The sequence below is a fragment of the Paenibacillus sp. LjRoot153 genome (assembly GCF_964253085.1).
GTDB lineage: Bacteria > Bacillota > Bacilli > Paenibacillales > NBRC-103111 > Paenibacillus_E.
This window is the reverse complement of record NZ_CAXUQH020000001.1, coordinates 6,913,601-6,971,271: the sequence shown is the minus strand read 5'-3', so window position 1 is coordinate 6,971,271 and position 57,671 is coordinate 6,913,601. Positions and strand designations below refer to the sequence as shown.

The 57,671-nt window shown below is 43.0% G+C and carries 60 protein-coding genes and 1 pseudogene (2 of these 61 running past the window's edge); 40 read left to right on the top strand and 21 right to left on the bottom strand.

What is annotated here, in order from left to right:
- The 6 genes and pseudogenes from ACSQ8P_RS30145 to arfA form a co-directional block, all read left to right on the top strand.
- Positions 1-1,379, top strand: the 3' portion of a protein-coding gene (locus ACSQ8P_RS30145; protein ID WP_436238560.1) for an ABC transporter substrate-binding protein. Its footprint begins 34 nt before the window's first position; the window shows 1,379 of its 1,413 coding nt (coding positions 35-1,413); its start codon lies beyond the left edge, outside the window; the stop codon is at positions 1,377-1,379.
- Positions 1,380-1,451: 72 nt separating this feature from the next.
- Positions 1,452-2,375 (top strand): carbohydrate ABC transporter permease, encoded by a 924-nt coding sequence (locus tag ACSQ8P_RS30140; protein WP_436238559.1) that lies wholly within the window; start codon positions 1,452-1,454, stop codon positions 2,373-2,375.
- The gene (locus ACSQ8P_RS30135; protein WP_436238558.1) at positions 2,372-3,241 is read left to right on the top strand and encodes a carbohydrate ABC transporter permease; all 870 of its coding nucleotides are present in this window, start codon (positions 2,372-2,374) and stop codon (positions 3,239-3,241) included. Before ACSQ8P_RS30140 ends, ACSQ8P_RS30135 begins: the two co-directional genes overlap by 4 nt.
- Before the next feature lie 322 nt (positions 3,242-3,563).
- Positions 3,564-6,234, top strand: a pseudogene (locus ACSQ8P_RS30130) (DUF5695 domain-containing protein); the annotation flags it as partial.
- Entirely contained in the window at positions 6,228-6,692 is a 465-nt protein-coding gene (locus ACSQ8P_RS30125) for a galactose-binding domain-containing protein (protein ID WP_436239641.1), read from the top strand. The pseudogene ACSQ8P_RS30130 and the gene ACSQ8P_RS30125, both read left to right, overlap by 7 nt.
- Positions 6,693-6,881: 189 nt before the next feature.
- Positions 6,882-8,393, top strand: a complete 1,512-nt coding sequence (gene arfA, locus ACSQ8P_RS30120; RefSeq protein WP_436238557.1) for an arabinosylfuranosidase ArfA — start codon at positions 6,882-6,884, stop codon at positions 8,391-8,393.
- A gap of 499 nt (positions 8,394-8,892) precedes the next feature.
- On the opposite strand, the gene ACSQ8P_RS30115 is transcribed toward arfA, so the two are convergent.
- Positions 8,893-9,783 (bottom strand): AraC family transcriptional regulator, encoded by an 891-nt coding sequence (locus tag ACSQ8P_RS30115; RefSeq protein ID WP_436238556.1) that lies wholly within the window; start codon positions 9,781-9,783, stop codon positions 8,893-8,895.
- 235 nt (positions 9,784-10,018) lie between these two features.
- On the opposite strand from ACSQ8P_RS30115, the gene ACSQ8P_RS30110 reads away from it, so the two are divergent.
- From ACSQ8P_RS30110 to ACSQ8P_RS30085, 6 genes are all read left to right on the top strand, one after another.
- On the top strand, positions 10,019-10,789 hold the full coding sequence (locus ACSQ8P_RS30110; RefSeq protein ID WP_436238555.1) for an NUDIX domain-containing protein: 771 nt from the start codon (positions 10,019-10,021) through the stop codon (positions 10,787-10,789).
- Between the two features lie 78 nt (positions 10,790-10,867).
- A complete protein-coding gene (gene pnuC, locus ACSQ8P_RS30105; RefSeq protein WP_436238554.1) occupies positions 10,868-11,533 on the top strand; it encodes a nicotinamide riboside transporter PnuC in 666 nt (221 codons plus the stop codon).
- Positions 11,509-12,552, top strand: a complete 1,044-nt coding sequence (locus ACSQ8P_RS30100; protein ID WP_436238553.1) for an AAA family ATPase — start codon at positions 11,509-11,511, stop codon at positions 12,550-12,552. The genes pnuC and ACSQ8P_RS30100 overlap by 25 nt, the downstream gene beginning before the upstream one ends.
- 5 nt (positions 12,553-12,557) lie before the next feature.
- Entirely contained in the window at positions 12,558-13,469 is a 912-nt protein-coding gene (locus ACSQ8P_RS30095) for an ADP-ribosylglycohydrolase family protein (RefSeq protein ID WP_436238552.1), read from the top strand.
- Positions 13,470-13,537: 68 nt separating this feature from the next.
- On the top strand, positions 13,538-14,488 hold the full coding sequence (locus ACSQ8P_RS30090) for an LLM class flavin-dependent oxidoreductase (RefSeq protein WP_436238551.1): 951 nt from the start codon (positions 13,538-13,540) through the stop codon (positions 14,486-14,488).
- Positions 14,489-14,676: 188 nt separating this feature from the next.
- Complete coding sequence (locus ACSQ8P_RS30085) at positions 14,677-16,188, top strand: AbfB domain-containing protein (protein ID WP_436238550.1); 1,512 nt, start codon at positions 14,677-14,679, stop codon at positions 16,186-16,188.
- A 77-nt stretch (positions 16,189-16,265) separates the two neighbouring features.
- Here ACSQ8P_RS30085 and ACSQ8P_RS30080 read toward each other — a convergent pair whose 3' ends face one another.
- Positions 16,266-17,312, bottom strand: a complete 1,047-nt coding sequence (locus tag ACSQ8P_RS30080) for a GntR family transcriptional regulator (RefSeq protein ID WP_436238549.1) — start codon at positions 17,310-17,312, stop codon at positions 16,266-16,268.
- Positions 17,313-17,590: 278 nt separating this feature from the next.
- On the opposite strand from ACSQ8P_RS30080, the gene ACSQ8P_RS30075 reads away from it, so the two are divergent.
- The 5 genes from ACSQ8P_RS30075 (at position 17,591) to ACSQ8P_RS30055 (ending at position 22,839) form a co-directional block, all read left to right on the top strand.
- Complete coding sequence (locus ACSQ8P_RS30075; RefSeq protein WP_436238548.1) at positions 17,591-18,940, top strand: ABC transporter substrate-binding protein; 1,350 nt, start codon at positions 17,591-17,593, stop codon at positions 18,938-18,940.
- A 78-nt stretch (positions 18,941-19,018) separates the two neighbouring features.
- Positions 19,019-19,876, top strand: coding sequence for a carbohydrate ABC transporter permease (locus ACSQ8P_RS30070; protein WP_436238547.1), 858 nt, complete (start codon positions 19,019-19,021; stop codon positions 19,874-19,876).
- Positions 19,873-20,715: a carbohydrate ABC transporter permease gene (locus ACSQ8P_RS30065; RefSeq protein ID WP_436238546.1), complete on the top strand. Its 843-nt coding sequence runs from the start codon at positions 19,873-19,875 to the stop codon at positions 20,713-20,715. Before ACSQ8P_RS30070 ends, ACSQ8P_RS30065 begins: the two co-directional genes overlap by 4 nt.
- A 52-nt stretch (positions 20,716-20,767) precedes the next feature.
- A complete protein-coding gene (locus tag ACSQ8P_RS30060; RefSeq protein ID WP_436238545.1) occupies positions 20,768-21,769 on the top strand; it encodes a glycoside hydrolase family 43 protein in 1,002 nt (333 codons plus the stop codon).
- Positions 21,770-22,050: 281 nt separating this feature from the next.
- Positions 22,051-22,839, top strand: a complete 789-nt coding sequence (locus tag ACSQ8P_RS30055) for a class I SAM-dependent methyltransferase (RefSeq protein WP_436238544.1) — start codon at positions 22,051-22,053, stop codon at positions 22,837-22,839.
- A gap of 69 nt (positions 22,840-22,908) precedes the next feature.
- Here the strand turns inward: ACSQ8P_RS30055 and ACSQ8P_RS30050 are convergent, their stop codons facing one another.
- The 6 genes from ACSQ8P_RS30050 to ACSQ8P_RS30025 all read right to left on the bottom strand — a co-directional run bounded on the left by ACSQ8P_RS30050 (position 22,909) and on the right by ACSQ8P_RS30025 (position 26,263).
- On the bottom strand, positions 22,909-23,292 hold the full coding sequence (locus ACSQ8P_RS30050; RefSeq protein WP_436238543.1) for a carboxymuconolactone decarboxylase family protein: 384 nt from the start codon (positions 23,290-23,292) through the stop codon (positions 22,909-22,911).
- Between the two features lie 74 nt (positions 23,293-23,366).
- Complete coding sequence (locus tag ACSQ8P_RS30045) at positions 23,367-24,044, bottom strand: Crp/Fnr family transcriptional regulator (protein ID WP_436238542.1); 678 nt, start codon at positions 24,042-24,044, stop codon at positions 23,367-23,369.
- A gap of 53 nt (positions 24,045-24,097) precedes the next feature.
- Positions 24,098-24,526 (bottom strand): DUF1801 domain-containing protein, encoded by a 429-nt coding sequence (locus tag ACSQ8P_RS30040; protein ID WP_436238541.1) that lies wholly within the window; start codon positions 24,524-24,526, stop codon positions 24,098-24,100.
- A gap of 138 nt (positions 24,527-24,664) precedes the next feature.
- Positions 24,665-25,246 (bottom strand): GyrI-like domain-containing protein, encoded by a 582-nt coding sequence (locus ACSQ8P_RS30035; protein ID WP_436238540.1) that lies wholly within the window; start codon positions 25,244-25,246, stop codon positions 24,665-24,667.
- Positions 25,247-25,310: 64 nt separating this feature from the next.
- A complete protein-coding gene (locus tag ACSQ8P_RS30030) occupies positions 25,311-25,751 on the bottom strand; it encodes a helix-turn-helix transcriptional regulator (RefSeq protein WP_436238539.1) in 441 nt (146 codons plus the stop codon).
- Positions 25,752-25,759: 8 nt separating this feature from the next.
- Positions 25,760-26,263, bottom strand: coding sequence for a helix-turn-helix transcriptional regulator (locus tag ACSQ8P_RS30025; RefSeq protein WP_436238538.1), 504 nt, complete (start codon positions 26,261-26,263; stop codon positions 25,760-25,762).
- A gap of 542 nt (positions 26,264-26,805) precedes the next feature.
- On the opposite strand from ACSQ8P_RS30025, the gene ACSQ8P_RS30020 reads away from it, so the two are divergent.
- A complete protein-coding gene (locus ACSQ8P_RS30020; protein WP_436238537.1) occupies positions 26,806-27,711 on the top strand; it encodes a hypothetical protein in 906 nt (301 codons plus the stop codon).
- Positions 27,712-27,721: 10 nt separating this feature from the next.
- Here the strand turns inward: ACSQ8P_RS30020 and ACSQ8P_RS30015 are convergent, their stop codons facing one another.
- Positions 27,722-27,967: a hypothetical protein gene (locus ACSQ8P_RS30015; protein WP_436238536.1), complete on the bottom strand. Its 246-nt coding sequence runs from the start codon at positions 27,965-27,967 to the stop codon at positions 27,722-27,724.
- A gap of 267 nt (positions 27,968-28,234) precedes the next feature.
- On the opposite strand from ACSQ8P_RS30015, the gene ACSQ8P_RS30010 reads away from it, so the two are divergent.
- From ACSQ8P_RS30010 to ACSQ8P_RS29990, 5 genes are all read left to right on the top strand, one after another.
- Positions 28,235-28,507, top strand: coding sequence for a hypothetical protein (locus tag ACSQ8P_RS30010; protein WP_436238535.1), 273 nt, complete (start codon positions 28,235-28,237; stop codon positions 28,505-28,507).
- 518 nt (positions 28,508-29,025) lie between these two features.
- Entirely contained in the window at positions 29,026-29,367 is a 342-nt protein-coding gene (locus tag ACSQ8P_RS30005) for a DUF2809 domain-containing protein (RefSeq protein WP_436238534.1), read from the top strand.
- Positions 29,368-29,441: 74 nt separating this feature from the next.
- Positions 29,442-29,927: a DinB family protein gene (locus tag ACSQ8P_RS30000; RefSeq protein WP_436238533.1), complete on the top strand. Its 486-nt coding sequence runs from the start codon at positions 29,442-29,444 to the stop codon at positions 29,925-29,927.
- A 233-nt stretch (positions 29,928-30,160) separates the two neighbouring features.
- Complete coding sequence (locus tag ACSQ8P_RS29995; RefSeq protein ID WP_436238532.1) at positions 30,161-30,613, top strand: VOC family protein; 453 nt, start codon at positions 30,161-30,163, stop codon at positions 30,611-30,613.
- Positions 30,614-30,733: 120 nt separating this feature from the next.
- Positions 30,734-30,955, top strand: coding sequence for a hypothetical protein (locus ACSQ8P_RS29990; protein WP_436238531.1), 222 nt, complete (start codon positions 30,734-30,736; stop codon positions 30,953-30,955).
- A 452-nt stretch (positions 30,956-31,407) separates the two neighbouring features.
- On the opposite strand, the gene ACSQ8P_RS29985 is transcribed toward ACSQ8P_RS29990, so the two are convergent.
- The 6 genes from ACSQ8P_RS29985 to ACSQ8P_RS29960 all read right to left on the bottom strand — a co-directional run bounded on the left by ACSQ8P_RS29985 (position 31,408) and on the right by ACSQ8P_RS29960 (position 35,734).
- Positions 31,408-31,713 carry an excalibur calcium-binding domain-containing protein gene (locus ACSQ8P_RS29985; RefSeq protein ID WP_436238530.1) on the bottom strand — a complete coding sequence of 102 codons (306 nt, stop codon included), beginning with the start codon at positions 31,711-31,713 and terminating at the stop codon, positions 31,408-31,410.
- Positions 31,714-31,922: 209 nt separating this feature from the next.
- On the bottom strand, positions 31,923-32,741 hold the full coding sequence (locus ACSQ8P_RS29980; protein WP_436238529.1) for a hypothetical protein: 819 nt from the start codon (positions 32,739-32,741) through the stop codon (positions 31,923-31,925).
- Positions 32,742-33,153: 412 nt separating this feature from the next.
- A complete protein-coding gene (locus ACSQ8P_RS29975; protein WP_436238528.1) occupies positions 33,154-33,489 on the bottom strand; it encodes a hypothetical protein in 336 nt (111 codons plus the stop codon).
- A gap of 261 nt (positions 33,490-33,750) precedes the next feature.
- The gene (locus ACSQ8P_RS29970; RefSeq protein WP_436238527.1) at positions 33,751-34,689 is read right to left on the bottom strand and encodes a 2-hydroxyacid dehydrogenase; all 939 of its coding nucleotides are present in this window, start codon (positions 34,687-34,689) and stop codon (positions 33,751-33,753) included.
- The gene (locus ACSQ8P_RS29965) at positions 34,686-35,630 is read right to left on the bottom strand and encodes an aminotransferase class I/II-fold pyridoxal phosphate-dependent enzyme (protein WP_436239640.1); all 945 of its coding nucleotides are present in this window, start codon (positions 35,628-35,630) and stop codon (positions 34,686-34,688) included. Before ACSQ8P_RS29965 ends, ACSQ8P_RS29970 begins: the two co-directional genes overlap by 4 nt.
- Positions 35,555-35,734: a hypothetical protein gene (locus tag ACSQ8P_RS29960; RefSeq protein ID WP_436239680.1), complete on the bottom strand. Its 180-nt coding sequence runs from the start codon at positions 35,732-35,734 to the stop codon at positions 35,555-35,557. Before ACSQ8P_RS29960 ends, ACSQ8P_RS29965 begins: the two co-directional genes overlap by 76 nt.
- A gap of 50 nt (positions 35,735-35,784) precedes the next feature.
- Here ACSQ8P_RS29960 and ACSQ8P_RS29955 point away from each other — a divergent pair, with 50 nt between their 5' ends.
- The 4 genes from ACSQ8P_RS29955 to ACSQ8P_RS29940 all read left to right on the top strand — a co-directional run bounded on the left by ACSQ8P_RS29955 (position 35,785) and on the right by ACSQ8P_RS29940 (position 38,957).
- On the top strand, positions 35,785-37,110 hold the full coding sequence (locus ACSQ8P_RS29955) for a UDP-N-acetylmuramoyl-tripeptide--D-alanyl-D-alanine ligase (protein ID WP_436238526.1): 1,326 nt from the start codon (positions 35,785-35,787) through the stop codon (positions 37,108-37,110).
- Positions 37,111-37,231: 121 nt separating this feature from the next.
- Positions 37,232-37,771, top strand: a complete 540-nt coding sequence (locus tag ACSQ8P_RS29950; protein ID WP_436238525.1) for a YncE family protein — start codon at positions 37,232-37,234, stop codon at positions 37,769-37,771.
- Positions 37,772-37,797: 26 nt separating this feature from the next.
- Entirely contained in the window at positions 37,798-38,211 is a 414-nt protein-coding gene (locus tag ACSQ8P_RS29945; RefSeq protein ID WP_436238524.1) for a YncE family protein, read from the top strand.
- Between the two features lie 230 nt (positions 38,212-38,441).
- A complete protein-coding gene (locus ACSQ8P_RS29940; protein ID WP_436238523.1) occupies positions 38,442-38,957 on the top strand; it encodes a GyrI-like domain-containing protein in 516 nt (171 codons plus the stop codon).
- Between the two features lie 293 nt (positions 38,958-39,250).
- Here the strand turns inward: ACSQ8P_RS29940 and ACSQ8P_RS29935 are convergent, their stop codons facing one another.
- From ACSQ8P_RS29935 to ACSQ8P_RS29925, 3 genes are read right to left on the bottom strand one after another with little or no spacing between them, the layout of a single operon-like run.
- The gene (locus tag ACSQ8P_RS29935) at positions 39,251-40,315 is read right to left on the bottom strand and encodes a Ger(x)C family spore germination protein (protein ID WP_436239639.1); all 1,065 of its coding nucleotides are present in this window, start codon (positions 40,313-40,315) and stop codon (positions 39,251-39,253) included.
- A gap of 23 nt (positions 40,316-40,338) precedes the next feature.
- Positions 40,339-41,448, bottom strand: a complete 1,110-nt coding sequence (locus tag ACSQ8P_RS29930) for a GerAB/ArcD/ProY family transporter (protein ID WP_436238522.1) — start codon at positions 41,446-41,448, stop codon at positions 40,339-40,341.
- Position 41,449: 1 nt separating this feature from the next.
- Positions 41,450-42,928: a spore germination protein gene (locus ACSQ8P_RS29925; protein ID WP_436238521.1), complete on the bottom strand. Its 1,479-nt coding sequence runs from the start codon at positions 42,926-42,928 to the stop codon at positions 41,450-41,452.
- A 759-nt stretch (positions 42,929-43,687) separates the two neighbouring features.
- Between ACSQ8P_RS29925 and ACSQ8P_RS29920 the strand changes: the two genes are divergently transcribed.
- The 4 genes from ACSQ8P_RS29920 (at position 43,688) to ACSQ8P_RS29905 (ending at position 45,773) form a co-directional block, all read left to right on the top strand.
- On the top strand, positions 43,688-44,245 hold the full coding sequence (locus ACSQ8P_RS29920; protein ID WP_436238520.1) for a class I SAM-dependent methyltransferase: 558 nt from the start codon (positions 43,688-43,690) through the stop codon (positions 44,243-44,245).
- An 18-nt stretch (positions 44,246-44,263) separates the two neighbouring features.
- Complete coding sequence (locus ACSQ8P_RS29915) at positions 44,264-44,623, top strand: hypothetical protein (RefSeq protein WP_436238519.1); 360 nt, start codon at positions 44,264-44,266, stop codon at positions 44,621-44,623.
- Positions 44,624-44,724: 101 nt separating this feature from the next.
- Positions 44,725-45,075: a hypothetical protein gene (locus ACSQ8P_RS29910; protein WP_436238518.1), complete on the top strand. Its 351-nt coding sequence runs from the start codon at positions 44,725-44,727 to the stop codon at positions 45,073-45,075.
- 182 nt (positions 45,076-45,257) lie between these two features.
- A complete protein-coding gene (locus tag ACSQ8P_RS29905; protein WP_436238517.1) occupies positions 45,258-45,773 on the top strand; it encodes an AAA family ATPase in 516 nt (171 codons plus the stop codon).
- A 71-nt stretch (positions 45,774-45,844) separates the two neighbouring features.
- On the opposite strand, the gene ACSQ8P_RS29900 is transcribed toward ACSQ8P_RS29905, so the two are convergent.
- Both ACSQ8P_RS29900 and ACSQ8P_RS29895 read right to left on the bottom strand, forming a co-directional pair.
- Positions 45,845-45,979 carry a hypothetical protein gene (locus ACSQ8P_RS29900; RefSeq protein ID WP_436238516.1) on the bottom strand — a complete coding sequence of 45 codons (135 nt, stop codon included), beginning with the start codon at positions 45,977-45,979 and terminating at the stop codon, positions 45,845-45,847.
- A complete protein-coding gene (locus tag ACSQ8P_RS29895) occupies positions 45,957-46,316 on the bottom strand; it encodes a winged helix-turn-helix transcriptional regulator (RefSeq protein ID WP_056626055.1) in 360 nt (119 codons plus the stop codon). Before ACSQ8P_RS29895 ends, ACSQ8P_RS29900 begins: the two co-directional genes overlap by 23 nt.
- A 129-nt stretch (positions 46,317-46,445) precedes the next feature.
- On the opposite strand from ACSQ8P_RS29895, the gene ACSQ8P_RS29890 reads away from it, so the two are divergent.
- The gene (locus tag ACSQ8P_RS29890) at positions 46,446-47,084 is read left to right on the top strand and encodes an FMN-dependent NADH-azoreductase (protein ID WP_436238515.1); all 639 of its coding nucleotides are present in this window, start codon (positions 46,446-46,448) and stop codon (positions 47,082-47,084) included.
- Between the two features lie 309 nt (positions 47,085-47,393).
- Here ACSQ8P_RS29890 and ACSQ8P_RS29885 read toward each other — a convergent pair whose 3' ends face one another.
- Positions 47,394-48,371, bottom strand: a complete 978-nt coding sequence (locus ACSQ8P_RS29885) for an aldo/keto reductase (RefSeq protein WP_436238514.1) — start codon at positions 48,369-48,371, stop codon at positions 47,394-47,396.
- Between the two features lie 337 nt (positions 48,372-48,708).
- Between ACSQ8P_RS29885 and ACSQ8P_RS29880 the strand changes: the two genes are divergently transcribed.
- The 8 genes from ACSQ8P_RS29880 to ACSQ8P_RS29845 form a co-directional block, all read left to right on the top strand.
- The gene (locus ACSQ8P_RS29880; protein ID WP_436238513.1) at positions 48,709-48,954 is read left to right on the top strand and encodes a hypothetical protein; all 246 of its coding nucleotides are present in this window, start codon (positions 48,709-48,711) and stop codon (positions 48,952-48,954) included.
- An 878-nt stretch (positions 48,955-49,832) separates the two neighbouring features.
- Entirely contained in the window at positions 49,833-50,768 is a 936-nt protein-coding gene (locus tag ACSQ8P_RS29875) for an ABC transporter permease (RefSeq protein ID WP_436239638.1), read from the top strand.
- Positions 50,769-50,784: 16 nt separating this feature from the next.
- On the top strand, positions 50,785-51,666 hold the full coding sequence (locus ACSQ8P_RS29870; protein WP_436238512.1) for a carbohydrate ABC transporter permease: 882 nt from the start codon (positions 50,785-50,787) through the stop codon (positions 51,664-51,666).
- 59 nt (positions 51,667-51,725) lie between these two features.
- Complete coding sequence (locus tag ACSQ8P_RS29865; protein WP_436238511.1) at positions 51,726-53,243, top strand: extracellular solute-binding protein; 1,518 nt, start codon at positions 51,726-51,728, stop codon at positions 53,241-53,243.
- A 41-nt stretch (positions 53,244-53,284) separates the two neighbouring features.
- A complete protein-coding gene (locus ACSQ8P_RS29860; RefSeq protein ID WP_436238510.1) occupies positions 53,285-54,751 on the top strand; it encodes an aldehyde dehydrogenase family protein in 1,467 nt (488 codons plus the stop codon).
- Between the two features lie 32 nt (positions 54,752-54,783).
- Complete coding sequence (locus ACSQ8P_RS29855) at positions 54,784-55,695, top strand: dihydrodipicolinate synthase family protein (protein ID WP_436238509.1); 912 nt, start codon at positions 54,784-54,786, stop codon at positions 55,693-55,695.
- Complete coding sequence (locus ACSQ8P_RS29850; RefSeq protein WP_436238508.1) at positions 55,692-56,861, top strand: mandelate racemase/muconate lactonizing enzyme family protein; 1,170 nt, start codon at positions 55,692-55,694, stop codon at positions 56,859-56,861. Before ACSQ8P_RS29855 ends, ACSQ8P_RS29850 begins: the two co-directional genes overlap by 4 nt.
- Before the next feature lie 115 nt (positions 56,862-56,976).
- Positions 56,977-57,671: the start of a helix-turn-helix domain-containing protein gene (locus ACSQ8P_RS29845; RefSeq protein WP_436238507.1), read on the top strand. It continues 1,498 nt past the right edge of the window; the window shows 695 of its 2,193 coding nt (coding positions 1-695); the start codon lies at positions 56,977-56,979; the stop codon falls past the right edge of the window.

The following is a 57,671-nucleotide window of genomic DNA, read 5'->3' as shown; positions in this document are numbered from 1 at the left end:
TATCAATGGTCTTGATCTTAAGCATGATGGCTGGATGCTCCACGAATAACGATAAACCAAGCGCATCGCCAACGGGAGAAGCAGCTACAAAAGCACCAGAGAAGACGGCAGCTCCTTCCACTGAGAAGGTTAAGATTACCTATTCGATGTGGGGAAGTGAGGCTGAAGGAAGCGCAACCCAGGCAGCGGCGGATAAGTTTAATGCTTCTCAAAACAGAATCGAAGTCAAAGTGCAAGCGATTCCTTGGGAAAACTACATGACCAAACTGAATACACAGGCAACGGCAGGTCAATTACCAGATACGGGAATATTGAAGGAGGATGGCGTCATCCAGTGGTCCTCCGATGGTATGTTGAATGATGTAAGTGCCATGTACTCGGGAAGTGACAGCAAGCCGCTGGATAGCCTAGCTTACAAATATCAAGGCAAAACCGTAGCCTATGCCGCTGCGAATGAAATCCTGCTCCTTTATTACAACAAAGACATGTTCGACAAAGCGAAAGTACCTTATCCGCCATCCGCATTGGATAAAGCATGGACATGGGATGAATTCGTAGCAACGGCCAAAAAGCTGACGGTCGATAAGAATGGCAAACATGCTGACGAGGCTGGCTTTAATGCACAGAGCATCGTTCAGTATGGTGCATCCGTCGAAAATCTGGCTTGGCAGTTGGAAGCCTGGGTGCTCAGCAATGGCGGTGGTTTCTATTCCAGTGACGGTACATCTGTGAGAATCGGGGAAGACGCCAGTATCGAAGCGATTCAGAAAGTCGCGGACCTGTACTTGAAAGACCATGTTGCCCCGTTGTCTGTTGGACAGACCGATGATGGCATTCAGCGTACCATCATCGCAGGAACGGTCGCCATGGCCACGAACGGCCAGTGGAACATAGGAACTAGCTTGAATGCAGCCAAGGATGCAGGACTGAAATATGGCGTTGCCGTATTACCATACTTTAAGCAAAAGGTTACTCTCAACACGGGCGGTGCCAATGTCGTATTCTCCCAAACCAAGCATCCGAAAGAAGCGATGGAATGGCTCAAATGGTACACAGCTGAAGAAAACAATTGGGGACTTATCTCATCGGGTATTTGGATGCCAACACTGAAAAAGTGGTATACGGATGAAACGCTTACCCATAAATGGGTCGACAATAAGAACTTCCCTCCTTACAACGAATACAAGTCCGCTGTGGTCGATTACGCACAATCCTCAGCCGCCAGACCCGCTGCCTGGTTCTATACGAATCATACGACGGACTTTAACACCTTGCTGGGATCGACCTTGGGGGATGTTTGGACCGGAAAAGCTACCGCCAAGGATGCCATTACCAAAAATCTCGAAGCTTTGAAAGCAGCCAATAAAGGCAAAAAATAACGTATAGGAAGGATGACCGCCAAGAACAAGCAAGCGGTGGTCATCCTTCACATATGAGGTGGGGGGCAAGATATGGAAACTTTTAATAAACCTCAGCAACGCCGTTCCCGCTTTCATTCAAGCGAGGCAAGGGTTGCTTACATATGCTTGATTCCTGCAATACTCGGGCTGATCTTCCTGACCTATCTGCCTCTTCTTGGCGTGTTGGGCATTAGTATGACGAATTGGACGGGGCTAAAAAACCCTGAATTCGTCGGTTTCAGCAATTACATCACGCTATTTACCACCGATCCTTATATTAAAGATTCTATTATCGCAACGCTCTACTTTGCATTTTTATCTGTAGCTGGAAGCATGATTTATTCACTTTTCATCGCGATGCTGTTGAACCGTAAAATTCCGGGAAGAGGTTTTTTCAGAGCTGTATTCTATGTCCCTTTCGTTTTGCCTGCTGCCGCTATATACGTAGGATGGTCCTGGCTTTACGAGGCCAATTTTGGTTTCTTCAACTATCTCCTCTCCGAAATCGGATTGAATAAAGTTCTCTTTATCGCGGATTCCAATTACGTAATCCCATCTCTTTCATTGATTGCGGTCTGGCTGTCCGGGAACTTAATCGTTATTTTTTTGGCTGGTCTTCAGAGCGTTCCGAGCGTCTATCATGAAGCGGCTGAAATGGATGGCGCGAACGGATGGAATCGCTTTCTTCATATCACCTTGCCTTGTATGACGCCGATCATCTTTTATAACCTGTTGCTGAGTCTGATCGCCAATCTCCAAGTCGTTACGCCGGCCCTTGCTCTGACCAATGGCGGTCCGGGCAACTCTTCCCGATTCATGACTTATCTGATGTATGATCAGGCATTCGTCAATTACAAGCTGGGCTACGCCTGCGCGACGACTTTTATTATTTTCGCCATTCTTGCCGCTTTTACTGCCGTTTTGTTCAAGACGTCGAAACGGTGGATCTTTTCCGAAGGAGACGACGATAAATGAGCGAAGTCGCATACGCCAGATTAAAGAGCAAGAAACGCAGTGAACGAACGATGAACGTGCTTACATTTATAGTCGTCATTGTATTTGCCCTCATCGTGCTCTTCCCGATTTGGTGGATATTCCGTACGTCTCTGATGACGAACCCCGAGATCTACAAATATCCGCCGTCTCTCATACCGAAAAATTGGTTATTTTCCAACTATGAAAAAACATTGACTATATTTAAATTTTGGAAATATTTGTGGAATACGATGATCATTATCGTTCCTGCTTGTTTTGGGGGGACGTTCACGGCCACCTTGTGCGGATATGCTTTTGCGAGGTTGCGGTTTAGGGGCAAACAATTGATCTGGATCCTCTGCGTCGGTTCTATGCTCTTGCCTGCCATGGTAACGCTCATTCCGCTGTACATTGGATGGACGCGGGGGCTGGGGCTCCATGACAGCTATCTGCCATTGATTCTGCCCTATTTTTGCGGCGGCGGCGCTTTTAATATCTTTTTGATCAGGCAGTTTATTCTCTCCATACCGAGAGAACTCGACCAAGCGGCAACGATAGACGGTGCTGGGTACTTCCGGATTTTGTTCAGCATTATTATGCCAGCGATCAAGCCCGCTATGATCGTCGTCGCGTTGTTTATTTTCATTGGCTTATGGAATGATTTGCTCCAACAAATGATTTACATTAATTCGAGCGAAAAATTTACCATAGCGTTGGGGCTTACCAATTTTAAAGGACAATTAAAGCAGGATTGGTCGTTAACGATGGCAGCCACGTGCCTGTCCTTTGCGCCAGGCGTCATTTTCTACCTGATTGGTCAGAAGTATTTTGTAGAGGGAATCACGTTGACCGGTATGAAAAGTTAATCCGAATGAACCCCTTGAAGGATAATCCTTCAGGGGGTTTTTCAGGTTGATATTTTTAAATAAATCTGCTGTGGCATTAGTTCATATAGTGTAAAAATAGGTTGTGAAACTTAAAGTAAATCGCACAAATTTTAGATATGATAGAAAATGTAAGCGCTACAAAATTTAATAAATGAGGAGGTGTGCCGCAAAGGATGACAGCACGATACAGCTAGGATCGAAGATTAATGGTAAGAGGAATCCCTGTTAGATGTCGATGAAATCTAAGATGAGAAAGAGAGGCTATCTAATGAAGCAAATGCTTAGTCAGTATTGGAGCAAGATGTCGAAATCACAACGCGTGCAACTGTTTGCAGCTTCTACGTTTACTGCAGCAGCCATTCTGTTGGTACCGCAACTAGCTTCAGCCAATACAATTACGAACAGTAATTTTACCGTCCAGACGGGTACGAATGGCGAAATTACTTCTCTACAAATTGGCGGGGATACGTATCCAACCAATTATGTTATGAATGCAACGAATGCGCCGAATCAGAATACAGCTGATCATCAATGGGTTGGGGAGCTTATGTTTACTTATAAGCTTGGAACCGGAGCTTGGACGCAAGCACTTTCGAGTAAATCGGCGGATGGCAGAACCACTTCCCAAACGGGCAATACCGTCAATATTACGTATCAGAATTCAACCAACAGTGCAGGGATTAAAAACTTCAAAGTGGATGAATCGTATTCCCTCGTGAGTGACTATTTGAAATGGCAAATTACCGTTACGAATACAAGCACGCAAACTTTGGAAATCGGAGATTTCGGCCTCCCCCTCCCATTCAACGAATTCTTCACTGCCGGCAATAATGACGAAATCTATGAGACACGTGTCATTACACATGCTTTTATCGGTAACAATAGTTCGTATATCGTGGCGCAGCGCCCTAGTGGTATTGGCCCTTCTCTGCTTATGGTACCTGACACGACGACAGGAGCGGGACTTGAGTATCAAGACAATTGGCGCGTTGAGGAGCATCCAGGCAGCATGTGGGCAGCGGATCAAGGCGGCTATGCGAAGGGTCTGAACGTGTACTATATTCACTCCAATGTGATTAAAAGCAATGGTCGTGGTTATTTACCCAACACAAGCCTAACGTTAGCGCCAGGCGCAAGTAAAACGTATGCCTTCAAATTTTTCAAAGCTGCAGATGAGTATGCCGTTCAAGACAGGCTGTATAGCGAAGGTATGGTCGATTTCAATGTAGTTCCTGGCATGATTGTACCAACGAATCAGACGGCTAAATTCGATTTGCACACATCCAAAGCCATTACTGCAGTTACGCCGCAATACCCATCCGAGACGACAATTACTTCTTTAGGTACAACGGGAACGGATCACAAATTATATCAGATGACGATGACCCATTTGGGACAGAACAATATTACGGTTACGTACGGCTCAGGGGAGAAGACAGTTCTCCAATTCTATGCCATTGAACCTATTGATGCGGCATTACAGCGGCATTCGACGTTCATGGTGAACAATCAACAATGGAATGTGCCAGGGGATATTCGGGATAAAGTGTTCGATGACTGGATGATGCAGACCAAAGCCAAGCGAAACAATTTCGCAGGATACTGGGGTTGGGGAGATGACTGGGGGCTTACACATGGTCAATTCCTTGCGGAGAAAAATGCCATTACGCCAATTGCTTCTGAAGTGACAGCCGTAGATAACTATTTGGAAACAGCTGTATGGACGAATTTGATGAATGGCCATCATACCGATTATCTTGTTCCAGATTTTCTAATGGCACAACCGAACACAACGCCAACCTATCGGGGCTATGCGTATCCGCATATTTACAATACGTACTTCAGTATGTATAAAATTGCTAAGCTGTACCCAAATCTTGTGACATATAAAAATCCCAAAAATACGTATTTGCTTCGCGCATATAATGTGTTCAAAGCCTTGTATGACGGACCTGTTGCCTACAACTGGGAGACGGGGTTAATGGGTGAGTTAACGACGCCAGACATCATTAAAGCACTTCAAGATGAAGGCTATACGACGCAAGCTAACGATATCATTAGCAAAATGGCAACGAAATACAGCAATTTTTCAGCAAATTCCTATCCTTATGGATCAGAATACAGCTATGACAATACAGGGGAGGAATCGGTCTACATGCTGGCTAAGATGAATAATAACAATACCATCAAAGGTAAAATCAATGCCAAAACGAGAGCAGCACGCGGTCATATGCCAGTGTGGTATTACTACACGGATCCTGTAACCATTACGGGGGATAATTGGTGGAATTTCCAATACAGTACGTCACTTGCAGGTTATGCGATGGATGACTGGATACGTACGAATTCCACGACGCCTGAGAGGGAACAACGGTTATCCTACGCGGCCAAAATAGCGAATATAAGTGCGATCAATTCTGGTCAAATCAGTAGTGATGCAGCGAATATTGGTGCTGTTTCTTGGACGTATCAAGCAAGTAAAGGAAATAACGGCGCTCTAGGCCTTGACGGCGGTCCTCTATTTAATGGCTGGCGCGGGATGAGCGGAGAAGCTGATCTTGGGCTGTTCGGTGCTTTGAAAATTCTAAGTGCGGATGTTGCCGTTGATCCAATTTTTGGCTTGTATGGCTATGGGGCGGACGTTACCTTAAGCAGCGGGAAATATACGATCACGCCGAAGGATGGCTTATTCAAACGTTTGCATCTCATTACGGAGAAGTTCTCCATGGAGCTTGAGCGCGACCAATATACATCAGCCATCGTGGCAACAGCTAAGAATGATGTCAACTTCACTTTGAAGAATTCGACCACAACAGCAGCCCACGTTACGAAAGTCACGTTCACGGGTCTTGCAGCAGGTACGTATAATGTGCTTGTGAACAACGTGCAAACAGGCACAGTGACGGCAACGTCAGGCGCAAAAACCATCGTGAATCTTAGCATTGGAACGAACGCTACGTACGATGTGAAACTGCAAGTGGGCACACCGTCAGGACCTCAAGACGTTGCACCGCAAGGGACAGCGACGACTTCGTTCGTATCGGCTTGGGAAAGCCTTGCAGGTCTGAACGATGGTTATGCCCCAACAAGTTCGAATGATAGAGGGCATTCTGTGTATGGAAACTGGGATAATCCAGGTACGACACAATGGGTTCAATATGACTTTGCATCAGCGAAAACAGTATCCAGTACAGCGATCTATTGGTTTGACGATAATCAAGGTATCGATCTCCCAGCTTCCTATACCATACAGTATTGGAATGGAACCGCTTGGGTCAATGTAGCAAGCCCATCAGGACTGGGGGTTGTCGCCAATCAATACAACACGACGACATTTACGCCTGTTTCTACCACCAAAATCCGTGTCAACATAACAGCCAAAGCGACCACATCAACAGGAATTGAATCGTGGAGAGTATTCGGAACATAATCCAATTATTAGAAGCTGCCTCTCGGATCTTTGTAGATTTGAAAGGCAGCTTTCTGTGTATGTACAGATGGAAGGCAGGTTTGCATAGGTTGTTATTTTTAAAAAACAAGTTGATATCATTTAACGATAATCCCATATTCATGGGCTATACTTAGTTTGTAGTGCTCTGAAAGTAGGAGGAAAAGAGATATGACGACTGTGTTAAAAGCGAGCATGAAGTTGGATAAAGATTTTCGAATTGCTAAAGTCGATGAGCGCATTTACGGATCTTTCATTGAACACTTGGGACGTGCTGTTTATGGCGGCATTTATGAGCCTGGACATCCAGCAGCGGATGAGCAAGGTTTTAGGCAGGATGTTATGGAGATGATCAATGAAATCGGTGTACCTATCGTTCGTTATCCCGGGGGCAACTTCGTCTCAGGATATAACTGGGAGGATGGTGTCGGACCGATCAGTGGAAGACCTGCCAAGCTGGAGCTGGCATGGCGTGTACTTGAGCCTAATTTATTTGGAACAAATGAATTTCTCGCATGGACCAAACAAGTCAAAGCACAAGCAATGATGGCTGTTAACTTAGGAACTAGAGGGATAGATGACGCCAGAAACTTGGTGGAGTATTGCAATCATCCTGCGGGCTCGTATTGGAGCAATTTAAGAATTGCTCATGGCTATCCAGAGGCTTATGGGATCAAGACGTGGTGTTTAGGAAATGAAATGGATGGACCCTGGCAAATTGGTGCCAAAACGGCAGACGACTATGGTCGATTGGCGAATGAAGCAGCGAAAGCGATGAAATTCGTTGATCCGACGATCGAGTTGGTGGTATGCGGCAGTTCTTTCCGAAGTATGCCAACCTATGCGGAGTGGGAATCTACAGTGCTGGACCATACGTATGACAATGTCGACTATTTATCCTTACATACGTACTATGGAAACGCAGATAATGACACAGCTAATTACTTGGCCAAATCGCTGGATATGACTGCTTTTATACAAGAGATTATTGCGGTGTGTGATTATATAAAAGCCAAAAAGAGAAGCAAAAAAACCATGATGCTTTCCTTCGATGAATGGAATGTATGGTTTCATAGCTTGGAGTCAGACAAAAAGATAGAACCATGGCAATTTGCGCCTCCGCAGCTTGAAGATTTGTATACCTTGGAAGACGCACTGATGGTAGGGACGATGCTGATCACACTATTAAAACACGCGGATCGCGTGAAGATTGCTTGCTTAGCGCAGTTAGTGAATGTCATAGCCCCTATTATGACGCAAACGGGTGGACCTGCTTGGCGTCAAACAATTTTTTATCCTTATATGCACACCTCCCTTTATGGGAGAGGAACCGTGCTGCACTCGTTTATAGATGCTCCTAAATATGATACGAAGGATTATACGGATGTCCCTTATCTGGATACCGTTGTTATTCATCAGGAAGAGAAGGACGAACTTACGATATTTGCAGTTAATAAGAGTCTTGATTCCTCAATAGTTGTTTCATGCGACTTGCGCAGCTTTGAGGGATACCGAGTGGTAGAACACATTGTATTGGAAAACAAGGATGTCAAAGCCGTGAATACGATGAATCATCCTATTCGAGTGACACCGCATAGCGATGGCGATGCTGCCACTCAGGACGATATGCTGATTGGAACATTGCCAAGGTTATCTTGGAATGTTATACGACTGCGCAAGTAAGTGAACGAGAGATGATAAAATGAATAGGATTGAGGTGAGTTCCTTACTATGCGTGGGGGAACCGCGGTTGGAGAAATGATGGTTTGGGTCAAAGCGTTTCAATAAAAGTTCAATTTCTGATATAAAAGCAAGTAGCCAGTAACCTTGAGCAATCTAGGTTGCTGGCTATTTTTTTAAGTAACGAAACTACCCTCCTGTCCGCCAGCTGAATAGATGGATTTAATACAGTCAAATATTGGAATTTTTTAATCAAACGCCGAGTAGATGGAAAATATACAGTTAATTTTGCACATTTTACTCGATCTGATCAAAAAAGGCAGTTTTAACTACATGTTTTACAGTTAAATCGAATTTTCGAGGAAATTCCTCGAAAATAGCTGTATATATTCCAGTTAATCAAATGTGTGAATCACGAGACTACGCCAAACCTACAAAGGAACTCAACCAACAACGTCCTCCGGCGAGATCCCGTGTCTGCGTCGCATGCAGGGCATGACTGTTAGGAATGGCCTGTATAGTTTTTGCGGAAATTCAAAGGAGAGATTCCTTCTTTGGTAGAGAAGCAGTGTGAGAAGTAGGAGGCGTGTTGAAAGCCACTTTCTTCCGCAACTCTCGCCATGGTCCAATTGGTCTGAATCAGCAGCTTCTTGGACTGTTCGATACGAAATTGAAGCAAATAATCATTGGGTGTCAACCCGAACACCTTCAACATGCATTTGGCAATGTAGTTAGGATGATAATTAAGATGCTCTTGCAATAAAGCGTTGGATATCTTTTTAGTGTAATTTTGACGAATAAATAGCTCGACTTTCTCAGCTAAATGAAACGCAGTCATGTCGGTTGTTGAAATTAATTCACGGTTAATATGCTGCATAAACAATTGAAAGGTATTCTGTTTCCGCCAATTACGTTGGGAGCGCGATTCCTGTTCCAAATCGAAGAAATATTCCAAGATTTCTAAGGCCTTGTGATTGAGTTTTATATATTTGGGGATAAATATCGAATTCACTTCAGCATGATTTAGGAATGCCTTCTGTTTGTGATCCTCAATGAGAGAATTCTGATTCTCTAAACACGCATCCATATCCATGTACTCATCCCAAGCGCCATACGTATGGAAATGGATCCAAAGGATCTCGGCTTCTTGCTCACAAGGAGCCGTTCCGAAATGCGAGAGATCGGGTCTTAGAATGATGGCATCATTTTGCTGGAGAGTCCATTCATTGGTACCTTCTCCGATGAAAATAGTCCCTTTCTTAACGACGATTAGGTCGAAGGTGCCAATGTTAGTCCTGCTTATATGACTCTCCCCGATTTCATAGTAAGCGCTTCCGCAATCTAAGAAATAAGGAATCGGTGGAGCAATGAAGTGAAGAACGGTTGGTTTCATGGCCTACCTCTATAAGATCGAATTTGTATCCAACATTTGTGTTGGATATGCTTATTTATATTTTACGTGATGTGTCATATGAAAGAAAGTGATTTTGGCGAAATATAGCGAGATTAGTGAATGTGTTTACTCGTCCAAAGGGTAAATTAGGGCGAAGGCCCACTTGACATCCAACTTAAATATGTCATAATGATAATATCAAATCGACATTAAAGTTGTGAAAGCAGGTGCTACATTGAACACTAACGAAAAAGAGTCGAACTACTCTTCCCATAAGTATCGGACACCGGATGGTGCACCGAGTGATATTGTCATTTTCACCATTACCTCAACGGAAAAGAACACAACCAAAAAGGCGCTGCCCATTCGGGAACTACAGGTCCTGCTCATACAAAGAAAACAATGGCCGTTTGAGGGCCAATGGGCTTTACCTGGCGGGTTTTGCCAAGAGTCAGAGAGTATGTACGCATGTGCTCGGAGGGAGCTTCAAGAGGAGACTGGCGTCACTGATGTTCATATGGAATACTTTAACGTCTACAGTGAGCCTGGACGTGATCCAAGAGGATGGATTATCTCTCATGCATTCTATGCCTTAGTTCATGAGAGATGGCTGGCTGAAAGGCGTGCCGATACGGATGCATCAGACGTGCGCCTATTCACGGTGGGGGAAGCGCTTGGGCTGACGTTGGCTTTTGATCATAGGCAGATATTGACCGACGCTTTGCATCAGATTCAGAAAAAGATGCTCACAACGACGATTGCCAAGGAGTTTCTTCCCGAAGAGTTCACCATCGGTGAGCTATACCAGGTGATACAAACGGTCGTGCCGCATTTTGAGGAAAGCAACTTCATTCGCAAAATCACCTCAACCCAAAGCCGCAAAGGAATCATTGAAGAAGCGGTGGACCGTAACGGAGAGCTGAAGCTTTCCAATCGCTACTCTCAGAGAGCCGCACAGCTCTATCGCTTTACTGATCTGACGCCTCAGCTGTCAATCTACAGCTAGGCGCTTCTCTTTTACCTTTTGATAATGTCATATTGATAGTATTATTCGCTGGGAGTTAATCTTAAGGAGGCGTTAAGTATGAAAAAAGCATGGTTATTCGTGGCATTACTCATCGGTATGGTTGCTATCGCGATTTACACGTCATCAACGGCAATTGAAATCGTCGCGACTACGTCAGGCTTATTGTGCGTTTGGTTAACAGCAAAGGAAAACATGTGGTCATGGCCAATTGGCCTGGTCAATGTGGGTTGTTTCTTCGTAATGTTTTGGGAAGCAAAACTATATGCGGATACGATGCTGCAGGTGTTCTTTTTCATATTGAGCGTATATGGTTGGATCGTTTGGATGACGAAAAGAGAAGGTACTAAGGTGCGTCCGACTAGAAAAATAACATCCAGACTCACGTTCATATTAAGTGTATTTTTGGTAGTGATGACCCTGCTCTGGGGTTATGTTCTGCAAGCATACACGGACGCCTCGATTCCATATGCGGATGCTTTCATTGCTACGTTAAGCCTCATTGCACAGTACCTGCTTTCGTCAAAAGTGCTAGAGAATTGGCTCCTCTGGATTGCTGTCGACGTGATGTCGGTAGCGATGTATGCTTACAAAGATTTGTATGCTGTTGCCTTCTTATACCTTATTTTCTTGTTCATCGCCCTTGGGGGATATGTTGGATGGAAACGTGCGTTACGCATCGTAGATCGGAGGGAGCTCATATGTCACAACACAGAACAGGCTTAACACTAGGGAAATTTGCGCCGCTGCATGCGGGTCATCAATTCATGATTGAGACAGCGATCCAGGAGATGGATGAAGTGATCGTTGTCATCTATGATTGTCCCGAAACAACGGATATCCCTTTGCGTGTGCGATCCAATTGGATTCGTACCCTCTATCCGCAGGTACACGTTATCGAAGCATGGGACGGTCCCATTGAAATAGGAGAAACGCCTACGATTAAAAGGATGCATGAGGCCTATATCCTGCAGAAGCTGGAGGGGCGGAAGATTACGCATTTTTACTCCAGTGAGTTTTATGGTGATCACATGAGCGCGTCTTTGGGGGCGGTGAATCGCCAGGTTGATCCGGATCGGCATACGTTTCCAGTTTCGGGAACGCAAGTGAGGGGTAACCCTTTTGACAATAGAAGGTTTCTGAGTCCGGTTGTTTATAAAGATCTAATTGCGAAAGTTGTATTTCTTGGCGCTCCTTCGACAGGGAAGTCCACACTTTCCGCATACATGGCGAAACAGATGAATACAAGTTGGATGATGGAGTACGGACGGGAATATTGGGAGAAGCACCAGGTGGATCGCAGATTATCGTTAGAGCAGTTGGAGGAGATTGCGGAGGGGCATTTGGAAAGGGAGGAGCTTCTGCTGAAGGAGGCGCGAGATGTACTCTTCGTGGATACCAATGCAATTACAACGTATATGTTCTCTCATTATTATCACGGTAAGGCTACGCCACGTATGACTCAATTGGCGGTGGATGCGGTATCGCGGTATGATCTTGTTTTTGTTTGCGATACGGATATTCCCTATGCAGATACCTGGGATCGTTCGGGGGAGGTGGGGCGGTTTGTGTTCCAAAAGCAGATAATCGCTGATCTCAAAATGAGACAAATCCCGTATTTCCTATTGCAAGGAACTCTAGAGGAGAGAGCGGAAAAAGTAAGTCATATTTTGAAGACATATCATAAATATCATAGCTTGAGTGAATGTATAATGAAGCAAACAGGTAGCGGTGGGAGGGAGTAATGCTTATGAACAAACACGACTTAATGAATAAAATCAAAGGCGGGATCTATGGCGTCGCGATCGGTGATGCGTTGGGTGGCACGACCGAATTCATGAGTGTCAGAGAAATTAAAGCGAGATATGGATATTTGACAGAGATCATTGGAGGGGGAGCCTGGCGATTAGAACCAGGTGAAGTGACGGACGACACGATGATGACGTTGTGTGTGGCAGAGGGGATTTTGGGAAATCCAAAGGATCCGCTAGATGCTATCGGTGATCAGTTTATGAAATGGTATCAAACGAGGCCCAAAGATATCGGTAACATTATCAGACATACGTTTGAAAATGTAGAGGAGAGTTGGTTCGAGGCTGCTTACGTAACACATATTGAGATGGGCCAAAGTGCTGGGAATGGTTCACTGATGCGATGTTTGCCAGTAGCGTTAGCGTACACGGATTGGAAGGATATTGAGCGAATTTCCCATATGCAATCGAAAATGACCCATTATGATGAAAGATGCAATGAAGCTTGCATCCTTTATAATCGCATTGCTTTTCGCCTGCTGCAGGGCGAAGAGATGAAAGCAGTCATCCAGCAGGAACTGATCGGAACAGAGTATGAAAGTATGCTCACATCCGAGCCTGGTTGCGAAGCCAGTGGCTTCGTTGTGCATACGTTCCGCTGGGTGCTTCATATTTTACTGGAAGCTTCCGACTTTAGCGAAGTTGTTCAACGGGCGGCTAATTTAGGTGGAGACTCGGATACGATAGGTGCCATCGCTGGTGGGTTGGCTGGCATTTATTATTGCTATGAGGGAATTCCTGCTACGTATGCGGAGGCGATCCTGATTAGGGAGCGGTTGGATGAGATAGTGGTGAGGTTGGTTGGGGTGAGGGATGGGTTCGAATTTAGACGCGGTAGTAATTCTAAATAACATTTGTAACATCTAGTTTAATAATTGTATAATTCCCGATAAAATGTATGCCGAACATAGGAGGCGTGATGAAAATAAAACCATTGAAACTTAGCGTACTGGATTTGGTTCCTGTGTTTGAGAATAGGGATGACACCTATGCACTTGGACAAGCGGAGCTGCTTGCACGAACGGCGGAACGGCTGGGCTACTCCCGTTACTGGGTCGCCGAACACCATGATATGCCGCAGTTGGCGTGCCCTTCACCGGAAGTATTTTTAGCGCATATCGGGGCTCGGACAGAACGAATTCGGATTGGCTCTGGCGCGGTGCTGCTCCCGCACTATAACCCGCTTAAAGTCGCAGAATCGTTTCGTTTGCTTGCCAGCCTATACCCCGGACGGATCGACCTAGGCTTGGGGAGGGCGCCTGGCGGAACCGCGCATGTCAGCATGGCATTGAGTGGGAATTTTTTGGAAAATGTACGGAAAATGCCCGATAAGTTAAAGGATGTAGCGAAGTTGCTTCAAGGTAGTTACACCTACGAAGGCGAACCTGTCGGCGCTCGTCCGGACCCTCCTGTACCGCCAGAAGTTTGGCTGCTCGGAACCAATAAGAAAAGCGCTGAATATGCGGCAGAATTCGGAATGGGTTACGTATTTGGTCAGTTCATGAGCGATGTGGGAGGCGAAGAGGTGCTACGAACGTATCGAGAAGAGTTCGTACCTTCACCGATGTGCCCTGAGCCTAAAATGATCGTCACGATCGGCGTTATATGTGCGGAAACAGAGGAAGAGGCTGTGCGGCTGGCAAGCAGCAGTTCGGCATTGTTCCGCAATGAGACCCCCGAGGGGGATTCTGCACCATACTCGGAACGGAGGCTGCTCGTAGGAACTCCGCACACAGTCAAAACCAAGCTGGAGCAGATGATGGAATTGTACGGAGTAGATGAATTCATGCTTGTGACCATGGTGGCGGACTACGGTAAACGTCTGCGCTCTTATGAATTGCTTGCTCGAGAATTCGGAGTGGAAGTGTGACCAAGGTGAACAATAGATGAGGGAGTGCTTCGCGGCAGCTCCTCTTTTGTTTATTATATTGTTAATAATATTAATATTAAATTTAACTTATTTTTATAATTAAATACATTTTAATAATCAATTTAATATATAATTCGAACTTAAAATGATTTACAATTATTTTGTAAAAAAGGGTTAAACTATCAAGCATGGCTGTCATGGTTGTTGTCATTTTCTTCATGTTGGTGTCAACGGCAAGTGCTTTCGGTCCCTCCACCATGTATACGTCGCCTAGCACGGATCCAAGTCCAGGTACCCTATATCCGAGAGCGCTTACACTTAAGTACAGTGGTTCATATAATGGAAGAATGCTGGCGACTTTTGAACATTATGTTAGTGGTACCCCGTCCTTTCCTATTTACCAAAGCACAGATGGAGGAGTGACCTGGTCACACCTTTCGGAGGTTACGGACCAAGTAAATGGATGGGGATTACGGTATCAGCCGTTTTTGTATGAACTGCCTCAAGCCATTGGCAATATGCCAGCGGGAACCCTTCTTATTGCCGGTAACTCGATTCCTTCCAACTTGGCCACAACGAAGTTAGATATGTATAAAAGTACAGATCATGGTGTGACATGGACGTTCGTTAGTACACAAGCAACAGGTGGGAAGGCAGATCCATCTGGCGCTTACGATCCAGTTTGGGAACCGTTTCTTCTTGTAGCGAACAATAAGCTCATTTATTATTATTCCGATGAAAGAGATCCTCTTCACAATCAAAAGCTGGTGCATATTACTTCAACAGATGGCGTTAACTGGAGTTCAGCTGTCGAAGATATTTCGCTTGCCGATTCGACCAAACGACCGGGTATGACGACCGTGGCTAAATTGGGCAATGGCAGCTATATCATGACGTATGAATACGGCGGTGCGAGTCCTGGGTTTGCTGTTTATTACAAAATCTCTACGAATCCCGAGAATTTCGGGGCAGCTACGGATCCCGGAACGCAACTCGTCACGCAGGATGGTGTCAAACCCTCAAGTTCACCATATGTGACATGGCTCTCAGGCACTGGACCTAACGGGACAATTGCTGTTCGAGCAAATTCAAGTTCAGAATTATTTTTGAATACCGAGAATGGTGCATCGAACACATGGACGAGAGTAAGTACGGCTGTTGCGGGCGGTTACAGCCCTGCATTAGTTCCTCTTGCGGATAATCACAGCGTGTTAATTCTTAATGGAGGCCCTCTTGGAAGCACGAACCATAACTCGGTCACTTATGGAAGTATCGATTTGGGAGATGCCGCACTGTTGCACCAATGGGAATCTTTTAGTGTACCAGGCTCTTATATGAGACATTATAATTTTGCAGGGAGAATAGATCCGACGCCTCTTAGTAACATAGATGACTCCAAATTCCGTATGGTACCGGGCCTTGCGGATTCAAGTGCTGTTTCTTTCGAATCCCTCAACTTCCCAGGGTATTATTTACGACACTACAACTATGTACTCCAATTGGGTAGAAACGACGGGACCGCTACATTTAAAAGTGATGCAACCTTCACGAAAGTGGCAGGATTGGGTGACGCTTCTAAGGTGTCATTCAAATCCTACAATTTCCCAACACGTTATATTCGTCAATTAAGTAGTGTGCTTAGAATCGACCCGATCAGTACGACGCAAGAGAAAAATGACGCTACTTGGATCCAACACTAATCTGACATAAAAGAGATCGCCCTACGCCTTTCTAGAAGGTGTAGGGCGATCTTTGTTTAGGACAGGGACAAAGTTCATTAGAAGGTGACTAGATTCACTGGAATAACTTCTTGTTCAGGCGCATACTCACCGTCTATTTGTAACTTTAACAATTTAACAGCGGTTTTCGCCATTTGTATTTCGTTTTGCTGGATGAAAGGTACATTTGGAATCTCAGGATCATCAAAAGAGATTAATTCCAAGTCTTGGTTGGAACGGAAGGTTAGATTAGCCATTTCAGCAGTTAAGGTAAACGCCACTTCGATATTTGGACGAGCCGTCAAGAAATCAGTGATATATTGTAAGGCTTGTTCCGTTCTCAGAATATCTAGTGGAACATGGCACCACAAATTTTTATCAATCAATACATTCTTATCAATAAAGGCCTTCTCGAATCCAGAAGTACGATCCTCGATCGTTGTGTTTGCATTTTCCGGTGAGATTAAGGCAATATGACGGTGGCCCTTATCTAATAAGTAGGAAGCTGCTTCAAAAGCTCCGTTAAAATTATCGGACGTAATGCGATACGTATCAATATTTCTTAAATAACGGTCAATGAAGACGAACGGGAACTTGTCTAGCGATAAGCGAAGTAGGGATTCGTTATATTTTTCATCCTCTGTTGGAAAAACGATGATGCCCTTCACGCCCGCTTGGATTAATTCTTTGATAGCTCGGGATTCTTCAGTTAAAGACTCACGAGTGATATGCAAGATAAGTTGATAACCTGCCTCTTTCGAAAAATATTCCAAGTAATCTAACAGCTTTTGAATCACTCTCGTTTTCATGGTAGGTATAATCAGGCCTATTAAATTATTCGTTGGCACGGGTGGTGTGACGACGGGCTTAATCATGTCAGAATGAAATGGCCCCGCTGCTACGAAAGTGCCTTTCCCCTGAATACGAATGACAAGCCCCTCATCAGCAAGGCCGATTAGTGCATTTTTAGCCGTAATCTTACTCACTTTAAACGTTTCTGAAATTTCTTGCTCTGATGCGATCAGATCTTTCGGTCGAAGAATCCCAGAAACAATCTTATCCCTAATGTCTTGTTGAATCTGTTTATAAAGAGGTATTTTGCTCATTTAAGCCACTCCAATGAACTGGATTTTTAATAGGGTCACGGTATAACTCTATTATAACAGAATTTATGAAAAATTAGATATAAAAATTATAAAGAAATATATTTTATAACCAATTGATTATATATTATATCCTATCTATACATTATAATACAGATATTGAAGCGCTTTCAATCAGATATTAGACATCACATCATGGATAACAGACGTTTAGGAGATGGAGTTGCATCGAGGGCAGACTGGATTTTGAGAAAAACTTAAAAAAGTGGAGGTTAACAAAAATGAAAAAGATTCTGGCGTTATGCTTTTCTTCTACCCTTGTTGTTTCAGTGCTCTCTGGTTGTACATCAAATGAAACGACTTCATCGAAAACTAGTCCTGCTGCTACAGCAGCAACAGCTGCAACTACAGCAGCAGCTACCCCAGCTCCAAAAGATGACGGCAAAAAAGTTAAATTAACTGTCGTGCATTATATGGTTGAAAAACCGAAGGTGGATACATTCAAGAAAGTGACAGACAAATTTACAGAGAAGAACCCTAATATTACCTTTGATATTCAAGTCATGCCTGTAGACAAATTCAGTGATAATATCAAATTGAAAATAGCAGCAAACGATCAGCCGGATATCATTTTTGGCCGTCCAGCTGGCATGGTTGAAATGACGCAAGCGGGGAATTTCCTCGATCTTACCAATGAACCATTTACACAGCAAATTGACGATAAATTTAAGCCGAATGTGACCTATGATAATAAGATTTATGGTTTGCCAATTGACTTAATGACGAATGGTGTTATGTACAATAAGGATATCTTTAAGGATGCAGGCATTGCCATTCCAAAAACATATTCGGAGTTACTAAAAGCCGCTGAAACATTGAAGGCGAAAGGGATCCCTGCTTTTGCAGCATCATGGAAAGATGGAGCTTCTTATATGAGCTTCATGTGGCCTGATATGTGGGGCGGACCGTTAGTGAAGATGCCGGATTATGCGGGCTCGATTACTTCTGGTCAAAAGAAATTCGCTGATCTTCCGGAATACAAAGGCTTCCTTACACGCGTAGGTCAACTATCACAATATGCCAATGCCGATGCGAAGGATATCACTTACGACAGAGCATCCCAATTATTTGCCCAAGGTAAAGCAGCAATGGATATTATGGGTAGCTTTGCAATCGGAACGATTCGCAGCTACAATCCACAAGGTAATTTCGGTGTGTTCATGTTCCCTTCCTATGATAATCCAGCTGATAACTATATGACATTGTCCACAGATAATACTTGGATGATCGGCAGCAAATCGAAAAATGTGGATGCAGCGAAAAAGTTCTTTGCTTACATGGCATCCGATGAAGGTGCACAAATTTGGGCAGATGGCGTACAAACGATCAGCGCATTGAAAAATAATATTAAACCAAGCACGCAAGATTCAATGGCGAGTGATTTCTTGGACATTTATAAGACGGGCAAGGTCGTTAATAATCAGCTAAAACCGCTTTGGTATGGACAATTTGATGATTCATGGCAAAAAACGATGTTGAAATTTATTTATGCGGATCCAAAGACAAGAAATGTGGATGCATTGGTTCAAGAATTAGATACGACATTCGCGAAAATCATCGCTAATAAATAAAGAATAATCATGTATGACAACTCCCGACTGTATGTATCAGGTCGGGAGATCAATTCTAAATTTGGGAGGGGTGATTGGATGAAGAGAAAATACAGAGATGAATTCGTTAAGTTTACATTTCTGATTCCAGCGCTCCTTTTCTTTTCGCTGGTTGTTCTCATTCCGTTTTTTCGAGGCCTTAACATCGCCTTTACGAACTGGGATGGCATTGCAGAAAATTATAAATATGTGGGGCTTCGCAACCTTTTTCAGCTGTTTAAGGATACCGATGTGTTACCCCCATTGAAGAATACTTTGTTTTTCGCACTTGTTACAACATTCTTTGTCAATGTGTTCGGCTTGCTGCTTGCCGTATTGTTGGATGTCAAATTCAAAGGCGTAAATGTGCTGAAAACGGTAATTTTCATGCCGATGGTGATTAGCTTAGTTCTTGCTGCTATCATCTGGCAGTACGTTTATAGTGATATTTTCCCTATATTATTTCATACCAATGGTGGGCTTTTGGGTAGTCCATCGACTGTCATGTGGGGACTCGCCATCATCTGTATTTGGAAGGAAACGGGGCTGGCCATGGTCATTTATTTTGCAGGCCTCCAAACGATTCCGAAAGATATGTACGAATCCGCTCGCATTGATGGAGCAAGTAGTAAACAACAATTTTTCAAAATTACGATACCTTTACTCATGCCCGCTTTTACCTATTGCATTCCATTATGGCTAGGAACTGGATTAAGACAATTCGATTATTCCGTTGTTGCGACAAAGGGTGGCCCGGGTCGAGCGTCTGAAACAATGGCCATGTATGTATATAATTATGAGTTTCCTTATTTTAAGGCTGGTTATGGTCAAATGGCTGCTTTAGTCCTATTTGTGATGATCCTCATCATTACGGTTATTGTTACACAGTTTCTAAGAAGGAGGGAGGTGGAATATTGAACAACCAACATACTCGCCTTCGTAAATGGCCAAGATTCATCCGAATCGCTGTGCTGTATCTCATCACACTTGTATTTTTGTTCCCGTTTTATATTGCCATCGTGTACTCGTTGAAAACACGTGTAGAGACGGCACAGTCACCTCTAGCTTTTCCAAAACATATTGCCTGGGAAAATTATGCGAATGCGATTCAGTCTTCCAACTTCTTCCTGGCGCTAAAAAATAGTCTGATAGTTACCTCATTAACTGTATTTCTTGCTGTGTTTGTTTGTTCCATGAGTGCTTATATCATTTCTAGAAGTAATAACAAATTTTATAATTTTTTCTATTATTTGTTTATGTCTTCGATCATGCTTCCTTTTCAGGTTATTATGTTTCCCTTATATAAAACTTGGGTGGATTTGGGAATTTTGAATACCCTGCACGGACTGACAATTTCGTTGGTAGGTGTACAGGTTGGTTATTTTTGCTTTCTTTATGTCGGGTTTATCAAATCAGTTCCGCGTGAGATGGAAGAATCCGCCATGATAGATGGTGCTTCGCGGTATCGCACATTTTTTAGTATTATTTTCCCGTTATTAAAGCCGATTAACATGACGATTATCGTATTAAGCGCCCTGGGGGCATGGAATGATTTTGTCGTTTCGATGGTTATTGTTCAAAAGAAAGCTGTCTCGACCTTACCGCTTGTTCAATTTAACTTTTTTGGTCAATATTCGTCCGAAGTCAATATGGCTTTTGCCGCGATTATTATGTCCATGGTTCCTATTATGATCTTCTATTTGATTGCTCAGAAATATATTATTGGCGGTGTAACGGCCGGTGCGGTCAAGGGCTAGGTAGAAGAATCCTTGGCACGGGATTGAGATTAGGAGAGAAGGGCATACACATATGAATAATAACTTAGAGAAACCAATTATATCCGAGGCATTCATGAATCCGATTGTGGAACAGCGTGCGGATCCTTGGGTGTACAAGCATACGGATGGCTATTATTATTTCACAGCCTCCGTTCCAGAGTTTGATCGTATTGAGGTAAGACGCTCACGTCGCATACAAGAGCTAAACACCTCTGAACCAATTGTAGCGTGGACAAAGCACAAGGAAGGTCCAATGAGCTCGCATATTTGGGCGCCAGAAATCCATTATGTGCAAGGCAAATGGTATATCTATTTCGCCGCAGCGCGCTCGGGTGATACGGATAACGGCATGTTCGACCACCGTATGTTTGTGCTGGAAAACGAGTCAAGCAATCCTTTAGAAGGAACATGGATAGAGAAAGGGCAGATCGTGACGAAATGGGATAGTTTTTCGCTCGATGCCACAACATTTGAACACAGAAATATCAGGTATTTGGTATGGGCGCAGAAGGATCCTGAAATCGCAGGTAATTCAAATTTATATATGTCTGCGATGGCAAATCCTTGGACCCTGCAAGGAAAGCAAGTTATGCTGTCTAAGCCGGAATTTGCTTGGGAAACCATTGGCTTTCTAGTGAACGAAGGACCAGCGGTAATCCGGAAGAATGGAAGAATATTTATCAGTTATTCGGCTAGCGCTACAGATTACAATTACTGTATGGGACTTTTGACCGCAGATGAAAATAGCGATTTATTGAATCCAGGATCATGGACCAAAGCTGGGCATGCAGTGTTTCAAACCAATGAAGAAACGGGGCAATATGGTCCAGGGCATAACTGCTTCACAGTTTCGGAGGATGAGACGGAAGACATCTTTATTTATCACGCACGAAATTACAAGGAAATTTCCGGCGATCCGCTCTATGACCCGAATCGGCATGCGCGTGCGCAGGTATTGAAGTGGTCACACGAAGGTGCACCTCTTTTTGGAATCCCTGTTAGGGATTCCAAGGATGATACGGTGAAAAGTTGAAATGATGTCGTTTGTTCGTAGAAGAAAGCCCCTCACTTAGGGGCTTTCTTTGTGTATTATTGATTCGTTTTCTGTGCGAGGCTCATTTCCACACATATGAGAATAAATGCGCTTGCACCATGCAAATCATTCTCGCTTGTACAAGGCGTCCATCCGCAAGTGGAGACCTTAACAATTAAGCGATTTGGCAGGATAGTTGAATAACTTACTTCCTCTTGACCCTAACCTTGACATCATGGTTTATAATATCTCGTGTATGTATGAATTTAGGAGGTATGAATTTGCAAGAACAACTGTCAATTGCGAACAAAATTGCGTGGGAAACAAAAGCTTATCAGGCATGGGTTCAAAATTATGGAACACCAGAAGAACTTGCAGAAAAACTGAAACTAGAACACAAGCATCATTTGCGTTACTGGCTAAAGTACATTGGTGACCCAGCGGGCAAGCGTGTTATTAACCTACTGGGCTCACACGGTCGAAAGGCAATTTCTTTAGCATTGCTAGGTGCACAAGTGACGGTAGTGGACATATCGGAAGAAAATCGGTTGTACGCGATGCAGGTCGCTTCTGCCACTGGTGTCAAAATTGACTATATCTGTTCTGACGTTTTGAATATCCCGAACGAAGAAACACTAGGCCAATTTGACATCGTGTTGATGGAGTTTGGTGTTTTGCATTATTTTACAGACCTTAATTCTATTTTCTCTGTTGTTCGTCGTAGACTTGGGAAAAATGGCCGGTTTATTTTGACGGACTTTCATCCTTTCGCACGTGCATGGCTGAACACCTACAATTTAACACAGCCAACTGGAAACTACTTTGATGATAGTATTAAGGAAGGACAAGTGGCTTTTGCTAAGTTGCTGCCCGAGGAAGAACGTTCTGAATTAGGCAAGGTGTTAGTGCGAAGTTGGACTGTCGGTGAGATTATAACTGCAATTGGCGCAGCAGGACTATATATACGAACATTTGAAGAGCTAGCAAGTAAGGCAGATCCAAGATTTCCAGAGTTCTACACACTAATTGCCGATAAAATGGATGTGGAGTTATCCCCGCTATATCCCTGACGTTGATCGTGGCAACAATATGTATGAAATGGAAATCTGGATCCCTGTTGTTAAGAAGTCTGCATAAGACTAACAGAAGCAATCGGGAGATGAGGACGTTGTTGATTGTTCAGATAATTGTTCTGGGTTATCTTCGAATGAGATTAAGGCATGAGTTGCATGGCTGAGGATAGCCCCTGCTCGCGTAGAGGTAGCAATTAATACTGCTTCTAAAATTTCTTCTTTCGTGCCACCTAGCTCTTTGCACTTTTTGACATGTACATCAATGCAGTAGGGGCAACCCGTCACGTGAGCAATGGCCACAGCAATGAGTTCTTTCATCTTTAAAGGTATGGCGTCTGTAGAATGAAAGACGTCCCTTTCAAAGGCCAAAAAGGAAGAAGAAGCTTTTGGGGCAAGCTTCATAAGCTCCGGAATTCGTTTTAGATTCGAGCGGTCATAATAGGGATTCATAGATAACCTCCTATAAAATGTAGTGGATCTACTACTGATTTTATGGGATTTTGAATCGGTCTACAGTGACAATGTCACACATGCTGATCCATTATGCTTTTCAAGATATCACGGCTCAAGATTGTGACTTTTCCTCGCTGTAATGCAATGGCTCCCATACTTGCAAAGTTTTTTAAGTTTCGGGTAATTACCTCACGGGCTGTCCCAAGTTCAACAGCTAGTTGATCATGTGTAAGTTGCAAGGTTTCAGACCGTGCGGATTCTATGAATAAAAATTCAGCAATTCGATAGGGAATGGGCCCGTAAGCGACATTTTCAAGCAGTTTAGTAACACTTGTCATCCGATCAATAAATTGTTTGTATATGTATTGCCTAATTGGTTTTATGGTATCCATCCAACCTCTGAATTCTAAAACCGGAATCAATAAGACGACAGTCTCAGTCTCGATCGAAACTGATGCTTCGTATTCCGTTTCTCCAAGTATACTTGCCATCATAAGTACGCAACATTGACCGCTATGCACGCGGTACAAAGTAATTTCTTTACCCATTGGACTAATTTTATATACCCGAATAGAACCGCTGATAATAAATATAGCATGTTGAAGAATTTGACCCTCACGAACGGAGTGTGGAGTAGTAGTTGTGATGGTACGGATCTCTGCTGATTTCCAGTTTTCATAGTGAACATGAGAAAAACAGGGGAATACATGTTGAATGTTATGAATTTGGTGTTCATTCAGACTAATCATATATATGCTGCTCCTTAAGCGTATGGACCCATACTATACAACGCAGGTTTTTGTCACATGCCGAGCATGGGAAGGTGCTTTCGGATATGGTAAGTGAGAGACGATGAAATGCACTGTTTTAATTCTTCTACAGGTATTTCATCGTTCTCGGCGAATACAATTGCCCGATTGTCTTCATATTTGAATATATCGGTAAAAAGTTCCCTGAAGGTTTCGACTAGCATGGTGTTGCAGTTAAAATACATGGCATACTGATGTGGGCTTGATTTTTTCCAGTCTATTCTTATTGTACTTCCACTCGTTGAAACGTAACTGGGTTCACCCCATTTTAGTGTCTCTTCCAGGGAATCCATGCCTCCTATCTCTGAGGCTGTTTCCAAAATCAATTGGCGAAGAAATAACAGCTTCTTCTGAATGTGTTTCGGATACTGGTTGAACACAGCTGCTACCCTCACGTTTTCAATCGTACCTATTACGATCATTCCCTTCCTTGTTTTTGCGTCCTAAGCAGGAGGGTACGAAAGCCCTCAAATCCAAGCGTTTGTCTCGGATAGAAGGCTTTTCGTTGCAAGCTGGAAAAAGGCTCACAACCAGTTCTTTTAAATGGACGTTGGAATAGACTATTGGCGTATCGCGATATATATCTCCGCTTGCCCATCGTTCGGATCTATATTCGGGCTATAACATTCAAAATCGCCTGTGAACGCCCGATCATTGCCGGACTGTTCCGACCAATGCCAAATATCGGTCCAAGCCCGCTGCACCACCTCAAAAATGGGTCCCCGCTCGGTGACGAATACGGCATATCTCGCCGAAGGGACGGTAAACGTCGAAATGGAAGCGAGATCTTGAACCTGCTCTAATTGCCGTACATGCACCCCGACCATCACTTCATATTGTCCGGCAACGCCTTGTTCATAATTGAAGTAACAGCTAAAATGGCCATGCTGCTGGAGATGGGGGGCGAGAAGCTCGCTGATGTTAAGGGCGTGAAAATGTTCGAACAACTGGCCAATTTTGCCTTTGCCGCTTAATTCGGTTGCATTAGTCGTGACGGTGCTGATTCCGGCCAGGGTGAAAGAGGGAAGTTCCTCGATACGGGCAGGTTCAATTCGTTTGCGGTTTGCCTCGTCTGCGGGTAGCGAGCTGTCGGACGGAGCCTCACTGTTGTGTCTCATTGAAATAAATTCGTCTTGTCTCATCACTAATCATTCTCCTTTAAGTGGAATATGTTTAGTGTAAACCATACAACATGACAACTATCTGTCATGTTGCATGATCATTTTTATATATTTTGGCAACTTGTTCTGCACGATAAGCAATGATCTCTCGCAAATGTGGAGGCTGGAGCACTTCTGCATGGTGGCCCAAGCTGAGAATGAATCGATACAACCATTCATCTTCCGGGTAAGCCTTCCTCACTAGCCAACTGCCGTCATCCAGGGGCGAAAGCTCCTCGATGCCAAACCATTCCTCTGCCAAGTGGCGAGCATTAGCACGAAAGCGCAATACGAATTCGGTTACCTGAGAGGGATCGCAGGGGCTCTGACCTGTGGTATGCTCGTGAAGGGGTAGCTCTCTTCGAATGAATCCCCCCACGGGGGAGACCTCTAGTTCCTTCATTCTTTTTAGCTTGAACAGCCGGAACTGTTCTTTCGCTTGGCAATAGGCATTTAAATACCATTGCTTTCCTTTTAGGAGGAGCATATGTGGTTCTACAATCGATGGGATACCATCCCTTCGGCATTGGAATAGATGAATCCAACTATGCGACAGTTGTCTATCGCTTCTTTCAATAGTTGTAGTTTAGGTCGCAGTCTCTCGTTGCCGTCCCAGGGCGAATAGTCGATCATTACGCGGCTGGCCATATGCCGGAATTCCTCGGAGAATGCGGGCGGGATAACGCTATTGATTTTCTCCATGAGCTGCAGATGCTGCTCGTTGCCATACGAGGTGGAGGTGCTGCGCAGGGCGGTGACGATGGCAGCAAGCTCGTCGTTGGTCATCACATTGCGGTCCAAGCGGTAACCTTCCGCCACCCCGATACCTCCGTTCGTTCCCTGATAGGTGACGATGGGGATACCGGCTCCATTAATCGCTTCAATATCCCGGTATATCGTTCGTAAGGACACCTCGAACCGCTCCGCGAGCTCCTTGGCCTGCATCCTACGACGGTTCAACAGCAAAATAATGATGGATAAGAGCCTGTCCAGTTTCATAGAATGTCCCCTCCATCACGCTTCGGAATTCAAAATAGTAAGAAGAAACCGCTCCTTGTTTAGAATGCAGGTGCTACGCAAACATCAACGAAGGAGAGGTTTCTTTTGTATACAGAATATACCATTTCATAAGTCTGGCTACAATGTACAAATTGAAACCCGAATTCAGCTTATTCTCGGTGTTATAATTCCAAAAAAAAGAACCCGGTCAAGTAAACCGGGCTTGTTGATGGTTTGATCGTATTTGGCGGGGTACGTAACAGCTTTACTTCGATTTCTTTTGTTCTCCAGTTTTACCTGATGACGTGGCATGCTTTGGGTTGTTAGTGTCTTTAGTTTTGCTCATGTTTATTGTCCACCTCCTGTCTTATTCCATAAAAGTATTTCTCCAAACTGCAATTCTTATTAGAAAATGGTTGTATGTCGGAATACGTTTTTATATTTATAGGTAACTATTTCCAGGTTAAATCGTCTATACATATATGGAAGCTGTAGAGTAGTAAGTGTAGAAACTAAAAGAAAGAGAAGGGATTGTAGATCGAGTGATGAGAACACTTTCCGTTTTGTTATTCATTTGTGGAGTCATTATGACCTCTGGCTGCCTACAAGAGAAAACTCAGACTAAAGCAGTTTCCACTTACAAGGTGACGGATGAAATTACGTCCTCAACTAAGGTTACTAATAAAACCAGAGAAGTATCTGTCTCGGCATATGGACTAGAAATTAATCAAACCTATGCAGTGCAGGCAGATATTGGCGCTCGGTATGATCCAAATGAGGTTTCAGGGGCTGGACCGGTGTTTGAAGTGAACAAAGGAGATACATTTCGAATATTAGCAATACAAGACGAGTACGTCCAAGTCGAATCCAATGCTTTAAGTGGCTGGATTCCCGAATTCTATTTCAGTAAGGAAGCCGCCAATATTTATATAGAAACCCCTTATGAAATGATCGTCGCAAAAGAAGTGCCGGTGTTTTCTGCTCCTGTTAATAAAATCAAAGAACCGCATCTGGACTTGTGGGCTGGTAAGGTGGTCCTTATTAAAAAATCTTATATGGATTGGGTGGCTGTGAGTATCGTACAGTATGATGCAGAATATGGTGCAGATATGTGGGTGCCAAAGTCCTCCTTACAAGTTTACGACCCAGCTAATGCCAAGGAGGGGAGACTTGCGCTGCACTCGATCATCTATGATGAACACGGTCAGATTAAAGATGAGCAGTGGGTCAATTCGGTATTTATTCAGTCTGAGACGGAAATATCTAGGATCGGTCCTGTTTACCAAATCATCAGTACAGGAGGACTAAAAGGGTATATTCGGATGAAAGATTTTATCCCAAATCCGTTTATTACCGTAGTTTCATATATCTTTATTGAGAAAAGCAAAAGAGATGACAATTTTGCCATCTCTGTGATCAATAACTTAAATAATATGGTGTCAAATTAATAGATCCCTTTCATGCATCGCCAAATTTGATTGTATATTTAGTTCCGTTGTAGAGATCAATCTTAAACTCCTCTACAAATTTCCATTTGATGTTGTCTAACCACTCCTCTAGCAATTCTTCTCTTTCTTCTTCATTCTCGGCTTCATCAAATGATAATTTTACTTCTTCCCCATTAAAATAATCCACTTTGATCTTCTCAATATCTTCGATATCAAGTAGAGATAATACACTTTCGACTAAAGAACGCTTTGACAAAATAGACACCTCCTAAAATATGGATATTAAATCTATATAGTATATTGGAAATTTATAACAATTTCTTGTACGTAGATACTAGTAGATAAGTGGATTTTTTTGAATAGTTTTTAAGAGATCATCGGAGATGACAATTAATTTAAAACGCAGAACTTTAGCTGAATAAAAGACATACAACAAAGTAGGCGCTTTTGCAGGAACTAGTCGAGACAACGAAAATTTTATAATTGAATTAAATACTAAGCAAGTGCAGGAGGGGCAAATATATTGAGCAAAAAAGGGCAGGTAATTTACATAACAATTTTAGGACTAGTTATACTATTTTGCTTTGTTCCTTCTCCTTCAGCAAATTTTGAAGTTAGAAAACACATCTTACTTACTGGACATCCATTACTTGCTGTTACAACTGAACTGAAAAATCAAGGAAAAAGGGGATCCGAAGGATACTTGTTCTATGCTAGTGATCTAAGTTCGAGTTATATTTATGTTAAACAAACAAAATTAGGATGGATTGTCGATAAATCAGGGACAGGTCCTTGATAAAGAAACTTTCGTCGATTTTAAAGAGTGTAATGAAAATTGGGTTATGTATAACAAGAGGAAAAATAGTTGGACGGATGATGAAGTTCAAGCTTTTCGTACTAAAAGTAAATGATTGAACTAACGTAAGAACGATAGTTTATTTAATCATGAAAAGACAGCTATCCTTGGTGGATTGGTTGCCTTTTCTCAAAGTAATGGGCAGGGTAGTTCAAAGGATACGAGGAAATTTATTTACTTGGTAAAAATACTAAAAAGAGGTCGAGTAAAATGAAATTCGAATTTTATAATGATACTGGAAGACTAGTTAGTATTCATCCGTGAAGAACGAGGTTAACGGAATGGTACAAAGAGGAAATTGATTGGTGTATGATGGTATTAATAATATATCTTGTTGTTTTTTGGAGACAGTAACTTCAATTATACATGTCATTTCAGAGTTTATAAAAATCTTTTTGATTGGAAGGGAATTTGTGAGAACAAGAGTGAAGTACCTTCTAGCAGTATTGGTATGCATAATGCTTGGGATCGGTTCGAGGATGAATACTTCTGCGCTGCCCGATTTTGTGGTGAAACATTTCGGTGATGCTCTCTGGGCAGCTATGATTTATTTCGGCGTTCGTGCACTATTCATCCGAATGCTAACTATGAAAGTCCTGGTGATTAGTCTTGGGTTCTGCTTTGTAATTGAATGCAGTCAATTGTACCAAGCAGAATGGGTAATCAATTTACGAAACACTCTATTTGGCGGGCTAATACTCGGAAAAGGATTCCTATATGCAGATTTGGTCCGATATATTGTAGGGGCTATAGCGGCTTACGCATTGGATCGTCTGATAAAAGAGACAGAACTGCCCTAAGGGCACGGTGAGTAAACTCAAATGCTTGAAGAAGTACCGACTGCCGCTTATCATTCAGAAGGAGTGTGAAAAGTATGTTTCATGTAAAAGATATTTTATCTAATCAGTTGTTAGCAAATGCTAATGACCCTAGTTGGTACCTACCTTTTTCCGATGCAGTTGATAATTTGTCAGAGGAAGTAGCGTTTTGGAAACCTAGTGAAGATAGTAATAGTATCGCTGAAATTGTGCAGCATTTATTGTATTGGAATGAAACTTGGCAAACCAGGTACCAAAAATCTCATGTCAAAGCTGTGCCTTCCATAGGAAATAATAATAGAAGTTTTATTATTCCCGAAGACCAAAAATTCACTGACTTAAAAGAACGACTATTAGAGGTGCTTTTAAAATGGCAAGATCTGCTTACTGAAGAAAAAGTCGAAAGTGATGTATTAGGTTTCCCAGAGGCTGCCAAGTGGTGGGAAATAATCGGAAACGTCTCAACTCATAATGCCTATCACATTGGTCAAATCTGTTATATTCGTAAGCTACAAAAGAGTTGGAAAGCAGATGCGAACTAAGAAAATTATTTATTCAAGTAATGGGAGATTATAGGAGTGAAATTGATCTTATTACGGTAATTACGAATTGAATTTCGTAGAATAAAAGTTAATATGACATATCCGAAAACCAAATTTCACATTTTACTGAACTGTGACAAGATGTTAATCGTTTGGAAGGAATTAGTAATTCTTGATAGAATAAATATGAAGATGATCGGGTAATAAATTTGTACACATAAGGAGATAAAACTATGGCAAATAACAAATTGCTAAGAATGGACAATGTTGGCATCGTTGTCGAATCCCTTGATAACGCAATCTCTTTCTTCGAGGAGATTGGCTTGAAGCTCGAAGGACGAGCTACGGTCGAAGGGGAATGGGCTGGTCGCGTAACCGGGCTGGGTTCACAGTGTGTAGAGATTGCTATGATGATTACCCCAGATGGGCACAGCCGACTTGAACTTTCGCGATTTATCAACCCTCCTACTATATCAGATCACCGAACTGCTCCTGTAAATGCCCTCGGATATCTACGCGTGATGTTCACCGTAGAGGACATTGACGAATTGGTATCCAGACTCACTAAATTAGGTGCTCAGATCGTTGGCGAAGTGGTTCAGTACCAGAACTCGTATCGGCTCTGCTACATTCGTGGAAGTGAAGGCATTCTAATCGGTTTGGCGGAACAGCTCGGTAATAAATAAGTGACGTTTAAAAGAAGACTTAACTGAAATATACACCGCACCGACTAACCGCATCGCGGCCGGCAGCAAGCTGCCATAACTCGGTGGGACTTCGTGATGCATGAACTTTAACGGAAATCAATGCAAAACCAAATTAAAGGGACTCAACTAACGGTGAACGATAGTTCAATATTGGAGGGCGCCACGGGCGTCTTTTATTTCGTTTCGCGAAGAATCATCGAACAGCAAACCGCGCTCGGGCATCATGATTATTCGATTTTACTCGTGCCGATCACGATTTCCCGTGACCTGTATCTATTTAAAGACTCGAATGGTAAATTATATGCGGACAGGTTAGTTTAATCTCTTTAAATTATTAGGTGGTGCAGGGTTGAGCTTCATTATCATAGCAATTTCTTTCATCGTTTCAACGGTTTTATCTATCTTTATTATGAGGAACAGGAAAAGCAAATGGTTAGGAATGTTATCGGCTTTTGTTATCAACACAATAATATTGGGTTTAGCATTTTGGTTCCTGTACAACTTAAACGAGGAATCAAAATTGTTTGGAATTGATTTTTATAGTCGTTATGTATTAGTAATTTCTATCCTGATAATAACTTGGATTAACTTTATCATTCTCTCTTTTAATAGAAAAGGGAAGTAAGTGCATGTATATAAACCGTTATTTCAATTAGTCGAATTAATCTAACGGGAAACTATAGCGCAGGAGCTGCATTGAAGCAGCTTTTTTTTATTCCATTAAAGTAAAGGGTAGATTAGCGCAACATGATGTGATAAGTGGAAACTATTGTTTAACGTTCACATGCCACTCCATCATGATCCGGATCTAATGCTTGGAGATAACCTGGTTCATTACGATAAATGTTAGAAACCCCCAAACTAAATGCTTCTGTACAGTTCTTATAGTAAGACCTTGAGGTTGTTCCAGAACCAGAATCTCCTCCAATCCAAACAGCCAAAATAAATGGCACAAAAATGACTCCTAATATCCAAAATCCTGCTCTCTGGAATGGGCTGGATAGTTCGGTCACTTGGCGAATACCTTGGTATGGGAACGTTGGATATTTGTAACGATTATTATTTTCGAACACATCCATCAACATTACTAAAACGGAGGTAGTTTCGAATGATAGAGGGGGGGGGGGGGTTATGAAAAAAATAAAGGTTTATCATAACGACGCATTAAGTAAGTTCCTAATATCGTCCAACTGGACTCACATAGTCCACGATTTGAGGCCGGATCGTCTTAGATAATCAGATCTTCGGTATATCAGAGTGAAGGTTTTGGTCACTTCGATAGGTTTGCTCAGGGGGTAGCATGGACTACCACTTCAAAAGTAATATTTAATACCTCTCCATTCTCTTTTCGATACACTACAGAAACGCTTGCCAGACCTGGGTTTACTGGAGTAACTGTGAGGATCCCGTCAGTAATTTTAGCTCGTATTACAGAAGTATTCGATGTAGCAGCGGCGAGAAATACTAAAGTGGCACCAAATTGATCAGCTGTATAGCTTAGATCTGTTCCGACGATCGCGATTACTTTATCGATCGGTGTTGGAATTTTCAAATCAGCCGGGTTCCCCGTTAAAGTATCGTTCACGACAGTGTAAGTGTTCCCTTTAAGATCCGTTACCTTTATGACGGCTTTAGTCGGAACGTTAGTCACTGTTCCATTCCAGCTACCATAGTTCCAGTACCCGTCGTTGGTGAAACTCCCGTTTATGTTAAAGGGTGTTGACAGTTGATTTCCGCTCTCGGTCAGCAGCTTGGACGTGCTTGTGTTGGTTGCCAAAACAATATCGTTCCCATCCAACAGGCTGACCTCTACCTTTTGAACCCCCGCCGCTGTTTTTGACAGCTTCAAGCCCACGCTATAGCCATTTACTCCAGAGAACTGCATAACGCCGAAATCTTGTGGCTTAACAAACACTTCCGCTTCCGCTCCGGTGTACTGCTTTGGATCTAAAAGCTCAGGGTCACCTGGGACGGTAACTTGGTGCTTAATCTGTCCGTAATGATTTCCGTTATTGGGTTTCACTTTATCCTCTTTAGCGGCGAAAGCCGATGTTCCGATAGATAGCGTCAAAACTGCTACAAGTGTAATTGCTGTAAGTTTTTTCATTTTTGTGTTCCCCTATCTTGTATTACATAGAAACAATGGTAAAATATTAAGGGAGCAGCTCGCCGCGACCGGCAGCAGCTCCTTTTTCATTTAAGTAACGGGCAGGTTAACGCAGCAAATACACTTTGAATTTATGATACGGGTCACGGCGCTGTAACGGCAAGTCCTATGCCTATTTTTTGCGGATGCCCCTTTCTTTCTATGATTGAAATATCTGCCAGCGTGTTCTCTCAAAGGGCTCATAGGTGCCTGAGAAGGCGTCACAATATTCCTGACTGATGCTGAACGCGTTTGGCTGTTCAAGCAAAAGAAAGACGGGGCAGGCCACGTCATTTTTGTGATTTGGAAGATACGAATCCTAGCGCCGTACGTATGGTCATGCTTTATTTTCTTTGTTTAGGCAACAACCCCATTATCTGGAGGTTTTTTTTTTTCTTGAACATCCACATTTCTTTATTCTAATGATTTCCCGCAGCGGAATCGATGTTTGGAAGAAAATTTCTGCTTGCCCTTGCTCTTGTGGGGGAGATATGGTGTCTAGTTGAACAAAATCGGCAAAAATTCGAAGATTAAACCCTTTAATCACACCCAAAGTTTTGGTTCGAACAGCTACCCGCCTGTTGCGCTTAAACGGTTGTATTTCTTTGCTGATGGCTACAATATTCGATATCTTAATTCTTCTTGTCGGGAACTCCCCACCGTCAGCAGATTCTGCAACGACGGTTGTTAAGCCTACTTTTGTGATCAAATAAAAGACTAGGCCCCCCCGCCTTGAACGGTCGCCTTTAGCCTGAATAAGTCCGGACGAAGGAGAAGCAGTTTTCTAAAAAGTTGGTTTTGGGCACTCCAGTAACGTGACGGTCTTACTTACAAAGCAGAGGCAGGGGCAAGCGTATATGAAAGGGCAGTTGCTGGATCCGTTACAGGACTGAAGACATGAAGGCAGCCGCGAGGTAAGAAGACGACTTCCCATTTGTAAAGTGCTTCGCGACTTCAAGCGGCGTCTCTCCTATGCTAGAAAACCCTCATTCACGATGTTCCGAGGCGTTCTGTCCACGTACGCCCGAATGTTGTCAAGCAATTCCGACATGTTAGCTTTCCGGGCGGTATCCGTATACCACGCCGTTCCCGGCGTAAACACAACGTTATTGAGCGTGTATAAGGGGTTTCCAGCGACTTGTGCCACATCGTCAAGGCCCGCTCCCCTGATTCTTCCGTCCTGTAGAAGAGTGAACAATGCTTCTTCGTCCACCAGTCCGCCCCTGCTCGTGTTGATGAACATGGCCGTCCTTTTCATCGAAGCCAGAAGTTCGGGGGTGATCATGCCTTTCGTCTTTGAATGGAATGGCACATGCAGCGAGATAACGTCGCTTCGCCGAAACACCTCGCGGATGTCCGCCACTTCCACACCCTGGACTGCCCTTCCTGATCTATTCGCGCCGATTACATGCATCCCGAAACCGTGGGCGATTCGCGCCACGGCCTGCCCAATGCGGCCAGTACCGATCAGCCCTAACGTGCGGCCAGCCAACTCGCCTGCCAGGAAAGGGCCGTACACATGGCTCTCCCCCTGCCGGACAAGACGATCCGCCAGAATGATCTGCCGATTGACCGTGAGCATGAGGGCAAACACATGCTCCGCCACTGATTGTGCCGAATATGATGGGCAGTTCGACACTGATATCCCTGCAGCGCCTGCAACCTCGATGTCAACCAAATCGCATCCGGTCATGACGAGGGCGATATGTTTGAGCCTCTGAAGCTTCCAAAACGCTGATTCCCGAAGCGGCGTCCACTCTACAATCGCAATGTCTGCATCCGACAATCTTTGAACGGCGGTCGGTTGGTCAGGCCTATCGTAATAAACTTCGAACTCTCCGATTTTCTCCACCTCGCGCACAAAGTCGTCAGGCAGGTAGGTAGGCTCATCCAGATATATTATTCTCATGCCGGATCCATCCTGTTCGTCGTCATCGTTGCGAATTTCAGTATTTTACAGGCATCAGCAAACATGTCCGGGCATCTGGCAAGCGCAATCCGGATATATCGCTCCCCCTGTCCGTGGTCATGCCAGTAGAAGTGGTCCCCCGGCAATATCCCTAATCTTAGCCGTTGCATACGGTCCACCAGGTCCACGCTGCGAAAATTGGGATCCGTTATGCGAAGCCATTCGACGCTAATCATGGAATCTGTATTGTGTAGGGTTAGCCCGGAGGAACGAATCGCTTCCCGCAGAGTTTTGCGGTTTCGGTCAATGGGTTCCCATATGACGGATTGCAGTCCTTCCTGCACCGTATCTTTCAAATATTCGATCAGCAGTTTCAGGATAAACGGGGAAACGTTCAGTAGAATGTCATTGTGAAGCTCGAGCACGTCATCGGCCAAATCTTCACTTATCGCTAGGATGCTGCATTTCAGATCCTGGGTCGGCCACGTCTTTCCCGTATCCTCAACTAACAAATAGCTGATTTTCGATCTCTCCAGCAGTTCGTACTGATCCCATAATGGTTTTCTTGAGAAAAATCGGAACGTGCAGTCGACGATGAGCAGCTTTTCGTATCGTCCGCAGAGCGCAACCAACCTATCCCACTCTTCCCGCGACAGCTCGAAACCTGTGGGGTTGTTGGGAAGCGTGATGAACACCGCCTCCGCCGCGAGACCTGCGAACGTCTCTTCCATCCGGTCAAGGCTGAGGTCCTCCTCATGCAACGGCATCAAGGTCACGTTTCTCCTCCGCATCAGGGTCGCTAGATTGTCAAAGCAGGGATGCAGCAACGCGGCGGTCAGCCCCCGCGAAGCCAGAAAAGTGGCGATCAAATCAATCGATAATGAAGCGGAATAACAAAACAACGTCCGGTTAAGACCAGCAGCGGTCTGCTGTCCAGCCAAGGAGTAGAAGAGGTGACGGAACTCGTCTTCCAAATCTGATTGCCTGGCCGCTTCCGCCCGAACGAACAAGTCGGGCAGTTGCCCGATAATTTTCTTCTGCGCATTGGTTTGCGGTTGATGGGCATGACCGTCGGCTACATTAAACAGCTGGTTGATGCCTATCGATTCGTATCTCGTTAGATTGGGCAGTCGTTCTATGGATTTCACTCGTCTCACGCTCCGCTTAACAGCATTACGAATCATTCACACTACACTATATAGGAGTTCCCCTGCAGCCGACCTCGTGCAAACGCCTATTTTCCGCCAAATACCCACTCCATCTATTTACTTCCAGCGTAGACTACAGCATATATTCGCTATTAAAGGTGGTTTGTGCATGCTGGATCAGAACATACCCGTCATAGCCGTGACTGGCAGCGCGGGAAAAACGACCACTAAAGAAATGATCGCTTCCATCCTGCGGAGACGGTGGAAGATTTTCAAATCTCCGTCAAACTGGAATTTGCCTACAAGTACCCGCAAGTACGCCAAGCGGATCAATGCTCGGCACCAGGCAGTCGTGCTCGAGTTCGGAATGCTCCGTAAAGGCCATATCCAGGCACACTGCCGTTTAATCAAACCGAGCTTCGGCGTCATCACCAATGTTGGAACGGCGCATATCGGCAATGTCGGAAGCCAGGTTCAAGGCATCGCAAGCGCGAAATCGGAGCTGATCCGGCACATGCAGGGAACCGGAACGCTCGTCCTGAATGCGGATGACGCGAATTCCAAGCTGCTGTCCGTCAAAGATTTTCAAGGAAAACTGCTTAAAGTCGGTATCCACAGCAAAGCTGACTACAAGGCACTCCACATCCGATCCTCGAGTCGGGGGATTGCTTTCCGGGTTCGGTTGGACGGGAAAGAGGAGGAATTCTCCATTCCATGTCTGGGGGTTCATAATGTTTACAATGCGCTGAACGCGATCGCCGTTACGCACAGCTTAGGGATGTCAGTGGGTAAAATCCGCATCGGACTGGCAAAATATTCAATTCCTTACCGGAGATTAGTGAGCACGCAGCTTCCGAGGCAAATCACATTAATCGACGATACGTTTAGCTCCAATCCCGATGCAACGAAGGCTGCCCTCGACACGCTCGCTTCGATGAGAAGAAAGCATAAAATCGCCGTCATCGGCTATATGAAGGACATGGGAAAATACGCCCACCAAGCGCATGTTGAGGTGGGGAAATACGCGGCCATGAAAGAGCTCACCCTGCTGTTTACGATTGGAACACTCGCACGACACGTAGCAGCTGGAGCCAAGAAAGCCGGATTCCCCGCAAACCACATTTGCAGCTTCGTGTCCAGGCCTCAGCTTCATAAAGCGCTTGCAAAGGCGATCAAGCCGGATACCGCAATACTGGTTAAAGGCACTCATTTATTGAAGCTGGAGAAGACAGTCTCCTTTCTGAAATGCAGTCTATCCCGGAAACGGTCTTGAGATATACCAGAATGTTTGTCTACAGACGACAAAACAAGAAAGACTGCTGGAGCTGTGATATGCTCCCCATACGGTAGACAGGTGAAATAATAGAACCTGCTATCCTAAGGGGAACTTTTTCATGAGCATAAAACAATATCCAGCGTCGGAGAAACTTATATATTGGAGCAATAATGCGATAAACAATAATGAAACTTGGGCAACTGCGACAAATCTTGGAGACGATAAAATTATACGTATAACCACTTCTTATCCTGATAAAACCATGATGACTACTAAAGGAATTGGAATCGGTTTTAGAAAAGAAGAAGTTGGACGAAATCCAATTGCGGCATCGTTGAATCCTCGAACCAACCGTTTCTATGTTTCGAATGCCGATAGTGGGACAGTTTCCGTTATTAATAGTTTTACGAATCGGGTTGTTTCAACCGTTCAGCTTCCTTTTGGAGGTGGTAATATCATCGTTAACCCGCGTACGAACCGCATTTATGCAATAAGTAAACAGCCGGATGATCACGCTGTGTTGGCGGTTATTGACGGCATGAAAAACCGTATTTTAGAGACGGTCGATCTATTTGGAACAAATCCCGTGGGTATGGCTGTGAATACACTGACCAACCGTACCGTATTTTTATTAATTTTGCCAATATCGGAAATATGAACGTCGTTGACGGGATGACGAACCGGGTGATCGCACAACCATCGACAGGCCCCGCGTTCGGTATTTTTGTTAACATGCGGACGAATCTGATTTATGTTAAAAAAATGGTTGATATTCCGGTTGTTAACGGCATGACGAATCATGTCATTGCCAATATAAGTGCACCCGTTGTGAATCTAAAGACTAATCAGGTCACTCGCAAAATGTCAATTGGAAGCACTGTGGAGAATGTTGTGGTCGATCCCCGAAGAAATGTTATCTATGCTGCAACGATCCCAGGTATTCTTGCAGTCCTTAACGGTTCGAACAATCGTATAATTGCCCGCTTGAGGTTAGGAGTCGAGCCAAATTTTGCTGTGTTAAATAACAGAATGAAAAGGCTGTATGTCTTGAGCGTCAAAGATCAGAGGCTCGTTGTCGTTCAGACGCCTTCGAGCTGATACTGTTGCTAACCAAGTCCAATAGTTCCTTTTGTTATTATGCTAACTGGGAACTATAGCTCAATAAACGATTAAATGAAGCTGCCGCGCGAAGTTACGGCAGCTTCATTACGTTAAAGAGTAGGATAATGTAGGTTTATATTTTAAAGGGATTTTATGGAAAAAATTGAATTATTAGAATATTGACAACCTGTTTAATCATGAATCTTGTGAAAGAGGAGAGGGTATTTTTGCCGGAAAAAATAGCAATTGATTTGGTTGAAGTAGTGCCTTTCAATGCATTGGCAGTAAGAACGGTGATGACACCCGACAAGAGTGGGACGCGGGTGGCGTGGAGCAAGCTTACAGCGCATGTCCCGCTTGACGATGCGCGACTTACGGACGGGCCGTTAGCGTACGTGTTCATTCCGCAGGAGCAATGGAGCAAGAGAGTCGATACACTTTGGGTCGGATTGGCGGTTCGTGAATTTGGGGATGTACCGGACGGCATCGAGACTTTAGAGGTAAGCGGTGGGCTTTGTGTGAGTGCCCGTGTCTACGGAAATGAGGCCCATATGTGGCGAGTATATGATGCGATATTTGCATGGCTCGAGCTGTCACCTGATTATGAAATCGATCGGCGTGAAGGCGTACTCGGGATGGAGACAGTTCCACTTGAACCGTTGAATGCTCTCACAATCCCTTATTCTGAAATCGAAACATTTAACTTTAAAATGCTATACCCTATTCGGAAGAAGTCGTTGTAGATTTCTACGAAGAACTTTTGTTCAGTAAATCCATGTTATCTACAAAGGAAGAGCTAACCCACAAAGGATGGCCTTAAAACTTGCCGTTACAGTCAGTGCTTTGAATCGTATCATAGTAAATCATCAACCTAACGGAAAACGATAGTTAATCATTGGAAGGGCTGCCGAGTGGCAGTCCTTCACCCCGCTAAAGGGCAGAATAGTTCAACAAGAATGCCAGCATGCCTGCATTGGAAAATATCACAGAACGAGAACCGTTAAGAAGATGGTTCTCGTTCTGTGTTTGTGCAAGCTTATTTTCGCACATTCGTCAAAGGTTGAATATGAAGCTCATATGTAACGTTAAATTTCACGTTCGCCCAGAGAGTAGACCATTCATCCTCGCTCATGGGCTTCGAAAAAGGACCTAGTGTAAGAGTACCTATTTCCAGAGGGTCCACTTCCGACTTTTGCATTTTCTTTAGCAGCTCTGTTGTTTGTTTTTCGAAAAGCGATTTTATCTGTTGATGAATTACCGCTAATTGATCAAGGTTGTCTATATCTCCCTTTCCACGGTACTCTTCAATTCGACCTTTGAGCTCGACGTTGAGAGATAATGTTGAGTAGTCGAGATTTAATTTCATCTTTGTCTCGGAAGTGACATTCCCGATCGATATTGATAACTCTGGGATGGTAAGGACTTTAAGGTGATGATTATGATCAATCAGTTGGAATATTTGTTCATTTCTCTTATTAATGTTCGTTTGCAGTTTATCGTTTTTGAAGAAGGCAGTTCCTTCGTAGATAAAATGTTCTTTATCGACCTTGAAAATAGGTGCCACTGGATCGGAGTATGGTGAATAGTACCTTTTCATAAATTGATGTAGATTTACAATAGTCATATCTCCTTGTTTCTTATTTTCATAGTGTTTAAGCAAACGATAAAGTAAATAGCCGGGAATGTCTTGTGTTTTTATTTGATTTTTAATGAAATCATCAAAGCTTCCATTGACGATGACGATATAAAGGCGTTGAGAAATATCAGGGTCCGTAAATAAAGTGTTCATAAGTGATGTAATGCCTTTTTTCGCCAGTTCTTGTTCAATAAATACCATACGAAGTTGTCCTGATTTTACTTCCCGATAATAGCTTAAATTAAAATCCTTTCCTCCCTCCTTCAATAGATCGACTTCTTGGGTAAGCATTTTTTTTGATTCAGAATATATGGGTGGTACCAGTGTGCTTATTCTTAGCTTCCCTTCTGTACCCTCAGTAATCGACCACCAAATCACAGGAGAGATTTCTTCGATCTGATTGTTATCTACAAATGGGGAGCATCCAATCATCCATAGCATACTGCTCATTATGACGAGGAACATCGTATGTTTAAACAGCCTCAATGCTAGATAAGCCCCTTTCGTTTGCAAGCAATCAGAAGGAAGGTTGGGATGAACAAGTAGGTAAATGCCCGTAACCAAATCTGTAAGTTCATCAAAGGGTTCTGTTCAGTTTCATCAAACCACTTGTCTAGAATAATCGTACTTATTAAAATCATGATCCAACAGGTTATAAAACCAATTCGATTGCTCTGTTCGTTTAATCTTCCTGAAACTATTCGAATAGCCCCGTAGAACCATAAGAAATAAAGGGAAATGGCCCACACATAATAAAACATTTGCAAGCAAATTAAAATGATATCAATTCGCTCAAAAACAGGAGTTTGCAGATAACGAATAAGGTCCGTTACCGGAAATCTGCTTTTGTTCAAGTATTGGGAACTAAAAAATAATAAGGAAACAACAAACATAATCAAATACTCAAAGACAGACGTGGTATTAGCAAATGTCAAATATTTCAACATCTTTTGTTTTTGGTTTATCCACGGCCCAATAAAGACCAAGTACTCCGGTCCCGAGAACGCTTGCCAAATGAATAGAATATTCTTCCAGGAGACTGTCGACCAGTCTGCGGGGATCAAGGGATATAAATAGTGAAGTGACGCCATCGATGGGTAGAAGAAAGGAATAAAACATAAAATCATCCAAGCGGAACCAAAAAAGGCAATAACGACAAAGCGTATCGCATTCGTCATTCCTCGAGAGGCCGCGTACAAACAAATCCCAAAGAGAAATAAAATCAACCACAAAGGATTCATGGAAGGGAAGATGATACTATTAATCACTTCCACAGTCCCCAGTGTACTTACATATATTTTAGCAAAAATGAAAAACAGACCAACGAAGGCCAAAACACGAACCGTCCGCTTTCCAAATAGTTGAACGAATCCTTGATATCCTTTGGTGGAAATGTCTGATGAAAACCATTTTGCAATCAAGATCATATTCAATTGTGATAAAATCCCCACGGCAATTAATGCCCAAATCATATAGGGATAAACCAATTTGGAAGGAGTGACTAAGACGAAATATAGCATTTGACTTCGGTTGACCATGAAAAAGACATAGATCCCGCCAAACGTGGCCGTTCTCTCATATAAGGAAGATGCCTTCACATTATTTTCTCCTTTGACTGGTTCGCCATTTCTGTAGGGTATGTAAATATTCAGGACGTTCCTTCATCCAATGGAAAGGACCCCGAATGAAAAGATCTAACCAATCCCTCCAGTAAAGAGGAGCTAAGGGGGCAAAATAAGGCTGTTTCAAAGATGTGATACTATTCAAATGGACAAGAATAACAATTATCCCGAATACTATCCCTAACATTCCGATATAGTTGGCAAGGAAAAGGAAAGCGAATTGAAGCAGTGTGTTTGATTTGGTCACGAGATAATTAGGGACTAGAAACGAAGCGATAGCCGTAACACCTACTAAAACAATTAATATTTTGCTTGCAAAACCAGCTTCAACGGAAGCTTGTCCTACGACAATGCCACCGATCACGCCTAGTACTTGACCCGACTTTGTGGGCATCCTAAGACTTGCTTCTTTGATGATCTCCAGGGTAATCAGCATTAAAAATGCTTCCCAAAATGGCGTAAACGGCAATTTGGTTCTAGATTCTAATAATACAAAAAGAACTTGCATCGGGAGCATCTGATAATGATGCGTGGCTAACGCAACATAGATCGGGACTAATATTAACGAAAGTACATAGCTTACATATCGCAGCAGCCGCAAAAAACTGGCAACCAGCCAGCGATTAATGTAATCCTCTGGAGATTGAAATAGATGAAAAAATGTGATGGGAGCCGTTAACGCAAATGGTGTATTGGCTACTAAAAAAGTAATTTTTCCCATCGATAAAGAGAAAGCGCATAGATCCGGGCGGTCGCTTTGTTGAAATTGCGGGAATATACTATGATAATGATCTTCCATGAATGCCGCAACATGGGACGAATCCATAAAAACATCAAAATCAATGGTAGATAGTTTACTTCTTGCAATGGAAATAAATTCGGGATTTGTCACCCCTTCCATATACATCATGACAACCTCTGTTTTACTTACAGAACCGACAGAAAACCTTTCTGATTTTAAAGATGTCGATGGAAGCCGTCTGCGAATCATTGTCACATTTTGATCGATTTGCTCACTGAAGCTGTCCTTGGGTCCAAACATAATGGTTTCGGTTTCCGATGTTTCGATGGCGCGAGTCAATGGATTTGGAAGAAGTGCTGCCCACCACTGATTCTTCATAGGTTCATAGAGAAGGATGGATCCCGTTAATAGTTTCTGCTGACCTTCCTCCATCGTGACAATTCTGGATACCTTAGCTGTGGCTATGCATTCATTTATTTCTTCAAGATCACAGTGGAGCAGCGGTTCGATAACGGATTCATTTAAGCGTTCTTGGTCAATTAATGTTCTTATGTAGAGAAACATCACCATTTGATCATTATTGGTCCTGCGTTCGATGATTTCTGCATCGTCCATGTTGGCCAAAATTTGTCTAAATGAATCTATCGTTAGGACGGTATTCTGAGGTTCAGGTTTCTCAAAATGGTGTCCAATCTTAAGCTTCTTCCAAAACATAAACACCATCCTTACAAAGTGGGTAGTAAAAATTGAAAATATTGGTTATGCCTTTATAATTTATCCATGACTGGATCATTTATACCCTTAGGGTTCGTATGTATGAGAACTGTTTCATGAGGTGCATGCGGATACATCAGTATTAAGTCTACAGGGTTTAACAAGTCATAGGATAAACTTTCCAAAAATATACACGAAAAAGCAGAGCTGCTTGTAGGGATTAACAACTTATACAAAAAATTATGCTTGAAGCTAAAGGGTTTTCTTGGAGGGTTAGAGAAAGATAGGGCAACCAGAGGTAATAGAAGTGTTGGGATTATTTGAAAATGCCGAGTAGTTAAACTAACGGATAACTAGAACTCAATTCAGACCACAACGAGGCAGCCGGCATTAACCGACCGCCATATCAACAATCGGGCAGGGTTCTTGGGTGGTATCTATTCTTTGTTACGTTTTATCTGAGTTACTTCGATTTCTTCTTAGCTGCTGATCTGCCTTGTTTATTCGGATCATCCGATGGCGGTGCTGCATGCTGTGAGCCGTTGGGTTTAATCGAATCAGCCATGTTCATTGCTCCTTTCCTGAGATGTGTAACTAGTATATGAATATATTGTTATTTTATCCAGATTCGTTCAGGCTAACTGGCAGTTAACTTCAATAACAAATAACCATAGTAACCTAACAAAAATCCATTCTTATCCTTATTTCTAAGCGTTACACTGTAATTAATTAATGCGAAATCGGGATGGTGGTATTTAGATGAAAGTTATAATTGGTGCAGGAGGAACAAACTATGATGGTTGGCTCAGTACACAAGAGGATGAGTTGAATTTACTTTCTTTGGAAAGTTGGAACACCTTATTTAAACCGGGGAGTATTAATGCGCTGTTGGCTGAACACGTGTGGGAACACTTAACTTATGAGGAGGGGATTGTAGCTGCGAACCATTGTTATGAGTTTTTAAAACCAGGTGGGTACATTCGTTGTGCCGTTCCGGATAAAAATTTCCATAACGAAAGGTACCAACAGATTGTTCAAGTCGGTGGTCCTGGTCCAGCTGACCATCCGGCGGCAACTCACAAAATAGTTTATGACGCGAAAACATTCGTAGAAGTATTTGAAAAAGCCGGGTTTGAAGTATCATTGTTGGAATATTGTGATGAAAAGGGAGAATTTCATTATATTTACTGGAACGAAGTAGATGGAAAGATAGGAAGATCCTTTCGATTTGATACAAGGAATTCTATCGAAGGACTTGGTATGGTTTCCATCATTGTAGACGCAAAAAAGCCATTGATAATAAAAAATAAGATCTGAGTGTTTATCACATCATCTATGAGAGTCATGATGGGTAGTTTTGCCTTAATCGTTTTAATCGTTCTAACTCTAATAGCTGTTGCAATCTTTTATGCGTGTGTATTACTGGACTTTATCAATCCAAGCGCTCTACAAGTTCAACTTTTAGGTGTCATTATTATTTTGTTCGGAGTAATTGTTTTGTTGGCTTTTGAAGGTTCTTCTGGATACGGATTTACTTTTGGGTTAATTGAGCTTATTACAGGCATTTTCGGTTCATTTAGAGAATCCCAAAGGGCTAAAGAAGAAAAAGATGATTTAACTAACGCAGAACGTTTGTTGAATACTCATATAGTGGCAGCTGGTCACCCGATCGGCTGCCGTTGTCTATTAAAGTAACGGGCAGCATAGCATGGAAGAAATTGTTTACGGAAATATCCCTCAATTATATACTTTAATACAAACAACACGGGCCGAAGTATGACTATTTAGGAGAAATTATGAAGAAAAAATCTACTGTCTATATTGTGTCAACACTTGCTTTTGTGTTAACTTCTGCTGTAATGAAGAGCATGAATTCGAAGCCCTATTTTATCGCTGGAATTTTACCGATATTGGGTGCGATTTGGCTGATCAACTATATCATCAAAGGCCGCCTTAAACCTAATGGAAGCAAAATCGGTGCATTTGGTTTGGTTTTTTTGTGGTTCGGTACAGGGCTTTGGTTTTTTATTATCCAGTTCAATCTATTGGAGAATTATCAAATCACTTACTTAATTGCGGTCCAATTGATATCCTTTATTTGGATTGCACCAACTATAATTTATAGAAAAATCAAAATTAAAAAGTAATAGGAGAGTTAAGCTATAGTTGGCAATCAAAGCAAGCGGAAAACGATTGCTCAATAAATACAATGAACGGCTGCCTGCACAATGGCAGCCGTTTTCTCAACTAAGGGCAGCTCAATTCTAATAAAGGTTTTATGGAAAGTTAGAAGAATACATTATTAAAAATCCTGTGGAGGATAGGTTGAATGGACAAACTTTCCCCGAGAAAAATACATATTATAGGTTCCGTTGGGAGCGGTAAAACAACATTAGCCAGAAATCTATCAAATAAACTGAGTATCCCACATTATGAATTGGATAATGTTGTTTGGAAGAGACATAAACCGAGAGACATTAAAAGAACCGAGGAAGAAAGAGATCAACTGTTGAGTACAATTATTCATTCAAATACTTGGATTATAGAGGGAGCTCATTATAACGAATGGGTATTCCAAAGTTTTCATAATGCTGATTTAATTATATTTTTGGATACTAAAAACTCGAAACGAAAGTATCGAATTATCAGAAGATTTATCTTACAGATACTCAGAATAGAAAAATCAAACTATAAACCCACTTTTGAAATATTCAGGAACATGTTTATCTGGAATGATAATTTTGAAAGTCGAATTAAACCGAAGGTTGTAAATAAATTGGGACAATATTCTTCTAAGTCCATAACAATAAAAGATACAATCGAAATTATAAGCTCATTAAACTAGCGAAGAACTATAGCTCAATAACCTCATTACGGGGCTGCCGTGAGAACGACGAACGGGAGGATAGTTTGGATTTATCGATCTTCTTTATGTTCTGGCAGGCCGCGCTGCCGGACATGCCTCGTAATCACTTTCGTTATATTGTGACTCTGAGCAGAATGAAACGGACTAGCGTATTGTCGAACGCTAGTCCGTTTCTGTTTGTTCATTTTTCTCCTTTTTGAGCTGCTTTCGCTCAACATGGGCCACTCCCCATTGATGTAAAGTTTCCAAAATCGGAGACAGGCTCATGCCGTATTCCGTGATGGAGTATTCTACTTTCGGCGGGATTTGCGGATAAATGACTCGTTTAACGATCTCTTCCTCTTCCAATTCGCGCAGATGGAGCGTAAGCATCCTTTGAGTGATATCGGGCAGCAATCTTCTTAGCTCATTGAACCGCAAAGGTTTACCTTGAAGCAAATGGTAAAGGATAATCGGCTTCCATTTGCCGACGATCGAATCCAGCGCCACAACGAATTGACATTGGACAGGGTTCTTTTGCATACATAGGCCTCCATTACAGTACCTTTTTTAATACTATACCACATTATTGTGCGTACTTAAAATTTGTAAGTATATATAATATGATTATCCTTGAAAGTATAACTGATTACAGAAGGGAAGTTTTGATTCATGGCAACCGTATTGTACATCACCGCACACCCTCTCGATCCTCAATCATCGTATAGTCTCGCGGTAGGCAAAGAGTTTATCGAAGCGTACCGCGAGGCAAATCCGAGAGATGAAGTTGTTCATTTGGATCTCTACAAAGAGAATATTCCGCAATTTGATGCTGATGTTTTAAGAGGTTGGGAAAAGCTTCGGTCGGGTTCATCTTTCGATCAACTGACTGATGCTGAGAAGTCAAAAGTGGCTTGTCTTGAAGGGATTGTTGATCAATTCGTGGCTGCTGATAAGTACGTATATGTTTCCCCGATGTGGAATTTCACGATCCCACCGGTTTTGAAAGCATACACTGATGCGACTTCAATTCCGGGTAAGACTTTTAGATATACCGAAAACGGCCATGAAGGTCTGTTGACGGGTAAGAAAGTCTTACACATTCAAGCTAGTGGTTCTGTTTATTCGGAAGGTCCTTTAGCTCCACTTGAAATGGGATACAGCTATCTGAATAAGGTTTTACAGTTCTATGGGATTCAATCTATTGAGGCAATTTTTGTTGAAGGAACGGCATTAAAATCACAAGAGCAAGCTCCAGCTATTAAAGAAAAAGCAATTGCACATGCTAAGGAAGTTGCCAAACGATTCTAATCGGGGGACCGTTCTCAAACCGGAATCCATAAGAGCATATCCACCAAAAGTGAAGTAATGCTGCGAAGCTGATTCCGATTACTTTCGGGGGGAGTCCCATTATCCACAGGAAATCAAGTTGCGTATATTTCCCAAATAATAAAAAGGCTGTTGAAGTATTTCAATAGGCTTTTTATTGAACTAACGGTGAACGATAGTTTAAAAACCAAGGAAGAGGTTGCCGAAATCACTCGGCAGCCTCGTGTGAACCAAGAAAACCTACCATCCTTGGTAGGCATTCGTGTTTGTATATATTCAGTATCTATCAGATTAAGCCTTTTGAATTACGCTGCGAATGAAGGCAACTTCTTCCGAATTCAATGGATTTCCAGCTCCATGTGCATTGGATTCCACCTGTTTAACATTCTTGAATCCTGGAATTACGCAAGCGTTCGGAGATTGTGCAAGCGCGAATTGAATCGCCACCCTTACCAAATCTTGAACTTCCATACCGAACCGCTCTTTGATGGGGACAAGTCGTTGGCGGATCTCCAGTAGACGCTCCTTGGTAAATCCTGAATTGGACGCCCGAACATCTCCTTCGCCAAACTTTGGCGGATTCTCTGGATCGAATTTATCGAGCAGTAACCCCTGCGCTAGCGGACCAAATAGAACGACACCTAAATTTTGCTCAGCTGCCCATTCGAACAAATTGGTATCAGGCTGATCAAACTGATTGCCGAAGGCATTATAGTGGAATTGCAACACGTCTGGACGAGTAACTGGACAGACTCTTTTGAAGTCACCGTAGCTATATCCTGATTGTCCGATGACACGCACTATGCCTTCCTTCTGTAATTGACGCATCATTTCAGCCGCTTCTGCCAAATAAAGATCGTTTGGACCGAAGTTCGTGTTATGAAAATAATGAAGATCCAAGTAATCGGTGCCCAAATTCATCAACGATTGCTCTAACTGGTGGCGAATGTGGATAGGTTGCATTGCATTCGGAGCTGTTCCTCGGAACCAGCCGACTTTCGAGGCAATTATAACTTTGTCTCGCGGAACTTCTTTCAGGAAGCGTCCAATTACGCGCTCTGAATGACCGTCTCCATAGACATCTGCAGTATCAAAATGATTAATACCCAGATCAAAAGCGCGTTTTAACCCTGAAATAGAAGCGCTGTCATCGTTGCCTGACCAACCCACTGACTCACCATCTCGCCACGAAGGCCCGCCAATTGCCCAACATCCTAAACTTACCTCGCTTACCTCAAGACCTGAACGACCAAGTACACGATATCTCACGGTATCTACTCCTTTTGGGTTCAATTCATGCTTCCAAATGAAATATACTCAAAAAACAAGCCACATGGAAGAACGCACTTTATGTTTACCTACTTCCCTATTAGTAACTAGTCAATAACGGGCAGGAGAACGTGGTGGCAACGACAGCTAGTTATGGACAGATAGGTGAGACAACTTTCGTATTTTGATATTATTATATGTATAAATTGTGAATGAATATTGAACGTCGGTGAATTAATGATGAAAATTAGCAAAAATCGACAAATTCCTAGAATAATCTATTTTATTATATTATTGTAAGTCGCAAATTCTGCAACACAAAAGGAGTAAGATTTTAATGCAACAAATATCTGATTATCTGTTTATGGGTTCTTTAATTCTATTGGTAGTAACTTTACTTTTTAAAGGTTTAGGTTCAACAGGAGCTTCTAACGCTTCAGGAAATATTGATTTACAAATGCAACAAAACCACAGGAGTGACTTAGTAAAGCAGGATTCGATTATTTCTAGGATTTATAAGTCTTATTTCGTATGGATTTCAATTGCCGGGATTGTAATTTCAATAGTCATATCTAAAGTTTAAGATGATTGGTTCAAGAGTAAGCATGGAAAGTTCATTTATAATTGTAGAAAGAATACTTAGAACGGAGGGATGAATAAAGTGGATATTGCCTTAGCTTTATTATCCTTTTTCTTTATGTTGTTTTTCTTAAGTACTTTTCGAGCAATTCTTAACAAAGATAAAAGTGACGTTCTCATATTCACGACTTCGGTTTTTTTTGCAGCTATTCTCTTTATTAGTGTAGTTGTTTTTGCTCAGTAAATGGGCGGATCCGGGCTATTTTCGGTGCGCTATTTCGGATTTGTATCTTTCTTTTGCTCGTTAGCTATCATTAAAATGTAACAATAGTTACCTTGAAATAGCGACAATCTAGGACTTTATTTTCTAGTCCTTTGCTGTCGCTGTTTCAATTTCTAAGGTCAGTCTAAAACTTAGCCAATGAAGTGTGACGGTATGACAATTCGAAAAGCCGCATGGAATAAAGACATCCAGTCTAATACTTTATTTTCTTCTGACACCAGAAAGCAAGCAGAACTGAAAACAGTAAAGGAGCAGCCGTAGCTGCTCCTTTGACTTGTTGATCGCTTCCTCGGTCACCGGCGCGAAGAGGTTAACCAGATTGCCCGTCGGGATCGCGAAAAAGCACAGCACGGTTCCCCCACGGCATTGTGGACGCGGAACTCGAGATAGCAGTTAAATCATTATTATTACAGCAAAGAATGATAACTGGAGGATTTCGTATCCGCAAAACCCCCGTCCTGTAAGGGTTTTCATACTTCGAATAAAAGAAGTTAAATGAGTACGATAGCCTGTTATTCATTTGATAACTTATTATACAAGGGAAGCCAATAACATTTCAGTCAGGAGGAAGTCGAGTGGCGCAACCCTTGGAAACACAGATGCAAAGAGCTCAAATAAGCTCAATTAAACGATCACAGCTGGTACGAGATCTCATAAGAGATCGATGGATGTATCTACTTTTGTTTCCCGGGATCTTGTATTTTGTTGTATTCAAATATGTTCCGATGCTTGGTCTGGTTATGGCGTTTCAGGACTACAAGCCCTTTACCGGATTTATAAACAGTCCATGGGTTGGCTTTAAACATTTTGAACGATTTTTTATGGAGCCTCAATTCTGGTCCCTATTCCGAAATACTTTACTGTTAGCCATCTATAATTTAGTGTTCTTCTTTCCTCTTCCAATAATACTAGCTCTCATGATCAATGAAGCGCGAAGAGAGATGTTCAAACGAGTCGTTCAAACACTGCTCTATTTGCCGCATTTCATTTCATGGGTAGTTGCTGTCGGTATATTCTATGTACTATTTACGACAGAGGGTGGCGTCGTTAATGAACTGTTAGCGCAGTTCGGTTTTGAGAAAATTCCGTTTATGCTAAGCGAAGAATGGTTTAGACCGATGATTATTGCCCAATCGATTTGGAAAGAGGCAGGTTGGGGAACGATTATCTTCTTAGCCGCTTTGTCTGGCGTCGATTTGCAATTGTACGAGGCCGCTCGGATGGATGGGGCTGGCCGCTGGCGTCAACTCTGGCATATTACGATTCCTGCTATCCGCAGCACGATTGTGATTCTGTTTATTCTTAGATTGGGCAGCTTCCTTGATACAGGCTTTGAGCATATCTTCCTTATGCTGAACTCTATGAACCGTGAAGTGGGCGAAGTGTTCGATACCTATGTGTATATGAAGGGTTTGACACAGGCTCAATATAGTTATAGTGCTGCAGTTGGTTTGTTCAAATCATTAGTGGGGCTGGTACTTGTCCTCGGCGCGAACAGACTAGCGAAGAAATTTGGCGAAGAAGGCGTTTACTAGGAGGTGGAGATAAACAATGCCAACGAATGACAAGACAGTAGGCAATAAAATATTCGACTGGGTTAACTATGCGTTATTAACCCTCGTTTCCATGATCACGATTATACCGTTTGTTTATATTGTTTCGGTATCGTTTGCAGCCCCTTCGGAGGTTGTCAAGGGCGGATTGCTTTTGATACCTACCCAATTTACGCTTAGCGCGTATAAATATATTTTTTCAACAGACACCATGATTAGAAGTATCGGAGTATCGATTTATGTAACCGTTTTAGGAACATTGATCAATCTTATACTCACTTCGTTTACAGCGTATCCATTGGCTCGGGCCACGTTGCGTGGGCGTAAAGCCTTTATGCTATTGATCCTCATAACGATGCTTTTCAGTGGCGGTATGATCCCGACGTACTTCGTCGTCAAGTCGGTTGGTCTGATTAATTCGTATTGGTCTCTTATGATTCCAACAGCCATTAGTGCATTTAACTTAATCGTTCTAAAAAACTTTTTTCAGCAAATTCCAGATGGTTTGGAAGATGCTGCGAGAATTGATGGCTGTAACGATATCGGTACTTTATTCAGAATCGTGCTGCCTTTGTCTATGCCAGCTATGGCGACTTTCGGCCTGTTTTACGCTGTGGGACATTGGAATACGTTCTTCCATGCAGTCATTTATATCAACGATTCTGAGAAATGGCCCGTACAGGTTGTGCTTAGGCAAATTGTTCTCATGTCTCAAGACAAAATTGGCGATTCGACCTCACAGTCCGATCCGACGGATTATTTGCCTCAAACGATTCGGATGGCTTCAATTGTGGTCGCGACAATACCAATTGTTCTCGTATATCCGTTCTTACAGAAGCATTTCGCAAAAGGCGTTTTATTAGGTTCGGTAAAGGGATAACCTATAATGGTTCATCTTTGCATATGTACCATATTATTCATAATTATGGAGGGGTAAGAATGATGAAAAAAAGGTATATGGCTTTACTTTGCTCCATCGCGTTGACAACAGGTACACTTGCAGGTTGTGGAAACAGCACAGATCCGAAGAAAGAAGAAAAAACAGTGGATAACGCACCATTAGAGGTAACTATTGCTACGCCGCAGGTAGGGGAAGCGCCTAAAAAGGGCAGCGATATCGAGTTGGCGATAGAGAAATATACGAATGCCAAAATCGATATTCAATGGATTCCAGATGCTGCTTTTGAAGACAAAAAGAACATCATGATTGCTTCTAGTGAAATGCCTAAGGCTTTTAAAGTGAAAGCTAACGCTTCGACCCTAAATGCCATCCAGTCCGGCTTATTCTGGGAAATTGGCCCGTTATTAAAGGATTACAAAAATTTATCGGAGCTTAGCCCGATGTATTACGACAACATTAAAGTGGATGGCAAGCTGTATGGGCTGCCGTTATACCGAGACATTGGACGTGCAGGTATCATCTACCGTAAAGACTTCTTTGGTACCCTTGGATTGAAGCCACCAGTTACGCTTGATGATTGGTACAATATGGCGAAAACCGTAGCGGAAAAAGATCCAGATAAGAACGGTCAAGCGGATACTTACGGATTCTTCTTGGATAAAAACTATAATGATCCAGTTCTTAGCAGCAGCTTCATGACTCGTCTTTCTGTTCCGAATGGAGCACCTAATAAATGGGGTGTTGAAAACGGTAAAATCGTAGCTGAATTTATGACGAAGCCATACATGGATTCATTGAAGTTGTTAAAACGTTTGTATGCTGAGAAATTAATTAATCAAGATTTCTCCATCGTACAAACGGCTGATTCTGATAATAAATGGAATGCGGGTAAAGTGGGTATCCGTGTTAACACGGTAGCAACGGCGGCAGCGCTCTCTTTTGACAACGTTTCCAAGTCTACGCCGACGGCAGTTGTAGATGTTGTGCCATTTGAAGGTCCATCTGGACTTAAAGTTCCAGCTGAGTCTGGAAACAACGGTTTCTTCCTTTTCCCTAAATCAAGTGTGAAGACAGAAGCGGAGCTGAAGCGCCTGTTAGGTTTCTTCGATAAGCTGCTTGATGCTGAAATGTCAACTTTGCTGACAAGAGGGATTGAAGGCAAACACTTTACCAAGACAGAGGATGGTAAAGGTCAAATTAAGGATTTGACAACGTTCAACCTTGAAGTTAAACCATACCGTGACAGCTTGCCGTCATTTGAAACAGCAGGAAAAGGACTTCCATTGAAGCAAAACGAGCTTCAGGCGAAAGGTTCGAAGATCGCTCAAGATAACCTGAAAAGTGTTGTTCCAAATGTGGCCCTGACATTCAATTCGAAGACCTACGCTGAAAAAGGCGGAGAGCTGGATAACATGATTCGTGATGCTCAAACCAAATATGTGATGGGTAAAATCGATGATGCTGGCTGGCAGACAGAGCTTGATAAATGGCTGAAAGCAGGCGGCGAGAAGGTAATCGCTGAGTATACGGCTGAATACGCCAAACTGAAGAAATAGAGAGTTTGATAAATATAGAGTCTGAGAGACGGAGTGAGAACATGCTTACAAATGCAACTGTCATCGAAAAAACGGCTTACATCAATGGCTGCTGGGTAGAACCTGGCAGCCGCCCTTCTAAAGATCATTTCAGTCCCCTGAATGCTGAGTTGTTAGTTGGACGCAGCCTTCAATTGAGCAAGGAAGATATTGACCAAGCTGTTCAGGGCGCGAAAGAAGCACTGCCGAATTGGTCCAGCTTGTCAGGAACGCAAAGAGCTAATTATTTGTATAAAGCAGCTCAGAAGCTAGAAGATCATCTAGAAGAGTTGGCACAACTTCTCACAGTAGAGATGGGTAAACCGATCGGCGAGGCAAGAGGTGAAGTTAACCGCGCTGTCGTGCTGTTCCGCTATTACGCAGGTGAAGGTCTCCGCAGCATTGGCGAGGTATTGCCTTCCACAGACGGGGTATCACACTTATATACGACTCGGGTACCACTTGGGGTCGTTGGTCTTATTACACCTTGGAATTTTCCTGTCGCTATTCCAGTTTGGAAGATGGCGCCAGCTCTAATATTTGGTAATACAGTCGTATGGAAGCCTGCAGAGCATTCGACGATTACAGCTGCAATGCTCATGCAACTGTTGGAAGAGAGCGGCCTGCCGAAAGGCGTCGTCCAGCTTGTAAGCGGCTCAGGATCCGTTGTCGGACAGAGCATTCTGGATCATCCTGATGTGACAGGAATTTCATTCACGGGCTCGGATAGCGTAGGTAAGCAAGTTTCGCAAGCCGCATCGTCCCGTCATGCGAAGTATCAATTGGAAATGGGCGGGAAGAACGCGACAATTGTACTTGCGGATGCCGATTTGGAAAGAGCGGCAGATGTCATCATTAGCGCTGCTATGCGATCTGCGGGTCAGAAGTGTACGGCTACAAGCCGCGTGATTGTTGAGAAGTCGGTGAAGGAACAATTGACCTCATTGTTAATTGAGCGGGCGAACCGTATTAAGTTGTCTAATCCGCTGAAAAACGATTGTTATCTTGGACCTGTTGTATCTAAGCGTCAATATGAGTCGATTCTTAACTTTATCCAAATCGGTATCCGGGAAGGAGCCCAAGTTCTTGCTGGGGGTAAAGCGAAGACGGAAGGCGAATTTGCCAAAGGGTACTATATTGAGCCTACGATTCTAGATCATGTCGACCCGCAATCTACGTTGGCTCAAGAGGAAATTTTTGGGCCAGTCTTAGTAATTAACGAGGCCGATCATCTCGATCATGCAATCGATCTAGCTAATAGCGTTCGTTATGGTTTGGCTGCGGCAGTTTTCACACAAAATCAAAAGCATATTCATCACTTTGTGAATCGAATCGAGGCTGGCTTGATTAAGGTGAACGGTGAAACCGCTGGTGTGGAACCGCAGGCTCCTTTTGGTGGTATGAAGCTTTCCAGTTCGTATTCTCGAGAACAAGGAAGAGCGGCAATCGAGTTTTTCACACAGGTCAAAACGGTAGTGATTACACCATAGTATTTGAGTGAAACGAAAGGAAGAGAACCCAGATGGATTATGCTGCATTCAGTAAAAGGCTGGAAACGATTTCGGCTATTAACATTACACCTTTTGATGAAGAGACGCGCCGCATTGACTGGGAAGGACTGGAAGCAAATATTGAGTTCTTGCTGGCGAATGGTACTGAAGTGATTGTGCCTTGCGGAAACACGGGCGAATTCTATGCGTTAACGCTGGAAGAAGCGAAGGAAGTGACCAAACGGGTCGTTGAGATCGTAAATTATCGCGCTATTGTCATGGCAGGCATCGGATATTCCGTTGAAACTGCGGTAGAGCTTGGTAAGCATGCCCAACTAGTTGGTGCGGATTGCGTTATGATCCATCAGCCCATTCATCCCTACATCACAACGCCTGGTGCGGTGTCTTATTACCGAAATGTGATTGAAGGTCTGGATATTCCGTCCATTCTATATTTGAAGGATGCACATGTTTCGGATGATATCTTATTTAGCCTAGCACCGTTGGAGAAATGCGTTGGCGTGAAGTATGCAATCAACGATCTTCCGCGTTTTACACAGACCGTGCGCGCAATCAGCGCCGAGCATAACATCGCGTGGATCTGCGGTACAGCGGAGAAGTGGGCGCCTTACTTCTACAATGCTGGCGCAAAGGGATTTACATCGGGCTTAATCAATGTGAATCCTGGTATTTCGAAAGGGATGCTGCAAGCATTAAGGGATCAAGATTGGCCAACAGTTTGGAAACTGTGGGAGGATGTTCTGCCTTTCGAGAACCTGCGTGCCAAATATAATGCCGGTAACAATGTGGTCGCTGTGAAGGAAGCGATGGAACAATTGGGACTTCGTGCAGGTGTCACGCGCGAACCTGTTGATCCTTTGAATGAATTAGATAAGAAGGAAGTAACGAACTTACTAAGAGCATGGGGGCTGCTAACATCATGAAAATTTCAGATCTTAGACTTACTGTTATTGCAATGCCGCGTAATACAGGGTTTGTCTGCAAACATGTCATCGTGGAGATCGATGCGGATAACGGATTAACAGGTATTGGTGAAATGTCGGACTTCTCTCATCTTCCTCACTATTCATTAGACATTCAGGACATGGCTGTGGTGCTCAAGTCTATTTTATTAGGTCAGAGCCCATTTGATATCTCACTGCTCAATAAGGAGCTGCTCAGCAATTTTCCGGAAACGATGTTTTATTATGAAAAGGGTAATTTTATCCGTAACGGGATTGATGCAGCGTTACACGATCTTTGCGCGAAATCACTTGGAATTTCCGTGGCTGAATTTATTGGCGGAAGAATCAAAGAGAAAATTAAAGTCTGCTATCCGATCTTCAGACATCGATTCATGGAAGAGGTAGAAGAAAATCTAGCGATTGTTCGCGAGAGACTCAGTAAAGGCTTTGATACATTCCGCCTATATGTTGGAAAAAACTTGGATGCCGACGAAGCATTTTTGGATGGGGTGAACCAGGAATTTGGATCGAAAGTGACGATTAAATCGCTGGACTTCAGCCATTTGTTGGACTGGAAATCGGCGCTAAAGGCCACGAAGCGATTGTCGCAATATGATTTCCAAATGGTGGAGAGTCCTGCTGTTCAGAATGATTTCGAGGGACTTCATCATTATCGAATGAACACGGAATACCCAGTAAGCGAGCACGTGTGGAGCTTCCGCCAGCAGTCCGAAATGATTAAACATGATTCTATTGATATTTTTAATATTTCTCCTATTTTTATCGGTGGAATTACCGCTGCTAGGAAAGCGGCGGCAGCAGCAGAAGTTGCTGGGAAATCATGTTTGATTGGCACAACCCAGGAGCTGTCTGTAGGAACAGCAGCTATGGCACATCTGGGAAGCTCACTTGTGAATTTGAACTATACGTCAGATCCGACAGGACCTGAATTGTATATTGGCGATATCGTCAAAAATCCAGTTCAATACGAGAACGGATATCTGCTTGTTCCAGGCCGCGACTTACCTGGTCTAGGTATGGAGCTGGACTGGGATCAAATCAACAAATATCGCGTGGAAGATTTAAGCTGGGGGAACGTTTCCGTTCATCAACTTCAGGACCGTACCTCGCAAACCAAGAAGTAATCATTCAAGCAGCCGTCCTCAAATTAACACCGGACGGCTGGTTTTGATATAATAAGGGTCTTGAAACGAAAGTAAACAGAAGTGAGGAATGAAGTTGCCCACCTATTTATATCGTATGATCCTATTCGCTATGCTGCTTGTTGCCATTCCAGTCGTATCAATCGGAATGATTTCTTATCACATTTCCTCCCAGGATATAGAGAAAAAGGTTAAAGAAAGCAATGCCCAAATTTTGCTTCAGAATCAGATGAGAATTGAGCAAGTATTGAAAAATGTAGAAATGGGTGCAGTGCAATATTTAAATTCACCGCTTGTAACAGACAACCTCTACAATGCTTTGACACAGGATGATTTCCAAACGATTACAAGCCTTGCTAAAGGTTTATATAACTTGCACTCTTTATCTGGCGTTGCTGACACTCATCTCATTAACATGGAAAAGAATTGGATGATCAGTAATCTAGGATTTACTGGTACGGAGGATTATTCGAATAAAGAGCTTTTAAACGACTACACAAAGAATGCCAAAAATTTATTCTGGCTAGCTGACGAAAAGGGGATTCGGATGGTGGTAAAACTCCCGATGATCGCTCCCTCGACAGCCCCGAAGGCTTTATTAATCATAGAAATGTCAAAGAAAGAAATGGAAAAAGGGTTAGCGCAAACGAAGCAGTTGGGAGATATCTACGTACTGAATCGCGAACACATCCCGTTCTTAAGTAATGCGGGTGCTGACTACATTTCAGATTCAATCCTAGAGCCCTTGAAAACAGTCGCAGATGCAAACGGTTATTATGAAGGAAAAAATAA

What these genes read in the sequence shown, in the direction of transcription:
- ACSQ8P_RS30070 (WP_436238547.1), top strand. Translation starts at nt 19,019, where the DNA reads ATGAAGAGAAAATACAGAGATGAATTCGTTAAGTTTACATTTCTGATT.
- ACSQ8P_RS30115 (WP_436238556.1), bottom strand. Translation starts at nt 9,783, where the DNA reads ATGAAACCAACCGTTCTTCACTTCATTGCTCCACCGATTCCTTATTTC.
- ACSQ8P_RS29935 (WP_436239639.1), bottom strand. Translation starts at nt 40,315, where the DNA reads ATGTTCCTCGTCATAATGAGCAGTATGCTATGGATGATTGGATGCTCC.
- ACSQ8P_RS30045 (WP_436238542.1), bottom strand. Translation starts at nt 24,044, where the DNA reads ATGATTAGTCTGAATGAACACCAAATTCATAACATTCAACATGTATTC.
- ACSQ8P_RS30075 (WP_436238548.1), top strand. Translation starts at nt 17,591, where the DNA reads ATGAAAAAGATTCTGGCGTTATGCTTTTCTTCTACCCTTGTTGTTTCA.
- ACSQ8P_RS30005 (WP_436238534.1), top strand. Translation starts at nt 29,026, where the DNA reads ATGCTTGGGATCGGTTCGAGGATGAATACTTCTGCGCTGCCCGATTTT.
- ACSQ8P_RS30085 (WP_436238550.1), top strand. Translation starts at nt 14,677, where the DNA reads ATGGCTGTCATGGTTGTTGTCATTTTCTTCATGTTGGTGTCAACGGCA.
- ACSQ8P_RS29995 (WP_436238532.1), top strand. Translation starts at nt 30,161, where the DNA reads ATGGCAAATAACAAATTGCTAAGAATGGACAATGTTGGCATCGTTGTC.
- ACSQ8P_RS29865 (WP_436238511.1), top strand. Translation starts at nt 51,726, where the DNA reads ATGATGAAAAAAAGGTATATGGCTTTACTTTGCTCCATCGCGTTGACA.
- ACSQ8P_RS29915 (WP_436238519.1), top strand. Translation starts at nt 44,264, where the DNA reads ATGAGAGTCATGATGGGTAGTTTTGCCTTAATCGTTTTAATCGTTCTA.
- ACSQ8P_RS29890 (WP_436238515.1), top strand. Translation starts at nt 46,446, where the DNA reads ATGGCAACCGTATTGTACATCACCGCACACCCTCTCGATCCTCAATCA.
- ACSQ8P_RS29875 (WP_436239638.1), top strand. Translation starts at nt 49,833, where the DNA reads ATGCAAAGAGCTCAAATAAGCTCAATTAAACGATCACAGCTGGTACGA.
- ACSQ8P_RS30140 (WP_436238559.1), top strand. Translation starts at nt 1,452, where the DNA reads ATGGAAACTTTTAATAAACCTCAGCAACGCCGTTCCCGCTTTCATTCA.
- ACSQ8P_RS30135 (WP_436238558.1), top strand. Translation starts at nt 2,372, where the DNA reads ATGAGCGAAGTCGCATACGCCAGATTAAAGAGCAAGAAACGCAGTGAA.
- ACSQ8P_RS29860 (WP_436238510.1), top strand. Translation starts at nt 53,285, where the DNA reads ATGCTTACAAATGCAACTGTCATCGAAAAAACGGCTTACATCAATGGC.
- ACSQ8P_RS29920 (WP_436238520.1), top strand. Translation starts at nt 43,688, where the DNA reads ATGAAAGTTATAATTGGTGCAGGAGGAACAAACTATGATGGTTGGCTC.
- ACSQ8P_RS29990 (WP_436238531.1), top strand. Translation starts at nt 30,734, where the DNA reads ATGCAAAACCAAATTAAAGGGACTCAACTAACGGTGAACGATAGTTCA.
- ACSQ8P_RS30095 (WP_436238552.1), top strand. Translation starts at nt 12,558, where the DNA reads ATGAACAAACACGACTTAATGAATAAAATCAAAGGCGGGATCTATGGC.
- arfA (WP_436238557.1), top strand. Translation starts at nt 6,882, where the DNA reads ATGACGACTGTGTTAAAAGCGAGCATGAAGTTGGATAAAGATTTTCGA.
- ACSQ8P_RS29910 (WP_436238518.1), top strand. Translation starts at nt 44,725, where the DNA reads ATGAAGAAAAAATCTACTGTCTATATTGTGTCAACACTTGCTTTTGTG.
- ACSQ8P_RS29970 (WP_436238527.1), bottom strand. Translation starts at nt 34,689, where the DNA reads ATGAGAATAATATATCTGGATGAGCCTACCTACCTGCCTGACGACTTT.
- ACSQ8P_RS30035 (WP_436238540.1), bottom strand. Translation starts at nt 25,246, where the DNA reads ATGAGACAAGACGAATTTATTTCAATGAGACACAACAGTGAGGCTCCG.
- ACSQ8P_RS29925 (WP_436238521.1), bottom strand. Translation starts at nt 42,928, where the DNA reads ATGTTTTGGAAGAAGCTTAAGATTGGACACCATTTTGAGAAACCTGAA.
- ACSQ8P_RS29850 (WP_436238508.1), top strand. Translation starts at nt 55,692, where the DNA reads ATGAAAATTTCAGATCTTAGACTTACTGTTATTGCAATGCCGCGTAAT.
- ACSQ8P_RS29950 (WP_436238525.1), top strand. Translation starts at nt 37,232, where the DNA reads ATGAGCATAAAACAATATCCAGCGTCGGAGAAACTTATATATTGGAGC.
- ACSQ8P_RS30025 (WP_436238538.1), bottom strand. Translation starts at nt 26,263, where the DNA reads ATGAAACTGGACAGGCTCTTATCCATCATTATTTTGCTGTTGAACCGT.
- ACSQ8P_RS29855 (WP_436238509.1), top strand. Translation starts at nt 54,784, where the DNA reads ATGGATTATGCTGCATTCAGTAAAAGGCTGGAAACGATTTCGGCTATT.
- ACSQ8P_RS29980 (WP_436238529.1), bottom strand. Translation starts at nt 32,741, where the DNA reads ATGAAAAAACTTACAGCAATTACACTTGTAGCAGTTTTGACGCTATCT.
- ACSQ8P_RS30060 (WP_436238545.1), top strand. Translation starts at nt 20,768, where the DNA reads ATGAATAATAACTTAGAGAAACCAATTATATCCGAGGCATTCATGAAT.
- pnuC (WP_436238554.1), top strand. Translation starts at nt 10,868, where the DNA reads ATGAAAAAAGCATGGTTATTCGTGGCATTACTCATCGGTATGGTTGCT.
- ACSQ8P_RS30030 (WP_436238539.1), bottom strand. Translation starts at nt 25,751, where the DNA reads ATGCTCCTCCTAAAAGGAAAGCAATGGTATTTAAATGCCTATTGCCAA.
- ACSQ8P_RS30080 (WP_436238549.1), bottom strand. Translation starts at nt 17,312, where the DNA reads ATGAGCAAAATACCTCTTTATAAACAGATTCAACAAGACATTAGGGAT.
- ACSQ8P_RS29955 (WP_436238526.1), top strand. Translation starts at nt 35,785, where the DNA reads ATGCCTATCGATTCGTATCTCGTTAGATTGGGCAGTCGTTCTATGGAT.
- ACSQ8P_RS30100 (WP_436238553.1), top strand. Translation starts at nt 11,509, where the DNA reads ATGTCACAACACAGAACAGGCTTAACACTAGGGAAATTTGCGCCGCTG.
- ACSQ8P_RS29985 (WP_436238530.1), bottom strand. Translation starts at nt 31,713, where the DNA reads ATGGATGTGTTCGAAAATAATAATCGTTACAAATATCCAACGTTCCCA.
- ACSQ8P_RS29870 (WP_436238512.1), top strand. Translation starts at nt 50,785, where the DNA reads ATGCCAACGAATGACAAGACAGTAGGCAATAAAATATTCGACTGGGTT.
- ACSQ8P_RS30050 (WP_436238543.1), bottom strand. Translation starts at nt 23,292, where the DNA reads ATGAATCCCTATTATGACCGCTCGAATCTAAAACGAATTCCGGAGCTT.
- ACSQ8P_RS29960 (WP_436239680.1), bottom strand. Translation starts at nt 35,734, where the DNA reads ATGCGCAGAAGAAAATTATCGGGCAACTGCCCGACTTGTTCGTTCGGG.
- ACSQ8P_RS30040 (WP_436238541.1), bottom strand. Translation starts at nt 24,526, where the DNA reads ATGATCGTAATAGGTACGATTGAAAACGTGAGGGTAGCAGCTGTGTTC.
- ACSQ8P_RS29880 (WP_436238513.1), top strand. Translation starts at nt 48,709, where the DNA reads ATGCAACAAATATCTGATTATCTGTTTATGGGTTCTTTAATTCTATTG.
- ACSQ8P_RS30090 (WP_436238551.1), top strand. Translation starts at nt 13,538, where the DNA reads ATGAAAATAAAACCATTGAAACTTAGCGTACTGGATTTGGTTCCTGTG.
- ACSQ8P_RS29900 (WP_436238516.1), bottom strand. Translation starts at nt 45,979, where the DNA reads ATGAACAAACAGAAACGGACTAGCGTTCGACAATACGCTAGTCCGTTT.
- ACSQ8P_RS29905 (WP_436238517.1), top strand. Translation starts at nt 45,258, where the DNA reads ATGGACAAACTTTCCCCGAGAAAAATACATATTATAGGTTCCGTTGGG.
- ACSQ8P_RS29895 (WP_056626055.1), bottom strand. Translation starts at nt 46,316, where the DNA reads ATGCAAAAGAACCCTGTCCAATGTCAATTCGTTGTGGCGCTGGATTCG.
- ACSQ8P_RS30000 (WP_436238533.1), top strand. Translation starts at nt 29,442, where the DNA reads ATGTTTCATGTAAAAGATATTTTATCTAATCAGTTGTTAGCAAATGCT.